Origin of the sequence: Celeribacter ethanolicus (assembly GCF_001550095.1) — a bacterium.
Lineage (GTDB): Bacteria > Pseudomonadota > Alphaproteobacteria > Rhodobacterales > Rhodobacteraceae > Celeribacter > Celeribacter ethanolicus.
Map to the genome: position 1 here is coordinate 1 of NZ_LRUC01000032.1, position 41,524 is coordinate 41,524.

42 protein-coding genes, 1 tRNA gene and 1 pseudogene are annotated in these 41,524 nt (G+C 60.2%); 23 read left to right on the forward strand and 21 right to left on the reverse strand.

The annotated features are described in order from the left end of the window. Window position 1 precedes the first annotated feature (1 nt). From NH195_RS12000 to NH195_RS12010, 3 genes are all read right to left on the reverse strand, one after another. Window positions 2-1,132, reverse strand: a complete 1,131-nt coding sequence (locus NH195_RS12000) for an S-(hydroxymethyl)glutathione dehydrogenase/class III alcohol dehydrogenase (RefSeq protein ID WP_066703712.1) — start codon at window positions 1,130-1,132, stop codon at window positions 2-4. A 143-nt stretch (window positions 1,133-1,275) separates the two neighbouring features. Continuing rightward, entirely contained in the window at window positions 1,276-2,868 is a 1,593-nt protein-coding gene (gene serA / locus NH195_RS12005; protein WP_066707274.1) for a phosphoglycerate dehydrogenase, read from the reverse strand. Window positions 2,869-2,997: 129 nt separating this feature from the next. Next, a complete protein-coding gene (locus tag NH195_RS12010; RefSeq protein ID WP_066707276.1) occupies window positions 2,998-4,140 on the reverse strand; it encodes a phosphoserine transaminase in 1,143 nt (380 codons plus the stop codon). A 256-nt stretch (window positions 4,141-4,396) separates the two neighbouring features. Between NH195_RS12010 and serB the strand changes: the two genes are divergently transcribed. The 4 genes from serB (at window position 4,397) to rlmN (ending at window position 8,070) form a co-directional block, all read left to right on the forward strand. Further along, a complete protein-coding gene (serB, locus tag NH195_RS12015) occupies window positions 4,397-5,275 on the forward strand; it encodes a phosphoserine phosphatase SerB (RefSeq protein WP_066707279.1) in 879 nt (292 codons plus the stop codon). Then, window positions 5,268-6,026, forward strand: coding sequence for a TSUP family transporter (locus NH195_RS12020; RefSeq protein ID WP_066707282.1), 759 nt, complete (start codon window positions 5,268-5,270; stop codon window positions 6,024-6,026). Before serB ends, NH195_RS12020 begins: the two co-directional genes overlap by 8 nt. Before the next feature lie 206 nt (window positions 6,027-6,232). Further along, window positions 6,233-6,772: an invasion associated locus B family protein gene (locus NH195_RS12025; RefSeq protein WP_066707285.1), complete on the forward strand. Its 540-nt coding sequence runs from the start codon at window positions 6,233-6,235 to the stop codon at window positions 6,770-6,772. A gap of 113 nt (window positions 6,773-6,885) precedes the next feature. Further along, window positions 6,886-8,070, forward strand: a complete 1,185-nt coding sequence (gene rlmN, locus NH195_RS12030) for a dual-specificity RNA methyltransferase RlmN (protein WP_066707288.1) — start codon at window positions 6,886-6,888, stop codon at window positions 8,068-8,070. 33 nt (window positions 8,071-8,103) lie between these two features. Here the strand turns inward: rlmN and NH195_RS12035 are convergent, their stop codons facing one another. Continuing rightward, complete coding sequence (locus NH195_RS12035; RefSeq protein ID WP_066707290.1) at window positions 8,104-8,895, reverse strand: substrate-binding domain-containing protein; 792 nt, start codon at window positions 8,893-8,895, stop codon at window positions 8,104-8,106. Between the two features lie 187 nt (window positions 8,896-9,082). Here NH195_RS12035 and NH195_RS12040 point away from each other — a divergent pair, with 187 nt between their 5' ends. Together NH195_RS12040 and NH195_RS12045 are read left to right on the forward strand one after the other, a co-directional pair. Continuing rightward, window positions 9,083-9,427, forward strand: coding sequence for a hypothetical protein (locus tag NH195_RS12040; protein ID WP_066707293.1), 345 nt, complete (start codon window positions 9,083-9,085; stop codon window positions 9,425-9,427). Then, window positions 9,415-9,606: a hypothetical protein gene (locus tag NH195_RS12045; protein ID WP_066707294.1), complete on the forward strand. Its 192-nt coding sequence runs from the start codon at window positions 9,415-9,417 to the stop codon at window positions 9,604-9,606. Before NH195_RS12040 ends, NH195_RS12045 begins: the two co-directional genes overlap by 13 nt. Here NH195_RS12045 and NH195_RS12050 read toward each other — a convergent pair whose 3' ends face one another. Continuing rightward, window positions 9,607-10,455 (reverse strand): LOG family protein, encoded by an 849-nt coding sequence (locus tag NH195_RS12050; RefSeq protein ID WP_066707295.1) that lies wholly within the window; start codon window positions 10,453-10,455, stop codon window positions 9,607-9,609. It abuts the gene before it with no gap. A 117-nt stretch (window positions 10,456-10,572) separates the two neighbouring features. Between NH195_RS12050 and dapD the strand changes: the two genes are divergently transcribed. Further along, window positions 10,573-11,400 carry a 2,3,4,5-tetrahydropyridine-2,6-dicarboxylate N-succinyltransferase gene (dapD, locus tag NH195_RS12055; RefSeq protein ID WP_066707296.1) on the forward strand — a complete coding sequence of 276 codons (828 nt, stop codon included), beginning with the start codon at window positions 10,573-10,575 and terminating at the stop codon, window positions 11,398-11,400. A gap of 86 nt (window positions 11,401-11,486) precedes the next feature. Continuing rightward, on the forward strand, window positions 11,487-11,729 hold the full coding sequence (locus NH195_RS12060; protein ID WP_066707299.1) for a GlsB/YeaQ/YmgE family stress response membrane protein: 243 nt from the start codon (window positions 11,487-11,489) through the stop codon (window positions 11,727-11,729). Window positions 11,730-11,747: 18 nt separating this feature from the next. On the opposite strand, the gene NH195_RS21680 is transcribed toward NH195_RS12060, so the two are convergent. Further along, on the reverse strand, window positions 11,748-12,035 hold the full coding sequence (locus NH195_RS21680) for a DUF6525 family protein (protein WP_338012198.1): 288 nt from the start codon (window positions 12,033-12,035) through the stop codon (window positions 11,748-11,750). Continuing rightward, on the reverse strand, window positions 12,014-13,219 hold the full coding sequence (locus NH195_RS12065) for a GTP-binding protein (RefSeq protein WP_066707301.1): 1,206 nt from the start codon (window positions 13,217-13,219) through the stop codon (window positions 12,014-12,016). The genes NH195_RS21680 and NH195_RS12065 overlap by 22 nt, the downstream gene beginning before the upstream one ends. Window positions 13,220-13,336: 117 nt before the next feature. Here NH195_RS12065 and NH195_RS12070 point away from each other — a divergent pair, with 117 nt between their 5' ends. Next, entirely contained in the window at window positions 13,337-13,687 is a 351-nt protein-coding gene (locus tag NH195_RS12070; protein WP_066707303.1) for a hypothetical protein, read from the forward strand. Between the two features lie 33 nt (window positions 13,688-13,720). On the opposite strand, the gene NH195_RS12075 is transcribed toward NH195_RS12070, so the two are convergent. Together NH195_RS12075 and NH195_RS12080 are read right to left on the reverse strand one after the other, a co-directional pair. Beyond that, a complete protein-coding gene (locus NH195_RS12075; protein WP_066707309.1) occupies window positions 13,721-14,773 on the reverse strand; it encodes a transporter substrate-binding domain-containing protein in 1,053 nt (350 codons plus the stop codon). 60 nt (window positions 14,774-14,833) lie between these two features. Then, window positions 14,834-15,913 (reverse strand): Hint domain-containing protein, encoded by a 1,080-nt coding sequence (locus tag NH195_RS12080; protein ID WP_066707311.1) that lies wholly within the window; start codon window positions 15,911-15,913, stop codon window positions 14,834-14,836. 322 nt (window positions 15,914-16,235) lie between these two features. Here NH195_RS12080 and dapE point away from each other — a divergent pair, with 322 nt between their 5' ends. The 5 genes from dapE (at window position 16,236) to NH195_RS12105 (ending at window position 22,076) form a co-directional block, all read left to right on the forward strand. Continuing rightward, the gene (gene dapE / locus NH195_RS12085) at window positions 16,236-17,381 is read left to right on the forward strand and encodes a succinyl-diaminopimelate desuccinylase (protein ID WP_066707313.1); all 1,146 of its coding nucleotides are present in this window, start codon (window positions 16,236-16,238) and stop codon (window positions 17,379-17,381) included. Then, window positions 17,378-17,803 (forward strand): GNAT family N-acetyltransferase, encoded by a 426-nt coding sequence (locus tag NH195_RS12090; RefSeq protein ID WP_066707316.1) that lies wholly within the window; start codon window positions 17,378-17,380, stop codon window positions 17,801-17,803. Before dapE ends, NH195_RS12090 begins: the two co-directional genes overlap by 4 nt. Next, on the forward strand, window positions 17,800-18,390 hold the full coding sequence (locus NH195_RS12095; protein WP_238379751.1) for a TIGR04282 family arsenosugar biosynthesis glycosyltransferase: 591 nt from the start codon (window positions 17,800-17,802) through the stop codon (window positions 18,388-18,390). Before NH195_RS12090 ends, NH195_RS12095 begins: the two co-directional genes overlap by 4 nt. 62 nt (window positions 18,391-18,452) lie before the next feature. After that, entirely contained in the window at window positions 18,453-20,708 is a 2,256-nt protein-coding gene (gene rnr, locus NH195_RS12100; protein WP_066707319.1) for a ribonuclease R, read from the forward strand. A gap of 192 nt (window positions 20,709-20,900) precedes the next feature. After that, window positions 20,901-22,076 (forward strand): lytic murein transglycosylase, encoded by a 1,176-nt coding sequence (locus tag NH195_RS12105; RefSeq protein WP_420795669.1) that lies wholly within the window; start codon window positions 20,901-20,903, stop codon window positions 22,074-22,076. 34 nt (window positions 22,077-22,110) lie between these two features. Here NH195_RS12105 and NH195_RS12110 read toward each other — a convergent pair whose 3' ends face one another. The 7 genes from NH195_RS12110 to NH195_RS12140 all read right to left on the reverse strand — a co-directional run bounded on the left by NH195_RS12110 (window position 22,111) and on the right by NH195_RS12140 (window position 29,144). Then, window positions 22,111-22,590: an RNA pyrophosphohydrolase gene (locus NH195_RS12110; RefSeq protein WP_066707322.1), complete on the reverse strand. Its 480-nt coding sequence runs from the start codon at window positions 22,588-22,590 to the stop codon at window positions 22,111-22,113. Window positions 22,591-22,639: 49 nt separating this feature from the next. Next, complete coding sequence (locus NH195_RS12115; RefSeq protein ID WP_066707325.1) at window positions 22,640-23,965, reverse strand: S41 family peptidase; 1,326 nt, start codon at window positions 23,963-23,965, stop codon at window positions 22,640-22,642. Between the two features lie 45 nt (window positions 23,966-24,010). Beyond that, window positions 24,011-25,156, reverse strand: a complete 1,146-nt coding sequence (locus NH195_RS12120) for a murein hydrolase activator EnvC family protein (protein WP_155846170.1) — start codon at window positions 25,154-25,156, stop codon at window positions 24,011-24,013. Then, complete coding sequence (gene gpmI / locus NH195_RS12125; protein WP_066707329.1) at window positions 25,153-26,679, reverse strand: 2,3-bisphosphoglycerate-independent phosphoglycerate mutase; 1,527 nt, start codon at window positions 26,677-26,679, stop codon at window positions 25,153-25,155. The genes NH195_RS12120 and gpmI overlap by 4 nt, the downstream gene beginning before the upstream one ends. A gap of 103 nt (window positions 26,680-26,782) precedes the next feature. Beyond that, on the reverse strand, window positions 26,783-27,253 hold the full coding sequence (gene rlmH / locus NH195_RS12130) for a 23S rRNA (pseudouridine(1915)-N(3))-methyltransferase RlmH (RefSeq protein ID WP_066707332.1): 471 nt from the start codon (window positions 27,251-27,253) through the stop codon (window positions 26,783-26,785). A gap of 19 nt (window positions 27,254-27,272) precedes the next feature. After that, window positions 27,273-27,662 (reverse strand): ribosome silencing factor, encoded by a 390-nt coding sequence (gene rsfS, locus NH195_RS12135; RefSeq protein WP_081423912.1) that lies wholly within the window; start codon window positions 27,660-27,662, stop codon window positions 27,273-27,275. A gap of 153 nt (window positions 27,663-27,815) precedes the next feature. After that, complete coding sequence (locus NH195_RS12140; protein WP_066707335.1) at window positions 27,816-29,144, reverse strand: mechanosensitive ion channel family protein; 1,329 nt, start codon at window positions 29,142-29,144, stop codon at window positions 27,816-27,818. Window positions 29,145-29,415: 271 nt separating this feature from the next. Between NH195_RS12140 and leuC the strand changes: the two genes are divergently transcribed. Further along, window positions 29,416-30,843: a 3-isopropylmalate dehydratase large subunit gene (leuC, locus tag NH195_RS12145; RefSeq protein WP_066707337.1), complete on the forward strand. Its 1,428-nt coding sequence runs from the start codon at window positions 29,416-29,418 to the stop codon at window positions 30,841-30,843. A gap of 12 nt (window positions 30,844-30,855) precedes the next feature. Then, window positions 30,856-31,461 (forward strand): 3-isopropylmalate dehydratase small subunit, encoded by a 606-nt coding sequence (gene leuD / locus NH195_RS12150; RefSeq protein ID WP_066707340.1) that lies wholly within the window; start codon window positions 30,856-30,858, stop codon window positions 31,459-31,461. A 57-nt stretch (window positions 31,462-31,518) separates the two neighbouring features. Here leuD and NH195_RS12155 read toward each other — a convergent pair whose 3' ends face one another. After that, the gene (locus NH195_RS12155) at window positions 31,519-32,049 is read right to left on the reverse strand and encodes a hypothetical protein (RefSeq protein ID WP_155846171.1); all 531 of its coding nucleotides are present in this window, start codon (window positions 32,047-32,049) and stop codon (window positions 31,519-31,521) included. A 146-nt stretch (window positions 32,050-32,195) separates the two neighbouring features. Here NH195_RS12155 and NH195_RS12160 point away from each other — a divergent pair, with 146 nt between their 5' ends. Beyond that, on the forward strand, window positions 32,196-32,714 hold the full coding sequence (locus NH195_RS12160; protein WP_066707349.1) for an HdeD family acid-resistance protein: 519 nt from the start codon (window positions 32,196-32,198) through the stop codon (window positions 32,712-32,714). 35 nt (window positions 32,715-32,749) lie between these two features. On the opposite strand, the gene NH195_RS12165 is transcribed toward NH195_RS12160, so the two are convergent. Next, on the reverse strand, window positions 32,750-32,989 hold the full coding sequence (locus NH195_RS12165) for an EF-hand domain-containing protein (protein WP_066707377.1): 240 nt from the start codon (window positions 32,987-32,989) through the stop codon (window positions 32,750-32,752). Between the two features lie 577 nt (window positions 32,990-33,566). Between NH195_RS12165 and NH195_RS12170 the strand changes: the two genes are divergently transcribed. The 3 genes from NH195_RS12170 to leuB are packed head-to-tail and all read left to right on the forward strand — an operon-like array spanning window position 33,567 to window position 36,610. Next, the gene (locus tag NH195_RS12170) at window positions 33,567-34,403 is read left to right on the forward strand and encodes a hypothetical protein (protein ID WP_066707351.1); all 837 of its coding nucleotides are present in this window, start codon (window positions 33,567-33,569) and stop codon (window positions 34,401-34,403) included. 44 nt (window positions 34,404-34,447) lie between these two features. Beyond that, the gene (locus NH195_RS12175) at window positions 34,448-35,446 is read left to right on the forward strand and encodes an endonuclease/exonuclease/phosphatase family protein (protein WP_066707380.1); all 999 of its coding nucleotides are present in this window, start codon (window positions 34,448-34,450) and stop codon (window positions 35,444-35,446) included. A 60-nt stretch (window positions 35,447-35,506) separates the two neighbouring features. Continuing rightward, entirely contained in the window at window positions 35,507-36,610 is a 1,104-nt protein-coding gene (gene leuB, locus NH195_RS12180) for a 3-isopropylmalate dehydrogenase (protein ID WP_066707353.1), read from the forward strand. Between the two features lie 61 nt (window positions 36,611-36,671). Here leuB and NH195_RS12185 read toward each other — a convergent pair whose 3' ends face one another. Further along, window positions 36,672-36,962 carry a hypothetical protein gene (locus tag NH195_RS12185; RefSeq protein ID WP_066707356.1) on the reverse strand — a complete coding sequence of 97 codons (291 nt, stop codon included), beginning with the start codon at window positions 36,960-36,962 and terminating at the stop codon, window positions 36,672-36,674. Between the two features lie 123 nt (window positions 36,963-37,085). On the opposite strand from NH195_RS12185, the gene NH195_RS12190 reads away from it, so the two are divergent. Next, complete coding sequence (locus NH195_RS12190; RefSeq protein ID WP_066707359.1) at window positions 37,086-38,030, forward strand: DMT family transporter; 945 nt, start codon at window positions 37,086-37,088, stop codon at window positions 38,028-38,030. Between the two features lie 136 nt (window positions 38,031-38,166). Then, window positions 38,167-38,243 (forward strand) — tRNA-Pro (locus NH195_RS12195). Window positions 38,244-38,602: 359 nt separating this feature from the next. On the opposite strand, the gene NH195_RS21530 is transcribed toward NH195_RS12195, so the two are convergent. Next, entirely contained in the window at window positions 38,603-39,661 is a 1,059-nt protein-coding gene (locus NH195_RS21530; protein WP_202906505.1) for a hypothetical protein, read from the reverse strand. A 105-nt stretch (window positions 39,662-39,766) separates the two neighbouring features. Here NH195_RS21530 and NH195_RS12205 point away from each other — a divergent pair. Continuing rightward, window positions 39,767-40,296: pseudogene (locus tag NH195_RS12205) on the forward strand (IS5 family transposase); the annotation flags it as partial. 35 nt (window positions 40,297-40,331) lie between these two features. Here NH195_RS12205 and NH195_RS12215 read toward each other — a convergent pair. Beyond that, a protein-coding gene (locus tag NH195_RS12215; RefSeq protein WP_155846026.1) for an IS3 family transposase occupies window positions 40,332-41,461 on the reverse strand; the annotation gives its coding sequence in 2 pieces (ribosomal slippage) (window positions 40,332-41,218 and window positions 41,218-41,461; 1,131 coding nt in all). Window positions 41,462-41,524 lie beyond the last annotated feature (63 nt).

Here is a 41,524-nt window from a genome sequence, read left to right on the forward strand (position 1 = left end):
TTTAAAACTCGACGACAGCGCGGATCGACTTGCCCTCATGCATGAGATCGAACCCGTGGTTGATCTCTTCAAGCTTCAGCTTGTGCGTGATCATCGGGTCGATCTCGATCTTGCCGTCCATGTACCAGTCGACGAATTTCGGCACATCGGTGCGGCCTTTCGCGCCGCCGAACGCCGTGCCTTTCCAGACGCGGCCCGTGACCAACTGGAACGGACGCGTGGAAATCTCCGCCCCCGACGGCGCCACGCCGATCACCACGGACACGCCCCAGCCCCGGTGCGAACATTCCAGCGCGTCGCGCATCACCTTGACGTTGCCGGTCGCATCGAAGGAATAGTCCACGCCGCCGATCTGATCCGCGCCACGTTTGGTCAGGTTGACGATTTCCTCGACCACGGTGCCTTCGATTTTCGTCGGATTGATGAAATGGGTCAGGCCGAATTTGCGGGCCATCTCCTCTTTGTCATCGTTCAGGTCGACACCGATGATCATGTCGGCCCCGGCCATGCGCAGGCCCTGGATCACGTTCAGACCGATGCCGCCGAGACCGAAGACGGCGGCGGTCGCGCCGATCTCGACGCCCGCGGTGTTGATCACAGCACCGATGCCGGTGGTCACGCCGCAGCCGATGTAGCAGATCTTGTCGAAGGGCGCGTCGTCACGCACCTTGGCCAATGCAATCTCCGGCATGACGGTGTGGTTCGCGAAGGTCGAGCAGCCCATGTAGTGGTAGACCGGCGTGCCGTCGAGCATCGAAAACCGCGTGGTGCCATCGGGCATCAGCCCCTGACCCTGAGTATTGCGGATCGCGGTGCAGAGGTTGGTCTTGCCGGAGAGGCAGGACGGGCATTCGCGGCACTCGGGCGTGTAAAGCGGAATGACGTGATCGCCCGGTTTCAGCGTGGTAACGCCTTCGCCAACCTCCAGCACGACGCCCGCGCCCTCGTGGCCGAGGATGCAGGGGAAGATGCCCTCCGGATCGGCGCCCGACCGGGTGAACTCGTCCGTGTGACACAGACCCGTGGCCTTGATCTCGATCAGAACCTCGCCCTTCTTCGGGCCTTCGAGGTTCACTTCCATTATCTCGAGCGGTTTCCCGGCCTCAAGCGCAACCGCGGCTTTCGTTCTCATAAACGCGTCCTCTTTCTCCGGCAGTGCCCCTGCCTGCAACTTCCAGAACGGCGCATCTGCGCCGGATTCGCCCTTAGAAATACGAAGGGCCGCTGGTTTGTCCAGCGGCCCGGTCCGATTATTTGCAAAGACCGCCTGTGCGGTCAGGCTTTGAAGTGCAGCGGGATCACCCGTTGGAACAGCCCGGAGTCTTTCAGCGCCTTGACCGTTTCCGGTTTGATCGGCGTGTCGAGGAAGGTCATGGCGATCGCATCGCCACCCGCCTTGGCACGGCCCAGCGTGAAGTTCGCGATGTTTTCCTCGTGCTGTGCCAGAAGGGTCCCGAGTTTCCCGATGATGCCCGGCACGTCCTTGTTGGTGGTGTAGAGCATGTGCTCGCCCACCTCGGAATCGATGGTGATGCCTTTGATCTGGATGAAGCGCGGCTTGCCGTCCGAGAACACCGTGCCCGCGATGGTGCGGTATTTCTCGACGGTCTGGATGTCGAGCTTGATGTAGCCTTCGAAGGCGCCGGAGGCATCTTGGGTGGTTTTCGAAATCTGAATGCCACGCTCTTTCGCGATCAGCGGCGCGGAGACCATGTTCACGTCCGGGTTCACCGCCTGCATGATGCCTGCGATCACGGCGGCTTCAAGCGCCTTGAGGTTCATCTCGGAGGCGACGCCATCATAGGTGATGTTGATCGTCTCGATGGCTTCCTCGGTGACCTGACCGATGAACGTGCCGAGGCTTTCGGCCAGTTTCACCCAGGGGCCCATGACCTTGGCTTCTTCGGCGGTCATCGACGGCATGTTCAGCGCGTTTTCGACGGCGCCGTCCATCAGGTAGTTGGACATCTGTTCGGCCACCTGAAGCGCCACGTTTTCCTGCGCTTCCGTGGTGGAGGCGCCGAGGTGCGGGGTGCAGACCACGTTCGGAAGACCGAAGAGCGGGTTGTCGGTCGCAGGCTCTTCGGAGAACACGTCGAAGGCGGCGCCAGCGACATGACCGGATTTGATCAGCTCGGCGAGGGCAACCTCATCCACAAGACCGCCGCGGGCACAGTTGATGATGCGCACGCCTTTCTTGGTTTTCTCGAGATTCTCTTTCGAGAGGATGTTGCGGGTGCTGTCGGTCAGCGGCACGTGCAGCGTGATGAAATCGGCGCGTTTCAGCAGCTCGTCGAGCTCGACCTTCTCGACACCCATTTCGGCGGCGCGCTCTTCGGAGAGGAACGGATCGTAAGCGACCACTTTCATCTTCAGGCCGAGCGCACGGTTGCAGACGATCCCCCCGATGTTGCCGGCGCCGATGACACCCAGCGTCTTGGCGGTCAGCTCGACACCCATGAATTTGGATTTCTCCCATTTGCCGGCCTGCGTGGAGGCGTCGGCAGCGGGGATCTGGCGGGCGACCGCGAACATCAACGCGATGGCGTGCTCGGCCGTGGTGATCATGTTGCCGAACGGCGTGTTCATCACGATCACACCTTTTTTCGACGCGGCTTCCTTGTCGACGTTGTCGGTGCCGATGCCTGCGCGGCCAACCACTTTGAGGTTGGTGGCATGCTCAAGCAGCGACGGGGTGACTTTGGTTGCGGAGCGGATCGCGAGACCGTCGTATTTGCCGATCACTTCGGCAAGCTTGTCTTTGTCTTTGCCAAGATCGGGCAGGAAATCGACGTCGATGCCGCGGTCACGGAAAATCTGGACGGCGGTTTCCGACAGCTTGTCGGAGACGAGAACTTTGGGGGCCATGTCGGGCACTCCTCGGGAATATGTTGGGATTGGGAGCCGGGCGGTGTCGCCCGGCGCTTTGGTCCTGAATGGGGTCCGACAAAAGTCCGACAAAAGTCCGACGCTTTGCCGACCCTCAAAAATCAGCGATTATTGCTCGGCAATGCACTCTTCAAAGGCCCATTTGAGCCAGAGCGTCAGGGCCTCAATATCGGAGGACTCGACCGTGGCGCCACACCACACGCGCAGACCGGCAGGGGCGTCACGATAGGCTCCCACGTCGTAAGCGGCGTTATACTCTTCGAGTTTCTTTGCCACGGCCTTTGCGAACACGGCACCGTCCTTGATGCGGTCATCGGTGAACTTCAGACACACAGAGGTGTTCGAACGGGTCGCGTCATCCTCGGCGAGGTTGGCGATCCAGTCGTGACGGTCGCAGAAGTCCCAGAGCACTTTCGCGTTGGTGGTGGAGCGTTCGATCAGCTTCGGCAGACCACCGATCTTTTGCGCCCACTCCAGCGCCACGAGGTAATCCTCGACCGCCAGCATGGAGGGCGTGTTGATCGTTTCGCCGACGAAGATGCCCTCGATCAGCTTGCCGCCTTTGGTCATGCGGAAAATCTTCGGCATCGGCCATGCGGGGGTGTAGCTTTCGAGACGCTCAACAGCGCGCGGGCTGAGGATCAACATCCCGTGCGCCGCTTCGCCGCCCATCACCTTCTGCCACGAGAAGGTGGTGACATCGAGCTTGTCCCAGGGCAGGTCCATCGCGAAGGCCGCGGAGGTCGCGTCACAGATGGTCAGACCTTCGCGGTCGGTGGGGATCTTGTCGCCATTCGGGACGCGCACACCGGAGGTGGTGCCGTTCCAGGTGAACACGACGTCGGTGTTGAAATCGACATCGGCGAAATCGACGATTTGACCGTAGTCGGCAGTTTTCACTTCGGCGTCGATCTTGAGCTGTTTCACAACATCGGTGACCCAGCCGGAGCCGAAGGATTCCCAAGCCAGCATGGTGGCTTGGCGGGCACCCAGCAGCGACCAGAGCGCCATTTCGACGGCGCCGGTGTCGGAGGCGGGCACGATCCCGATCTTGTAATCTGCGGGAACGTCCAGAATTTCGCGGGTCGTCTCGATGGCGGCTTTCAGCTTGTCCTTGCCAACCTTGGCACGGTGCGAACGGCCCAGAGGCGCGTCAGCCAGCATTTCGACGGAGAAATTGGGGATTTTGGCGCAGGGGCCAGAGGAGAAACGCGGGTTTGCAGGACGCGTTTGCGGGTGCTTGGTAGCCATATATGCTATCCTTCCAGATAAATGCCTCTCGTTGGGGAGAGGTGTCCCGTGGGACGAATTAGAGGCTTTCCCGGGGCACAGCAATATGAATTCGTAAAAATCTGTCGCATTTTTCTCCGGTATCCGTCGCAAATGCGCTGGATCGTTTCCGATTGGAAACTTCACCGCGCTTGGCGGAAAACCCTCGAAGCCCGATCTCATAATGCTGGCAACGCCGCATGTCATTGCGTAGACAGGCGACAAACGGAGGCCATGCATGTTCACCTGTATTCTGCTCACAAATCCTGCCGCACCGGCGCTCAATCTGACCACTGCCGATGCGTTGCGCTCGGCCTGGGGCGGGGGCGATCTCAAATGGCTCGCACTGGGAGAGGCGACCGAGTTCACCGTCGAGACCGTACCATCGAATCAATGGGATGTCTGGGAAGGGTTGCAAACGCAGGGCATCGACCTGATCGTCGTTCCGACCGAAGGCCGCCGCAAGAAAATGCTCCTGGCGGATATGGATTCGACCATGATCCAACAGGAATGTATCGACGAGCTGGCCGATGTCGCGGGCGTTGGCGATCGGGTCAAGGAGATCACTGCCAAGGCAATGAACGGTGAGCTGGATTTCGAAGGCGCGCTGACCGAACGGGTCGGGCTTTTGAAAGGCCTGCCGCAAAGCGTCATTCAGAAGGTCATCGACGAGCGCATCACCTTCATGCCCGGCGGCAAGGCCTTGCTCGCGACGATGAAACGGGACGGGGCCTATTGCGCGCTGGTGTCGGGGGGCTTCACCGCCTTCACCGGTTATGTGGCTGACACGCTCGGATTCGATGAGAACCGTGCCAACACGCTCCTGATCGAGAATGGCGAACTGGTCGGCAAACCCGGCCTGCCGATTCTCGGCCGTGCGGCCAAGGTTCAGGCGCTCGAAGACATTTCCGAGCGTCTCGGCATCCCGCATTCCGATGTGATCGCGGTGGGCGACGGGGCAAACGATCTCGGCATGCTGAAACTGGCGGGCGCTGGCGTGGCGCTTCATGCGAAGCCTTCTGTGGCGGCAGAATGCGAGATTCGCATCAATCATGGCGACCTTTCCGCACTCCTCTACGTGCAGGGCTACGCCAAATCCGAGTTCGCGGGTGTTTGAGGTCTCTCTCGACCTCCTGCTGATTCTCATCGCAGCGGCTTTTGCGGCTGGGTTCGTCGACAGTATTGCGGGGGGTGGTGGGCTGATCACCGTGCCGGTCCTGATGCTTGCGGGCATTCCGCCGGTGCAGGCGCTGGCGACCAACAAGGTGCAGGGCCTCTTTGGCGCTGGTATGGCTGCGATCAACTACGCCCGCGCGGGGCATGTCGACCTGCGCAAACAGATCGGCCCGGCGTTTTTGTCCTTCATGGGCGCCGTTTTCGGCGCGCTTCTGGCAAGCTCGCTGCCCACCGACGTGATCCGCCTCGGCCTGCCGGTGCTGCTGATTGCGATCGCGCTGTTCTTCGCCTTCAAACCCGGCCTCAACGACATGGACCGGACCCAGCGTATCACACCGGTGCTATTTGCCACCACGTTCGTGCCGTTCATCGGATTCTATGACGGGCTTTTGGGGCCGGGCGCTGGCGCGTTTTTCATGCTGGGCTTCGTCAGTCTTGCGGGATACGGCATCCTCAAGGCGACCGCACATACGAAGCTTCTGAATTTTGCCTCGAATGTCGGCGGCCTCGTGGGGTTTGTGATGGTGGCGAAGCCATTGTGGATGCTCGGCCTCGCCATGGGCGCGGCGCAGATCGCAGGCGCTTATGTGGGCTCGACGCTCGCCACGAAAGTCGGGGCGAAGCTGATCAAGCCGGTGCTGGTGATCGCTTCCACGGCACTGGCGCTCAAGCTGATTTCCGAGTGGTTTTGAGTATTTGAGCCATCGGAAAGCCGATGTAACCGCAGGGCTTTCACGTTTCAGCGAATTTCTGCCAAGGGCCTTTCCCAAATCGGCGGATTTACGTTACTGTGCCCCGAAGATGATGGAAATGGCCTGACCCCGGCGAAAAACCGCAGCTATAGACAGCGGAGGACGAGGTCAAAACTGGCCGGTGAATGAGAGGCAGCGAGAGATCAATGAATTTTTTCGTGAGACAGACCCTGTTTGCGACCGCGCTGGTCGGAATGGCCGCGCCCGTGGTCGCGCAGCAGAGTACCAATCAGGTGGGATCGAACACCGATTGGTACGTCTATGAGGAAAGCAACCCGACCAAGACCTGTTGGGCTGTGTCGATTCCGAAAGAGACCCTGAACACCGACAGTGCCGGGCGCCCGAAATCGGTGACGCGTTCCGACATTCTTTTGTTCGTGACCTATGCGCCGGGCAACGGGGTCAACGGTCAGGTGTCTTTCCTTGGCGGCTATCCGTTCGAGCCCGGCTCCGAAGTGACGCTCGACATCGGTGGTACAGGTTTCGCGCTGTTCACCAATTCCGATGACGAGACCGCCTGGGCGGTGACGCCCGAGGACGACGCGAAAATCATCGCGGCGATGAAGCGCGGGGCGACGGCGACGCTGACCGGGCATTCCTCGCGCGGAACGGTGACCAAGGACACGTTCTCGCTTCTGGGCTTCACGGCGTCTGTCGAAGAAGCGGCGAAACGCTGCGGCAAGTAAGTCTGAACATGCGATGCGATCGAGGCCCTGCAAGCGCGGGGCCTTTTCATATGGCGTTTCGACGGGAAATCCTGTAGAAGCGCCGCTTGATCACCGACTTGAAGAGACCCGCCATGGACCCCAGCGCACCGATCACGCAGGATGTAATGACCTTTCCGCGCAAGGAAATGCCGTCTGACAAGATCAACCTTGTCGGACTGACCCGCGATGCGCTGCGTCAGACCCTGATCGAAAACGGCACGCCGGAGAAGCAGGCCAAGATGCGCGCAGGCCAGATCTGGCAATGGATCTACCAATGGGGCGTGCGCGATTTCGCCGAGATGACCAACCTCGCCAAGGATTACCGCGCCATGTTGGCCGAGAAATTCGAAGTGCGTGTGCCGGAGGTTGTTTCCAAACAGGTCTCCGAGGATGGAACGCGCAAATATCTCGTGCGCATCGACGGTGGGCATGAGGTTGAGGTGGTGTATATCCCCGAAGAGGGCCGCGGCACGCTTTGTGTGTCGTCGCAGGTGGGCTGTACGCTGACCTGTTCCTTCTGTCACACGGGGACGCAGAAACTGGTGCGCAACCTGACGGCGGGCGAGATTGTCGGTCAGGTGATGATGGCGCGTGACGATCTGAACGAATGGCCCGAGCGCGGCGCGCCCAAAGATGAGACCCGGCTGTTGTCCAATATCGTGCTGATGGGGATGGGCGAGCCTCTCTACAATTTCGAGAACGTGCGCGACGCGATGAAGATCGTGATGGATGCCGAAGGGATTCAGCTCGGCCGTCGGCGCATCACGCTCTCGACCTCTGGCGTCGTGCCGGAAATTCACCGCACCGCGCAGGAAATCGGCTGTCTTCTGGCCGTGTCCTTCCACGCGACGACCGATGAGATCCGCGATGTCCTGGTGCCGATCAACAAGAAGTGGAACATCGAGAAACTGCTCGAAGCGCTGCGCGAATACCCGAAGGCGACGAATTCCGAGCGCATCACCTTTGAATATGTGATGCTCAAGGATGTAAACGACACGGATGAGGATGCGCATCGTCTGGTGAAACTTCTGGACGGCATTCCGGCCAAAGTGAACCTCATTCCCTTCAACGAATGGCCCGGTGCGCCCTATCAACGCTCGTCGAACAACCGCATTCGCGCCTTTGCGACGATCCTGATGCAGGCGGGTTATGCCTCGCCGATCCGCACGCCACGGGGCGAGGACATCATGGCCGCCTGCGGGCAGCTCAAATCCGCCACCGAGCGCGCGCGCAAATCGCGTAAGGAAATCCTGAAAGAAGCCGGTCAGGCGATCTGATGAAAAGGGCCGGCGCTGAACCGGCCCTTTCCTTTAGCGCTGCCAGCCTTCGGTCGCCATCAGCGCCTGCGCCTCGTCAGTGACGAGAAACGCCAGAAATTCCGCCGCTTGCGGGTCCGCCATCGGTGACAGCGCGACGTTCACGTCGCGCCAGACGGTGCGCTCCGGGCTCAGGTCGATCTGATCCAACTCGTCATGGGTTGCGGGCCAGTTCGGCCAGGTGATCCAGGCATCGGCATCTTCGGAGATGAACGCCCGAAAACTTGCGCCCGAGCCTTTGGCATAGCTCACGATATTCTTGCGAAAGGCGGTGACGTCTTCGAGTTTGCCGAGACGCCCAGCGACGTCTTCCCAGGTACCGGTACCGGAGGTGTTATAGACGCCTGCGCCTTCGGTTACGACGATCTTCATCCCCGGCGCAAGCAGGTCGTCAAACCCGGTGATGCCCTTCGGATTGCCGTGTTTCACTGCGATCACTGTCGGGCGAATATAGATCGGTTCGACCTGATCCGACGCGAACGTCTTGTAGGTCTCCAGAAAGGCGGTCATCGACTGTTCGGACGTGCCCCAGAGAATATCGGCATCGGCCTGCGCCATGGGCGACCATTTGCTTTCCGGCCCGGCGATGATCTCGATTTTCTGACCGGTCTTCTCCATCCAGACATCCGCGACCTTCTGGAACGCCGTGTGCGGCCCGCCCGCACCGTAGAGTTTCACCACGCCGTCCTGCGGCGAATGGGGGATCGCGGGGTCGTAAAGCGTCGTGACCTGGGCAAACGCGGGGGCTGCGGTGAACAGGGCGAGGGTGAGAAGGGGCATACGCATGAGGTCTCCAATATGCTGCATCGCGCGAGGGTGCGCAGAAGAGATACAGACGGGAGGAGCGCATTATTCCCGGGGGTATGTCACAGGCACGTCATCGTGGTGTGAACTTGGTAACGCCGTTTTAACCATGCCCGGGGCACAGTCCGGCATGGACCGGAGACAGATCAGATTAGACAACTGCCCCGACGTGGCCACGCGCCCGCTCGAAGGGGCGTTCGGCTACAAGGGGCCGCGCAAGCCGCATGCCCTGACGGCCTATCTGGCCCATGATTTCGCCAATGCGACGGCTTGGGACGATCTGCAAGCGGTGCTTAGGGCGAAAGGCTATGAGCTCGCCGCGCGTGGCGGTGGACTGATCCTTCAGACCACGGAGGGCGAGCGGCTTTGCACGGTTGTCGAGATCGGCCAGCCTTCTTCCCGCCTCATGAAACGCTTCGGCGTGCCCTTTCCCGGTCATGCTTGCCCGCGTGCGCCCGCGACCAGAGACAACGGATTCTGCCCCTCTGACAGGAAACCCCCATGGAAAAACTGACGCTGCTTCTGCCCGAAAGCACGGTGCGCATGCTCCACCTCCTCGCCCGCGAAACCGGTCAGCCGATTGGCGCGATGGTGCAGGAGATGGCGCTTGACCGTTACATGCACCGGCTGATGGAAGCCTCCAACCCGGTGCTGGTGGATCTAGCGAGAACCGTGCTGCAACAGAAGCTCTGATTACCGCCCTTCGAGACTCTGACGCGGTCCTGCGCTGGGCCAGTCGTCAATCGCCTTGACCGCCTCCTCTGCGGTCTCGACGAATTTGAACAGCTCAAGATCCTTGTGCGCGATGGTCCCCGCGTCGGCCAGCGCCTCCCAGTTGATGATCTTTTCCCAGAACGCCTTGCCGAACAACAGGAACGGCACCCGGTTCATCCGCCCGGTCTGAATAAGCGTCAGGCTTTCGAACATCTCGTCCAGCGTGCCGAACCCGCCCGGAAAGACCACGATGGCCTTGGCGCGCATCAGGAAATGCATCTTGCGAATGGCGAAATAGTGGAAGTTGAAACACAGTTCCGGCGTGACATATTCGTTCGGTGCCTGTTCGTGTGGCAGCACGATGTTGAGGCCGATCGACAGCCCGCCCGCGTCCTGCGCGCCGCGATTGCCTGCCTCCATGACCCCGGGCCCACCGCCGGTGACGATGACGTTTTCCCTGTGGCCATTGTTGCGCGCGGTCATGATCCGGGCGAACTCCCGTGCCTCGTCGTAATATTTCGACAGTTCCGCCAGCGTCTCCGTCTTGGCTGTATGTTTCTTGTCCGGCGAGGGGATGCGCGCGCCGCCGAACATCACGATGGTGCTCTCGACGCCGAATTCCTGCATCATCAGATCGGGTTTCAGAAGTTCGAGCTGTAAGCGCACCGGGCGCAGATCGTCGCGCAGCATGAAGTCGACATCGGTGAAGGCCAGCGGGTAGGAGGGGGAGCGCGTCTGCGGCGTGTCCGGAATATGGCGGGCGGTCTCCTGATCCACCCGGCTGTCACGAAGCGGGTGGCGGCGGTTCATCGGTTGCTGATCGGTCATGCGTGCCTCTTAGGTCGTTTTGTCTCGTCGCCTGTGCTGTCTCGCGCGTTGCGCGGACGTGCTCTAGCGACTATAGCCTGCAGGAACGAATATTCCACGACGACCTCGGAGACCAATATGTCGAATGCACAGCTCGAAGCCGCCATCGAAGCCGCGTGGGACGCGCGCGATACGATCACCCCTGCAACCGGCGGCGAAACCCGCGAAGCCATCGAGACGACGCTGAACGCGCTGGACAAGGGCGAGATTCGCGTGGCCGAGAAACAGGAAGACGGCAACTGGCATGTGAACCAGTGGGCCAAAAAGGCCGTGCTTCTGGGCTTCCGGATCAAGGACATGGAGCTGCACGACGGTGGTCCGCAAGGCTCCGGCTGGTGGGACAAGGTCGACAGCAAATTCAAAGGCTGGGGCACCGCCGAGTTCAAAGAGGCGGGCTTCCGTGCCGTGCCGAACGCAGTGGTCCGCAGATCCGCCTATATCGCGCCGGGCGTCGTGTTGATGCCGTCCTTCGTGAACCTCGGCGCGCACGTCGACAGCGGCACCATGGTCGACACCTGGGCCACCGTCGGCTCCTGTGCGCAGATCGGCAAGAACGTGCACCTCTCCGGCGGTGCTGGCATCGGTGGTGTGCTTGAGCCGCTGCAAGCCGGTCCGGTGATCATCGAAGACAACTGTTTCATCGGTGCGCGGGCCGAAGTGGCCGAGGGCGTGATTGTCCGCGAAGGTTCTGTGCTGGGCATGGGCGTCTATCTCGGCCAGTCGACCAAGATCGTCGATCGCGAAACCGGCGAAGTGTTCTACGGCGAAGTGCCGCCCTACTCCGTCGTCGTCGCTGGCAGCATGCCGTCGAAGAATGGCGTGAGCCTCTACTGCGCGGTGATCGTGAAACGCGTGGACGCCAAGACCCGTTCGAAAACCGGGATCAACGAGCTGCTGCGGGACTGATTTTCGCGATATGGTCTTGCGGGCGTTGGAGGGGGAACCTTTCGGCGCCCGTTTGCGTTGGATCGAAAGAGAAACAGGAGGCCAACATGGGACTTGGACTTATCGCATCAATCATCGTCGGCGGGCTTGCGGGCTGGATCGCCAGCAGTTTCATGAAGGCCGACACGGGCCTTTTGGCCAATATTCTCCTGGGGATCTTGGGGGCTTTCGTGCTCAACCTGATCCTGTCGCTCGTCGGCATTTACGCCGCAAATAGCTGGGTGCCGCAACTTATTGTCGGGATTTTCGGGGCGAGCCTGTTGATCTGGCTGGCCCGGCGCCTGCGGTAAGCCGCGCCGGGAATGGTTTTAGACCTGAGGAAACGTCGCGCCCCAGATTCGGGGCGCGTCATGTATCAGGCGCTTGGCTTCGATTTCCGATAAATGCGCCAAGGCACGGGCCTCGCAGCCTCCGCTTTGCTTCAACGCCTTCGACCAGAGTCTGCGCACAGAACGTGGTGACCAAGGTAAAGCCGCCTCGGCCAACCAGAGCCGTAAAGTTCGCGGCAGGTGGTCGAACTCCCGCATCGGATCGCTCGACCGTCGGCGTTTGCGAAGGGAGGTACTGAGATTGCTCATGCTGCGGCCCGACCCCATTTCGGGAAGGGATCTTTGAGCGTTTCGGCCAGCTTAGGGTCGATTTTATCCTCCGGACCGATCAGGGCGGAATCGAGTTTCGCGCGGATCAGGGCTTCATCCATACCCGAACCGATAAAGACGATCTCTTGGCGCCGATCGCCGAATCCATCGACCCAAACTTCCGCAATCTGCGCCCGGCCTTCCGGGTGATTGGGCCAATATTTCTCCGGCACGGCGGCCCACCAATTGCCAAGCGGCTTGATGGTGCTGAGCGCCCCGGCCATGGAGAACTCCGCTGCCCACTCGGGCCGTGTCGCCATCCAGAAATGACCTTTCGCACGGATCACACCCGGCAGATCACCGTTCAGAACGGTCTCGATCGCAGAGGGGTCGAACGGACGCCGTGCGCGGTAGACGAAGGAGGTCACATCGTATTCGTCGGTTTCTGGAACGTGATCGGCAAAGCCATAGAGTTCCTTGGCCCAGAGCGGGTGCTCATGGGCATGGTCGAAATCGAAGAGCCCGGTGCCAAGCACCTCTTCGGTGGCGACCTCGGAGAAATCCGTCTCGATCACCTTGGCGTCGGGGTTCAGCGCGGCAACGATCTTGCGCGCGGCGAGAACCTTGTCGGGACCCGCGTCGGAGACCTTGTTCAGGACGATGACATCGGCAAATTCGATCTGATCGACCAACAGGTCGACGATCCGGCGCGTGTCGCCCTCGCCCGCCACTTCGCCGCGATCTTCGAGGAAATCAAAGCTGGAGTAATCGTTCAACATGTTCACCGTGTCCACCACGGTGACCATGGTGTCGAGACGGGCAATGTCGTCGAGGCTCTCGCCATGCTCGTCGCGGAAGGCAAATGTGGCGGCGACGGGAAGCGGCTCGGCGATGCCGGTCGATTCGATCAGCAGGTAGTCGTATTTCCCCGCCTCCGCGAGACGGCGCACCTCGGTCAGCAAATCGTCCCGGAGCGTGCAGCAGATACAGCCGTTGCTCATCTCGACGAGCGTTTCCTCGGTGCGGGACAGATCGGCACCGCCTTGGCGCACGAGATCGGCGTCGATGTTCACCTCCGACATATCGTTGACGATCACCGCCACGCGCAGACCGGCGCGGTTGTTCAGGAGGCGATTGAGCAGGGTGGTTTTGCCGGAGCCGAGAAAACCGGAAAGGACAGTGACGGGCAAGCGTTCGGACATGTGCGAGATCCTTCGTGGAGAGATGGGATCGACTTTTAGATATGTGATAACATAACGTCAAGCTGCACTTGCGATGCCGCGCTTGACTTTCCCGCTCTCCCTCCGCAAAGGAAGGCTATGTCGAAAACAGCCAAACCCTCCCGTCAGAAAGTCTACACGCTCCTGGTCGAAATCGGCCGCAAGGAAGGCGATGGCTTGCCAAAAGACGCCACCGGTGGGGCGTTGATGATCTACGCTTCGGGTGTGGACGAGGCAGAGGCCGTGCGCGAGACCGTTGCGATCCTGAAACAGGCCGATCTCGCGCCGCTGGATGTCACAGGCTATGGCACGCTTGAGGAACGCCTGGCCGAAGGCCACGACATTTCCGATGAGGAAAAAGAGCTGATGCAACGTGCGCTCGACGAAAATTCTGTGATCGTGGCACAGATGACGCCCTTCTATGAGGGCGACGGCGGAACCCGTCACTGACACATCTTGCGGTGTTTTCCTGCGGATCAGTCTCTATTTTATCCCGAACCATTTGCGATAGATCGTGTCATAAGTGCCGTCTTCGCGCAGTTTCAACAGGCTGTGGTTGATCTGATCGGCATAGGGGGAGTTGGTTGGCAGAGCGATGCCGTAATTTTCCGGCAGGAAGATCGGGCCGACCAGTCGGGCCTTTCCCTTGCCAGCGTGTGTCACGTAATAGGCCAAAATGGGAGCATCGAACACGATGGCTTCGACCTCACGGGCCTCGAAAGCCTCAAGCATTTCGGTCGGGTTGGCATAGCCGGTAAAGCGCAGATCGCGCCGGGTTAGGAAATCCGAAGCGGTCGAGGATTCGACCGTGCCGATGGATTTTCCATACAGATCGCCAATCCCCGAGACATTCGACTGAATGGCGTCAATGGTCAGAACGGCGGTGATGCGCGCGACAAAGACCGAGACCAGAAACAGAGATGAAATCACTAGGAACACCCCGAACACACGCCCCATCGGAGAGCGGGGCTGGCGTTCCTCGAAACCGCCGTTGACGACAAGATTGAGTGCCCACCAGAAGGCCGGGAACATTGCCTTGCGCGCGGGCATGTTGAAATAGTCCTGATGATGTTTCTCGAAATACCACATCAACATACCGCCTCCGAACAGGAGCGCAAAAGCCCCGGCGATGGCGATCAACATGTCCCGTGACATCACGGCTGACCAGATCGACACATTGCTGCCGTCGGTATCGGTCATGATCTGAAGCCCGGCTTCGAAAATCGGCTGGGTGAAATCCATGACCAGCTCGCGGTTCGCGGTGATGGAGATATTGGCAATCGCGGCGTCGGCAGTACCGGCCTCAATCGGTCCGAGCATGTCGGCGAAACTGTCGACCCGTTCAATCTCGTAGTCCCAGCCGAGATCCTTGGCCAGAGCCTCCCAAAGCTCGAGAGAGAATCCGGTCTGCTGGCCGTTTTCCTCCATGGAAAAGGGCACGCGGGTCACGGTCATGATCTTGTGGCTCTCGGCCCAGAGCATGGCCGGACTGAGAAACAGAAATAGAGCCGCTAAAAAGCGAAAAAAAAGTTTCATGTTATCCCCTCATCTCCCTGTGGCATATGGCATAGGGCGGGCGATGCTTTCAATCGAAGATCAAAGATAACGTTCGGACAAAAGCGCGATGGCTTCGTGACGCAACAAACTTGCCGGGCCGGAGCCGGTGCGTGCGGGAATATCGTCGGTCTCCAGATGCGACAACCGTGTCGCAGCGCCATGTTCGGCATGGTGATTCCGTGCAAGTGGCATCACCGCGATTCCCGCAACCCGATAGGCGCTGTGCTCGGCCAGAACCAGATTGTGCCGTGTCGACAGAAGGTTCAGACAGGGGCAGGCACCGGGCAGAAAGGACGCAATATGCATGGCGCGGACGGAGACATGCTCTGCACCGAAGAGGTAGGAAGTGTCGATGCCTTGCGTGACGATTTCACATCGTGGTGTGGCCTCGAGGGTCTGCCGCAGGTTCTGGAATGGACGCCGCAGACGCAGCGGTGTCATCTGACCAACTGCGGGCAGGGTCGAGCGGACATTCGCGAGCAAGGGCGAAAGCCCCCCCGTCTGGGTAGCGATCAGTGTGCCGGGGCTCAGATCCTCGATAGCGCGTGGGCCATATTCGGTCTCGACCAGCGCGCCGGGGGCAAGACCCTCGGCATAGCCCAGAGGCTCGATGTGATCGGCAAAGGCGAAACAGCCTACGTCCGGCGCGAGAGAGGGCTCTCCGACGGCAAAAAGCACGCGGGCCAGATCTTCCTCATGGATCGCAGCAGGCTCTGCGCCAGTCACCGATTTCATCTCGCCTGTGTCGAGACATTCGGCGCCCAGCCAACAGCGCGCACGGCTCAGATCCCAGCCGTAGAGAATGCGAATGGGGGAATCTTTGCGCCAGTCTGACAGGTCGAGAGACAGGACCGAGAGTGCGAGATCGCTTTCGATCGCAAGCCAAAGTCGGCCATTCGGTCCGAGAACAATATGCAGGCTGCGGCGAAACCGCTCAAAGCGTTCAAAGGTCAGAAGATCGAGGGGTTGCCGGAACTGATCCGGAATGGCGGTCTCCAGAAGCAAACTGCCCTGAGATATGCGGCGCGCGGGCACCTTTGCACGCGAGAGGCCCTTGTCCAACCCGAGCGGATTGTAAACCGGTTTGCGATCTGTCGCCCCTGCGCCAAGCCAAGCCATATCCACCTCCGACAAGGTTGCGCGCCACAAGGGGGCAACCGTTCACCTCTGTGACGCGGGTTTGGGAGATACGCCGACAACGCGCAGGATTTCTGCGCAAGAACACTTGTTAAATGCTGTTCGGAACGCCCGGGTTGACCCGATGCTGTTCGAAACCGCCCGCCTCATCTTGTTTTGCAGAATGTAAACCATGTTTATGAAGATTTGTTAATCTTTTCCCTGGGTTTGGCATGGCAGCGCGCCAGGCTTGTGACCGCCGGGCCACAAGTGACATTGCCCATCTCACGGCAGGACGATAATTCTGGTGCAAAAGGAGACCCTGATGCCGCTCGATCCCGTTGACCTGTCTGCCGCCCTGATCCGTTGTCCGAGTGTGACCCCCACGGAAGGTGGCGCGCTCATCCTGCTGCAAACCACGCTCGAAAGCGCGGGTTTTGACTGTGTTAGGGTCGATCGTAACGGTACGCCAAACCTGTTTGCCCGCTGGGGCGACAAGGGGGCGACAAAGACCCTGGGGTTCAATGGCCACACGGATGTGGTGCCGGTCGGTGACGCCGATGCATGGACGCATGATCCTTTCGGCGGCGAGATCTCTGACGGTATCCTGTGGGGGCGGGGCGCGACGGATATGAAGACGGGCGTGGCCGCCTTTGTTGCTGCGGCTTGCGATTATGCGGCCCAAAACCGGCCCGAAGACACGGCAATCATCGTTACCATCACGGGAGATGAAGAAGGCGACGCCACGGATGGCACCACCGCGCTTCTCGACTACATGACCGAAGCGGGGGAGGCGATGAGCAATTGCATTGTGGGCGAACCGACCTGTCCCAACACCATGGGCGAGATGATGAAAATCGGCCGACGCGGCTCGATCACGGGCTATTTCACCGCGCGTGGTGTGCAGGGCCATGTCGCCTACCCGAACCAAACCCACAACCCGGTGCCCGTGCTGGCGCGGCTGATGGCGGAGCTTTCCGCCCATACGCTGGATCAGGGCACGAAACATTTCGATCCGAGCAATCTCGAAGTGACCACATTTGACGTTGGAAACCCGGCCACCAATGTTGTGCCTGCGCAGGCCAGTGCCACGGTGAACATCCGGTTCAACGATGCCCATAGCGGTGCGTCGCTCAGCGACTGGATGCGTGCGAAGGCGGCGCGCATGGCGGAGGAGACCGGGATCGAGATCGACGTGACCTTGCAGATTTCCGGGGAAAGCTTTCTGACACCGCCGGGCCGCTTCGTTGATCTGGTGGCAGGCGCTGTTGAGCAGGTCACCGGGCAGAAACCGATCCTCTCCACCACTGGCGGCACCTCGGATGCGCGGTTTATCAAAAACCACTGCCCGGTGGTCGAATTCGGCCTTGTCGGCAAGACCATGCACAAGGTCGACGAACATGTCGAAATCCAGCATATCGAAGACCTGAAACGGGTCTATTCCTGCCTGATCAGAGACTATTTTGCATGACTGTGACCATTGCCCCCACCGAGGATGTGAAGACCTGTATCGCACTGCGGATTGAGGTTTTCGTCGAGGAACAGAAAGTCCCTTTCGAGGAGGAAATCGACGATCTCGACGACATTGCCACGCATTTTCTCGCACGCGATGAGGCCGGGGTTGCGGTCGGCACCGCGCGGGTGTTCGAAGAGGGTGAAATCGGCAAGATCGGCCGGGTTTGTGTCGTGGAAACGCTGCGCGGCACCGGTCTCGGGGCGCGCTTGATCGAAGCCTGTCTCGCGGAAATCCGCAGCCGCCCACATCTGAAAAAGGCCAAGCTCGGCGCGCAAAACCACGCGATCGGATTTTACGAACGCTTTGGCTTTCGGACCATCGGCGAGGTCTACATGGACGGCGGCATTCCGCACACCGACATGGTGCTCGTGCTGTGACGCCAATCTTGATCGTCATGGTCAAGGAACCGCGTCTGGGGCGTGTAAAGACCCGCCTTGGGCAGGATTTGGGTCTGGTTCAAGCGACGTGGTGGTATCGTCATCAGGTGGCGCGAACGCTTCGAACCCTGCAAGATCCGCGCTGGCGTATCGTCCTGGCCGTCAGCCCGGACCGCGTCGGGCTTCTTAGCCCGATCTGGCCCGGGCACCTGCCCCGCATTGCTCAGGGAAATGGCAATCTCGGCGCGCGCATGTCACGTTGCCTTGCCTCTGTCGGAGGTGGGCCCTGTTGCCTGATCGGATCGGATATCCCGCAGATTGAAAAGCACGATATTGCAGCCTCTTTTGCGGGATTAGGCTCATATTCTGCAATGATCGGCCCGGCCACGGACGGTGGTTGCTGGCTGATCGGATTGCGTCACCCGAAGCGCCAGCCGTGGGGCTTTCTGCGCAATGTGCGCTGGTCCACGGAACACGCGCTGGAGGATACGTTGGCCTCTGCGCCGTCGCTCACATGGGGGCGGAGTGCGAGGCTTTCGGATGTGGACACGGGCGCGGATCTTGAGCGTCTCAAACATCGCAGATGAATTCCTCGCGACACTACGCTTTGCCAGTGGTGAGGCGATGCGGCGCGTGGTAGCGTCGAGCCATGAGCAGCATCCCGACGAAGGACGAAATCCTGCAATGGATTTCGGACCACCCGACCCAGACCGCGAAGCGCGACATCGCGAAAGCCTTTGGCATCAAGGGCGCGGCGCGCATTGATCTCAAACGTGTGCTCAAGGAGCTTGAGGACGAGGGCCATCTGCGCAAACAGCGCAAGACCTATCGCGATCCCGACAAGCTCCCGCCAGTCTCCGTTCTGGCGGTTCTGGCACCGGACATGGATGGCGATCTGTTCGCCAAGCCGCTCGAATGGGCGGGGGAGGGACCAGAGCCGCGCGTATTGCTCTCGCTGCGAGAGAGCGATCCGGCGGTGGGGGAAGGCGAACGCATCCTGGCCAAGTTGCAGGAAGTCAAAGCCGACGACCACCAATATGTCGCCCGTCTGATCCGCAAAATCGGCTCCAATCCCCGCAAGATCCTTGGCATCTATCGCAAGGGCGCCGAGGGCGGTCGAGTCGTTCCGATCGACAAGGGCAATGAGAAAGACTACCTCGTGCGCCCGGGAAACGACTATGGCGCACAGGACGGCGAGTTGGTCGAGGCGGAACAGGCCGGGCCGAAGAACCGCATGGGCCTGCCGAATGCCCGGATTGTGACTCGTCTGGGTGATCCGAGTGCTCCGAAAGCGGTGTCGCTCATTGCCATCCATCAACACGGCATTCCCGACGATTTCCCCGACGAGGTCATCACCGAGGCTGACAAGGCCAAGCCTGCGGGTCTCAAGGGCCGCGAAGACCTGCGCGACCTGCCGCTCGTGACCATCGACCCGGCGGATGCACGCGACCACGACGATGCGGTTTGGGCCGAGTTCGACCTTGATCCCAAAAATGAAGGCGGTTTTGTCCTTTGGGTCGCGATTGCCGATGTGGCCTATTACGTGACACCCGGTTCGGCGCTGGATCGCGAGGCGTGGAAACGTGGCAACTCGACCTATTTCCCGGACCGTGTGGTGCCGATGCTGCCGGATCGGCTCTCCGGTGATCTCTGTTCCCTGCACGAAGGCGTGCCGCGCGCCTGCCTTGCCGTGCGCATGGTGATCGACGCCGATGGCAAGAAGCTGTCGCATCGTTTCATGCGCGGGCTGATGCGCTCTGTTGCTTCGCTGAACTATGCCGAAGTGCAGGCCGCGCGTGACGGTCAGGTCAGTGACAAATGCGGCCCGCTGATGGAAAGCGTGATCGAGCCGCTCTATGGCGCCTACGAGGCGCTCACACGGGCGCGCAAGGCTCGTCAGCCGCTGGATTTGGATCTTCCCGAGCGTAAAATCGTCCTCGGCGATGACGGTCGGGTGAAATCCGTGGCCCTTGCCGAACGCTATGATGCACATAAGCTGATCGAAGAATTCATGGTGCTCGCCAACGTCGCCGCGGCAGAGGAGTTGTTCCATCGCAATCGGCCGCTCTTGTATCGGGTGCACGAGGAACCTTCCGACGAGAAACTGGATGCCCTGCGCGAGGTGGCGCAGGCGTCCGGCTTCACTCTGGCCAAGGGACAGGTGATTCACACCTCACATCTCAACAAGTTGCTGGCCCAAGCCGAAGGCACGGATCACGACGAACTGATCAATATCTCGACCCTGCGCTCGATGACGCAGGCCTATTACCATCCGGAGAATTACGGTCACTTTGGCCTCGCTCTGCGATCGTACGCGCATTTCACCTCGCCGATCCGGCGCTATGCCGATCTGATCGTCCATCGCGGGCTGATTTCGGCCCATGGCTGGGGCAAGGACGGGCTGTCAGAGGAGGACATGGAAAGGCTCGAAACCACCGCAAAACATATCTCGGAGACCGAGCGTCGTTCGATGACGGCGGAGCGGGACACCAATGATCGCTATCTCGCCGCCTACCTGAGCGAACGCGTGGGCAATGAGATGACCGGGCATATTTCGGGTATCCAGAAATTCGGCGCTTTCGTGAAGCTCGATGAAACGGGGGCAGATGGGTTGGTGCCGGTGCGCAGCATGGGGGCGGAGTTCTTCCATTACGACCCGAAGGAACAGACCCTGATGGGGGCCGATACAGGCATGGTGATTTCCATCGGCCAAAAGGTCGTGGTGCGCATCGCCGAGGCGGTGCCTGTAACCGGCGGGCTTGAATTGGAACTCCTGTCGATCGACGGCGCCAGCCTGCCACGCGGACCGCGCCGGGCGAAGGGCCGTGTCGTGTCACGCAAGTATAACAAAGGTAAGGCGAAAAAGGACAAGCTGCGCAAAAAGGTCGAGCGTCGCAGGCGCTAAGGACAGACGTTGAATGCGGACAGCGGAAATTTGCCGTCAGAGCATTTGTCCGGTTCAAGCCATACGGGGATTCGGTTTAGGCTGAGGCAAAAGCAAATGGAGCAGTTTGGTATGCGTAGCCTTGTGATTGGCGCCGTGAGTGTTGTTTTCGGCCTTGGCCTCAGCCCCTCTTTCGCGCAGAGCTCTGCGCGTATGGCACAGGATGTGCCGCAACTTCCGGGAGCAGGATTGGTGCAAAACGTGGCCTCTCAGGCGGGATTCGAGACCTGGATCGAGAATTTCAAAACGCGCGCGCGGCGCGAGGGGATCTCCGAAACAACCCTCAATGAGGCGTTTCGAGGCGTACGGTACAATTCGGATGTGATCGCCAAGGATCGCTACCAATCCGAATTCACCAAACAGATCTGGGACTATCTCGACAGCGCGGCTTCGCCTACCCGTGTGGCCAACGGCCAGAAGGCGATGCGTCAGCATGCGAAGACGCTCGATGCCATTGAACGCCGGTTCGGGGTCGATAAATACGTGGTCGCGGCGATCTGGGGCGTCGAGAGCGCCTATGGTGCGACCCGTGGCGACATCAATGTGATCGAGGCGATGGCGACGCTGGCCTATGACGGGCGGCGCGGTAAATTCTTTGAGCAACAGCTCATTGCTGCGCTGAAAATCCTCCAGAAGGGCGACACCCATGCCCGCAACATGAAAGGCAGTTGGGCCGGGGCCATGGGCCACACCCAGTTCATCCCGACCTCGTTCGAGGCCTTCGCGGTCGATGGCGACGGCGACGGCAAGCGGGACATCTGGTCGAACGACCCGACAGATGCACTGGCTTCGACCGCCGCCTATCTTGCGCGGCACGGTTGGAACAAAGGCCAGCCCTGGGGGGTCGAGGTGCGCCTTCCGCGCGGGTTCGACTATACGTCCGCGCGCCGCGACAACATGCGCGCGCCCGGCGACTGGGCCGCTTTGGGCGTGGTTGGGGTCGATGGCCGACCTGTGCCGAATTATGGTCGGGCCTCGATCCTCCTGCCCGCTGGGGCACAGGGCGCGGCCTTCATGATCTTCGACAACTTTGCCGTGCTGGAGCGCTACAACAAGGCGGATGCCTATGTGATCGGCGTCGGTCACCTGTCCGATCGGCTTAAGGGCGGGGCGGAGATTCAGGCCACCTGGCCGCGTGGCTATGCGCCTCTATCCTTCAAGGAAAAACAGCAGATGCAGCGCATTCTGAAGCGCAAAGGCTTTCTCGACGACAAGGTGGACGGGATCATTGGCCCGAACACGATCAACGCAATCCGGGCCTATCAGACCTCTGTCGGGGTGACACCGGATGGCTATCCGTCGCAGGAATTCCTGAAACTCTTGCGCTGAAACGCGTGATCAGGCCCAGTACTAGGTAATGCAATTAAGCAAGGTGGCCGTTGAACTCGGCCACAAGCGCCTCGTAAATGTCGCGCTTGAACGGCACAATATCAGACACCAATCCGGCGGAATCCGTCCATTTCCAGTGGCTGAATTCGGGATGATCCGTCTCAATCACGATGTCCTTGTCCGTGCCTTTGAAGCGCAGCAGGAACCAGAGCTGTTTCTGACCGCGATACTTGCCCTTCCAGACCTTGCCCAGAAGGTGATCCGGCAAATCATAGGTCAGCCACTCCGAGGTATGACCCAGCACCTCGACCAGATCGGCGGTCACACCGATCTCTTCCCAAAGCTCGCGAAGTGCGGCCTCTTGCGGTTCTTCATCGTCGTCAATCCCACCCTGCGGCATCTGCCAGGCGCCGGGCGTGTCGATGCGCTCACCGACGAAGATACGCCCTTCCGCATCGAGCAGCATGATGCCGACACAGGGGCGATAGGGCAGGGTGGAGAAGTCTTTGCTCATGGGAAGCCTTTGGAAAAGAGAGGCGCCAAAGCGCCCCTCATGGTTGGTGTCAGTCGCCGATTTTCGACAGGCCTTTGAGCAGGTCGATCGCATAAGCCAGTTGGAAGTCCTCGTCGCGCAGTTTCGCGGCCTCTTCGGCGGCGGCGCGTTCTTCCTCGATCTTGGCCCGTTCGTCCTCGGTCAGGCTGTCATTGTTCAGCGCGCCGCGCAGATCGGCCTCGGAGCGGAACTTCGGTGTATCTTCACCCTCCGTTGCTTCGGGCTGACGCGGCGGCTGGTCGACGACGATATCCGGAGAAATGCCGAGCGCCTGAATGGAGCGGCCCGACGGCGTGTAATACCGCGCGGTGGTCAGGCGCATCGCCCCGTCGGAACGCAGTGGCATGACGGTCTGCACCGAGCCTTTGCCGAAGGATTTCGTGCCCACGACCACGGCACGATGGTGATCCTGAAGCGCACCGGACACGATCTCGGAAGCCGAAGCCGACCCGCCGTTGATCAGCACGACCACCGGTTTGCCCTGTGCCAGATCGCCGGGGGTGGCGTTGACGCGGGTGCTGTCTTCGGGGTTGCGGCCACGGGTGGAGACGATTTCGCCTTCGTCGAGGAACGCATCCGACACCTTGATCGCCTGATCGAGCAAACCACCGGGGTTGTTGCGCAGGTCCACGACGATGCCGTCGACATTCTCGATGCCGCCCAGTTCCTCGATCCCGTCCTTGAGCCCCTGTTCGAGGTTCGGATAGGTCTGGTCGTTGAAGGTTGTTACCCGCAGCACGATGGATTTGCCTTCGACGCGCGACCGCACGGCGGTCAGTTTGATCGTGTCGCGGATGATCGAGACGTCGAACGGATCGTCGACGCCCGCGCGCACGAGGGTCACGATGATCTCGGAGCCGACCGGCCCGCGCATCAGCTCGACTGCATCGTCAAGCGTCATGCCCATGATACTCTTGCCGTCGACCGCGGTGATGTAATCCCCGGCTTCGACACCGGCGATATCGGCGGGTGTGCCGTCCATCGGTGCAACGACCTTGACGAAGCCCTCTTCCTGCGTGACTTCGATGCCCAAGCCCCCAAAGGAGCCCGACGTCTGCACCCGCATGTCGGCGGCGTCTTTTGGCGAGAGATAGGAGGAATGTGGGTCGAGCGAGGACAGCATGCCGTTGATCGCGGCCTCGATCAGGTCTTCGGCATCAACCTCCTCGACATATTGCGCGCGGATGCGTTCGAACACGTCCCCGAAGAGATCGAGCTGCTCATAGACATTCGTCGTCTTCTCTGCCTCTTGAGCGAGAAGCGGTCCGGCGAATTGCGTCGAGATCAGCGTGCCTGCAAGGATGCCGGCAACCCCGGCCATCATGTATTTCTTCATCTCATTCCTCTCTCCGGTCCGCAGCCCGCGTGACCCTTGATCGTCTCAAAGCGGACCGCCTGCGAACCACCGTTCCGGGTTCACGGGCTGCCCGCCCTCTCTGACCTCTATATAAAGCGTCTCCGACAGACCCGCGCCAGTGCCTTGTGTGGCATTCCGGACAAAGGCGTCGAGATCGGGAGACGCCCCGCCCATCAGGCCCACGGCCGTATCGGCGGGCAATACCGCGCCAACATCTCCATAGACCTCATCGAGCCCCGCCAAAATCAGCAATACGTCATTTGCGGGCTCAAGGATGATCACGTTTCCGTAGTCGAGAAACGGCCCCTTGTAGCGCACGGTGGCGGGCCAGGGTGTGGTCACCAATGACAAGGGCCGCGTGGCCCAGAGCCAGCCGGGACGTTTGACCCCCGCCGCGTCCGCCTCGTTATAGCCGCGCAACATCTTGCCCGGCACCGGCATCGGCCAGTTGCCGCGGGTGCTGTTCGGATCGGTGATTGGCGGCACCCCGTCGACCACATCCATGATCGCAAGACCCGAGGCAAAGGCCTCGAGCGTCTCTGAACTGTCCAAGAGGGTCTGCATCCGTTCGGGATCGGCGGTGAACCGGCGGGGCAGATCGGTGCGGTCGGACATCGCCTGCGACAGGTCGGTGCGCGCCTGTTGCACGTCCTGCAAGCCACGCGACAGGGTGTCGAGCGCCTCACTCTGCAATTCGCGCAGGATCTGCATTTCCTCAAGGCGCACGCGAATGTCCTCGACCTCCGCCTGCATCGACGGCGTGACGGCAGAGACCAGCATCCCCGCACGCGCCTGCCCCAAAGGTCCGCCGGGATGCACCAGCGCTTCCGGCGAAGCGTCGGGTTTCATCGCGATCAGCACACCGAGCAATTGCGCGAACTGGCCGCTTTCATCGGCAAATTCCCGCGACAATTCGGATTCGCGCAACGCCACCTGCCGAAGCCCGGCACGCATCGCCTCGAGCCCATCCTCATAGGCGCGCACCACGCCGGTGAGTGCCTTGACGCGGTCGGTCGAGGATTGCGCGGCCTGAAGCGCCCCATGAGCGTCGTTGAACTGGGCCAGGGCGGCTTCTGCCAGATCCGCCGGGCTCTCCTGCGCTAGCACAGGGCCGCTGGCAATAGCCCCGCCCAGGATCAGATAAAACGCCGCCGCGCGGAGACGCATCATTTGACGATGAGGCTCACGCCGGTCATTTCCTCGGGCTGCGGCAATTGCATCAGCTCAAGGATCGTCGGCGCCACATCGGCAAGCCGCCCGCCATCGCGCAGTTTGACCCCTTTCGGCCCGCCGAACAGGATCACCGGCACCGGGTTCGTCGTATGCGCCGTGTGCGGCCCGCCGGTCACCGGATCGACCATGGTCTCGCAATTGCCGTGATCCGCGATCACCAACATCGCGCCGCCGACCTTCTCCAGCTCCGCGATCACCTTGCCCAGACCATCATCCACCGCCTCGCAGGCGGCCATCGCGGCCTCCAGAATTCCGGTGTGACCTACCATGTCCGGGTTGGCGAAATTGGTGACGATCAGGTCATAGCCCTCGTCGATGGCCCAGACGAATTTCTCCGCCACCTCGGGCTCGCTCATTTCGGGTTGAAGATCATAGGTCGCGACTTTCGGTGATTTCGGCATGAAGCGATCTTCACCCTCTTCCGGCACTTCCTTGCCACCATTGAGGAAGAAGGTCACATGCGGGTATTTCTCGGTCTCGGCCAGACGGAATTGTTTCAGCCCATGTTTCGCGACCCATTCGCCCAGCGTGTTGCGAATGTCGCGCGGCGGATAGGCGGTTTTCATATAGGCGTTATGACCGGTGGAATACTCGACCATGCCCAAGAGCGCCGAAAACGTCGGGCGATCCCCGATGTCGAATTCGGTAAACCCCGGCTCGCCAATGGCGCGCAGGATCTCCCGCGCGCGGTCCGCGCGGAAGTTGTTGCAGAAAAAGCCGTCGCCGTCTTTCACGCCCTCATACCCGTCGATCACCGTCGCCTTGATGAACTCGTCCACATCGCCGCGCTCATAAGAGGCCGTGACAGCCGTCACAGCATCCGGCGCGGTTTCGATGCCCTGGCCATGAATCATCGCATCATAGGCCTGCGATACCCGTTCCCAGCGGTTGTCGCGGTCCATCGCGTAATAGCGCCCGATCACTGTACCGACCTTGGCGCCCTCCGGCAGGCGCGCCACGAAATCGGCGATGAATTTATCGGCGGATTGCGGCGCCACATCGCGCCCGTCGGTGATCGCATGAATGATCACCGGCACCCCCAGATCGGTGACCGCTTTGGCGGCGGCCAGCGTATGTTCGATATGGCCGTGCACACCACCGTCGGAAATCACCCCCATGAGATGCGCCGTGCCGCCTGCGGCTTTCACATCGCCCGCGAATTTCACGATGGCTTCGTTCTTGAAAAAAGACCCGTCCTCGATGGCCAGGTCGATCTGGCCCAGATCCATCGCCACCACGCGCCCCGCGCCGATGTTGGTGTGTCCCACTTCGGAGTTCCCCATCTGTCCGGTCGGCAAGCCCACATCCGGGCCAAAGGTGATCAGCGTGTTATGCGGACAGTCCGCCATCAGCCGGTCGAAATTCGGCGTGTTGGCCAGAGCCGGCGCGTTGGCTTCCGGCGTCGGGCCGATGCCCCAACCATCGAGAATGCAAAGAACAACAGGTTTCGGCGCGGCCATGACGGGCTCCTTTCAATCTCAGAGCGAACTCTTTGCCCCTATCTAGCGCGCCGCTGCGCGCGTTTGAACCGCTTTGCTCTTCTTCTTTGAAAAAATACTCACATCACACCCGGTGATAGGGCGATCCGGCCAATATCGAGGCGGCACGGTAAAGCTGTTCGGTCAACATGGCGCGGGCCAGCATATGGGGCCAGACCATTTTGCCCAGAGAAATGGAAAAATCCGCCTGTGCCCGCAGGCTTGGGTCGATTCCGTCCGCGCCGCCGATGACAAAAGCCACGTCGGAGCGCCCGGCATCGCGCCAGCCCGCGAGTTTCTCGGCAAATTCAGGCGACGTGATCACCTGACCGCGTTCGTCCATGGTGACGATGACGCTGCCTTTCGGCAAAGCGCGCTCCAATAGCGCCGCCTCCGCCACCATACCGCCGCCCTTCTTGTCCTCGACCTCCGCAATCGTCAGAGGGCCGAGGCCAAGCGCGCGCCCGGTGCGGTCGAACCGGGTGGTATAATCGTCGATCAGAGCGGCTTCGGGCCCTTTGCGCAAGCGCCCGACCGCACAGATATGCACCTTCATGAGCGTCTCAGCTTGCCGGTCAGCTTGCGGTGGTTTTCCCTGCCAGAGCGGCCTTCGCCTCTTCCGGCGACATCCACATCTTTTCGAGCTGATAGAAATCGCGCACTTCCGGGCGGAAGATGTGGACGATCACATCGCCTGCATCGATCAAAACCCAGTCGCCCTGATCCTTGCCCTCGACACGCGAGAAAATCCCGCACTGCTGTTTCAGCGCATCGGACAGCTTCTCGGCCATGGCGCTCACCTGACGAGTCGAACGACCCGAACAGATCACCATGTAATCCGCAACCTCCGACTTGCCGCGCAGGTCGATGGACACGAGGTCTTCGGCTTTATCCTGATCAAGGGAGTTGGTTACGAAATCGAGCAGTCGCTCGCCTCCGATTTGGTCCGGCATCGCACCCATCATGGGCGTCTCCGGCTGTGCGGCACCGTCTGCCGCGCTCTGTACGTGAGACAGGACATAGTCCTCCAAAGGTTAAACGCCGTTCCGCCCCGGCGCCGGGCATGGATCAAATGTAGCATCGGACTGTTTAAATCTCAATGTTTGGTGCGCCAAAGATCAATCGAATGCTTTTGCCGTCGGATTTGTGGTCAAAGTCGAGCCTTCGAGCACACGAACTTCGCGCTGCGGGAAGGGGATGGAAATGCCGTTTGTCTTGAACGCATCCCAAAGCGCCAGATAGACATTTCCCCGCACATTCGTCAGACCGCCCGTCGGGTCGGTGATCCAGAACCGCAGGATGTAATCGACCGACGAGTCGCCGAAGCCGACGATGTGACACACTGGCGGTTTATGGGTGAGCACTCGATCCACACGCTGCGCCGCCTCGACGGCAATCTTACGCACGGCATGCGGATCGTCGCCATAAGACGTGCCGAAATACAAATCGAGTCGCACGAAATCGTTGGTGTGAGACCAGTTCACCACTTGCCCGGTGATCAGGTCCTCATTGGGGATCAGGTATTCCTTGCCGTCCCGCGTGGTGATCGAGGCGTAACGCGCGCCCAGCGTGTTGATCCAGCCGAATGTTTCGCCCAGCGAAATCACGTCGCCGGGCTTGATCGACTTGTCCAGAAGGATGATTACACCCGAGACGAGGTTTGACACGACCTTCTGAAGGCCGAAACCCAAACCGACACCAATCGCGCCTGAAAGCACTGCCAAACCGGTTAGATCGAAGCCCACGGCCTTCAATCCGATAAAGAAAGCCGCGCCATAGAGGGAGAGTTGCACGCCCTTGATGATCAGTTCCCGCATCGAGGGCGAAATATCCTCGTTGCGCCGGATTTGGGTCGAAGTTTGAGACGAAATCAGCCTTGCGAAGGTAAAGAGAAGCCCGGTCACGACGAGCGCTTTGAGCACCGAAAGCGCCGAGAGGCGGAAAGAGCCAAAGGTGATCGCGATTGTGTCGAGGAAATCGGAGGTTTCTTCGACAGCGCCGAAGAAATAGAGCGTCACATAGGCCCAAAGCCCCCAGCGCATCAGCCGCCTGAGCGCGCGGTTCTTGACAAGTTGCACGACCAGTTCGACCGCCACCCAGGCGGTGACGATCCGGGCGAGGATGGCAATCAGGTAAGATCGCGAGGGCCATGTGACCTCGTGCATGACGAGAAATATGCCCCAAAGCAGCACCGCCCAGACGATCAGGATCAGCCGCTTTTCAATCGCCAAAAGCCAGCGCAACTGCCATTTCGGACGGCCCTCAAGCCCGCGCATCCAATCGCGCATCCGGACCCGCAGGTTGCGCCCGACGAACAGCGCGATGGCGAAGGCGACCAGCGAAATCCCGATTTGGTAGAGGTTCCAACGCCGGAGCAAACCTTCCAGAAACGAAAGTACATGCCCGCCGGTGTCGCCCAAAAGGCTTGTGATTTGGGTTGGGTCCAAACTGGTCTCCCTTTAGCCTCCCATTTTCACAAGCTTGGCACGGCGCACAGCAATCGGGCAAGCGCATCTCTCTTGCGGGACTCGCCGACAAGCTATATGTGAGGCCTCATGAAACGCATGTTTGAGATAGCTGACCGGGCATTTTTGCCTTGGCGATTCTTCGGGGCGATGAACTCCGTACTAGCCCGACTTTGAAGCCGGGCCTTTTGGCGTGCCCGGCACGCCCGCTGACATCTTTCATAATTCCAAAGTACATCCACGGGAGAGCGAAATGACCGCCCCGAAGACACTCTATGATAAAATCTGGGACGCCCATGTGGCCCATGAGCAAGAGGACGGCACCTGCCTGCTCTATATCGACCGCCACCTCGTCCACGAAGTGACCTCGCCTCAGGCCTTTGAAGGTCTGCGCATGGCGGGCCGCAAGGTGCGCGCGCCGGAAAAAACCATCGCCGTGCCGGATCACAACGTGCCGACCACGCTGGACCGCGTCTCTGGTGTGATCGCCAACGAAGAGAGCCGCATTCAGGTCGAGGCGCTCGACAAGAACGCGAAAGAGTTCGGCGTCAACTATTACCCGGTCTCTGACGTGCGTCAGGGCATCGTCCACATCGTCGGCCCGGAACAGGGCTGGACCCTGCCCGGCATGACCGTTGTGTGCGGGGATAGCCACACGGCCACCCATGGTGCGTTCGGCGCGCTGGCCCACGGCATCGGCACCTCCGAGGTGGAACACGTTCTGGCAACGCAAACGCTGATCCAGAAGAAGTCCAAGAACATGAAGGTCGAAATCACCGGCAAGCTGCGCCCCGGTGTGACCGCCAAGGACATCACCTTGGCCGTGATCGGCGAAACGGGCACCGCTGGCGGCACCGGCTATGTCATCGAATATTGCGGCGAAGCTATCCGCGATCTGTCGATGGAAGGCCGTATGACCGTCTGTAACATGGCGATCGAAGGCGGCGCCCGCGCCGGTCTCATCGCCCCGGACGAAACCACCTTTGAGTATGTCAAAGGCCGCCCGCACGCCCCGAAAGGCGCGCAGTTCGAGGCCGCTCTGAATTGGTGGAAAACCCTCTACACCGACGAGGGCGCGCATTTTGACAAGGTCGTGACGCTGAAAGGCGAAGAGATCGAGCCGGTTGTGACCTGGGGCACCTCTCCCGAGGACGTTCTGCCAATCTCCGCTGTTGTGCCTGCGCCCGAGAGCTTCAAAGGCGGCAAGGTGGACGCGGCGAAACGCGCCATCGAATACATGGGGCTCGAAGTGGGTCAAAAACTGACCGACATCCAGATCGACACCGTCTTTATCGGGTCGTGCACCAACGGCCGGATCGAGGATTTGCGCGCCGCCGCCGCAATCCTCAAAGGCAAGAAGATCAAGGACGGCATACGGGCCATGGTCGTGCCGGGGTCGGGTCTTGTGCGGGCTCAGGCCGAGGAAGAAGGCATCGCGCAGATCTTTATCGACGCGGGCTTTGAGTGGCGTTTGGCTGGGTGCTCCATGTGCCTCGCCATGAACCCCGATCAGCTGTCCGAGGGCGAGCGCTGTGCCTCCACCTCGAACCGCAACTTCGAGGGACGTCAGGGTTATAAGGGCCGCACGCACCTCGTGTCGCCTGCCATGGCCGCCGCTGCCGCCGTCACCGGTCACCTGACCGATGTGCGCGAACTGATGACCGAAACCGAGACCGCTTAAGGAGCCGCAAAGATGGAAAAGTTCGAAAAACTGACCGGTATCGCGGCGCCCATGCCGCTGGTGAACATCGACACGGATATGATCATCCCCAAGGTGTTCCTGAAAACCATCAAGCGCTCCGGCCTTGGTGTGAACCTGTTCGACGAGATGCGCTATGATCGTCAGGGCAATGAAATCCCCGATTTCGTCCTGAACAAACCGCAGTATCGCGACACGCAAATCCTCGTGGCGGGCGACAACTTTGGCTGTGGCTCGTCGCGTGAACACGCGCCCTGGGCGATTGCGGATTTCGGCATCAAATGCGTGATCTCCACGTCGTTCGCCGACATTTTCTACAACAACTGCTTCAAGAACGGCATCCTGCCGATCGTGATGCCGCAAGAGGTTGTGGATGTGTTGATGAAGGACGCCGAGAAGGGCTCGAACGCCCGTATGGTCGTCGATCTGGAGGCGCAGACCGTGACCACCTCGGACGGCGAAAGCTTCCCGTTTGAAGTGGACGCTTTCAAGAAACACTGTCTGCTCGAAGGGCTCGACGACATCGGCCTGACCATGGCCCATGTTAAGGATATCGACGCCTACGAGGCGAAGATGGCGCAGGAACGTCCCTGGGTCTGAGGTTCACGGATCAAGAACGGAAAACGGCGGCCATTGGGTCGCCGTTTTGCATTGGGTTCACTTCGCACGCATCAAGCGGCGAATTTCGGCAAGGCTGTCCAACTGCTTGGCATTCGGCTTTTGTCCGACGCCCGCATAGATGGAATGGAGGATGCCTTCGACCGGGCCGTAGCCGTCGGAGCCCGCGAGCTTGTAGAGCTTGCGCGCAAGCCGCGTGATTGCAGTGCTCGACCCGTTGCAGGATGCGATCAGCCAGTCGGCGAGCGTCTTGATCTCTTCCGCATCCGTCAGGCTGAAATCCAGATCCTTTTGCAGCCGGATCACATATTGCAGGATCAGTTCCGAAGTCGGATAGCCCGCTTCGTCGATCACCGCCTTGACCAGAGCGGCCACCGCGATCCGGGCATCTTCGATCTGCTCCACGGGATGCGTTCCCGACTTGCGGGTAAAGCCGAAACGGCGCACGGCGAGCCGGAGATCGTCCGCCATCCCGATCAGATCGGAGGCGGCATTGGCGGCATTGCGCGCCCGGTTCATGTAGAAGAACGCTGTAATGGCAACCCCGAGAACGGCCAGCAATATTGGCATGATAACACTCCGAAAACGTCTTTCTCCGGACTATTGGCAGATCACGTTTCATTCACAATGGGAAAAAATCCCTGTGCATGTCTTCTATGGTGACAATCACATGTTTACCTGTGAGACATAAGCGATCAGCCGAAAGGAGATCAGCTATGACGAATTGGAAAATCTGGGTCGGGATCGGTGTCCTGACGTTTCTTTTCGGCTTTCTCGCGCTGGGCAATACGGTGGTCGCCTCGCTTGCGATCACCATCATGCTCGGTACGCTCTTCGCCATCGCCGGTGCTGCCCAGCTTTGGGCGGGCTTCTCCGGCGCGGCCCATGACAACCGGGTCTTTTCCCTGCTCTGGGGGCTTTTGAGCCTGATGATCGGGGTGAGTTTCATCGCCAACCCGGTCGAGGGCACGGTGTCGCTCACCATGGTGGTGACCGGTTTCCTTGTGGCCTCCGGGCTGATCCGTTTGCTCATGGCCTGGCGGATGCGGGAAAGCCCCTTGTTCTGGACGCTGTTGCTGTCCGGGACGGTGACCGTGCTTCTGGCCGGTTACATCATCGGCAATTTTGCGGCGATTTCCCTGTCGCTTCTGGGCTTGCTGTTGGGCATTGAGCTATTGGTCGACGGTGCCGGTCTGATCGGTTTCGGCCTGTTCCTGCGCAACCACCGGTCCTGAAACGGCGGCCGGAGAGGCCGCCGTCGTCGCATGCGTCATTCCAGCGTCGGCAGCAGGCCGTTGGTTTGCGCCGCGGCCAGTTCCTCGATCGACACTTCGCCGCTGGCATCGGCATCAATCGCCGCAAAGGTCTCTTCGCTTAGATCGGGATAGACCGCACGCATTTCCGCCATGGAAAACGTGCCGTTCCCGTCGCTGTCCACCAGCGTGGATTGCGCAAAAGCCGGGGCGGCAAGGAGGGTCAGAGCGCCAAGGGTCCGTGCAACAGATTTCATGTTCATGTGTCCTTTCTTGTGATGGCACCCGCGTCTTGCGGGCAAATCGGAACGGTTCTGCACCGTCGATCCGAGAGATACGCCCGAGAGGCGAGCTCGCAAGGCGCTGGAAACATTGCAAAGATTTTGCGCGCCTGACTGCCGGAAGGGGGCGAAATGCCGCGTGTTTTTAGGCGGGTTTCGGCACTTCGGCGGATTTTGACGGTCAAAACCGGCAAGGATCTGCGCGAAGGGCGGGGCGGACGGTATGTCCCTCTTGATCGCTCTGAAGGATTCTCCAGGGGCTAGGGGGCAGCGCCCCCCCCCCCGGTTCCCGGCATGTCACCTTTTGCCATCCCACATTTTGTGCTGTTCGCGCGACCCCCCACAAGAGGCATCGACAATGATGCAAAAACGCACCGCTTTGTCCACGAATCCGCCCGATTTCAGCGGTTAACCTTAACCATTCCTTGCTGGCGGATATGAAAGAAGGCAAAAGTTGGGCAAGATTGAGGCAATCCGTCATATTTGGCGGGATCAAAATGGAACAAGAGGGCGGCATCGCATCGCTTTCAGCCAGTTTGAAGGGAAATGGGCAGTGATTCATCGCGTCCTGGGAGCGCTGTTGCGTGCTGCGTTGGTGGTCATTCTGATCACGGCGCCATCTGCGCTGTTGCCGAACGTCTCCGCCGATTCCGCGCAGGTCGTGGCACTCGTCGCCTTCTTCGGCGCTGCTCTGACCTTCTTCGAATATGTCTCCGCCTATCCCGGTCTCGTGGAATTCCGCAACGCGCCGCCGTTCAACCGTGTCCGCTTCGGATCGCTTTTCGTCACCGTGATCCTCCTGAGCCTCATCGTGCGTGGCGAAGCCGCCCCGACCGTGGTCACGGATTTCGTCACCGCCATCGGCGCGCTGATCGGCTATGTGCTCGATTTCCCCTATTCTCCGGTGCGCCTGATGCTGACCGCTCTGCCCGACACCAGCTCGCTGGGTGAGATCGAATTGATGCGCGAAGCGGCGGGGATGAGCTATCTCATCTCGCTCATGGCGCTGTCGATCTTTCTCATCGTGCTGCGGATCGGCCACTGGCCGTCGAAATCCGGCTCCTTCAATGTCTGGATCAACCTGCCGACCTTCGATCCGACCGCCGGGGGCGATGTGGTCGAACGGCTGAAACGCGATGCGCGGGTCAACACGATCATCGGTTTTTCCTTGCCCTTCGTGATCCCTGCGGTGCTAAGATCGGCAGGCGATCTCTTCGGGGGTCTGAGCGTCACCAATGACCAATCCATGATCTGGGCCGTCGCAGCATGGGCATTCCTGCCGTCTTCTCTCTTCATGCGGGGCATCGCCATGGGGCGCGTGGCTTCGATGATCGAAGAAAAGCGTCGCCAGACCTACGCCCGCGCCGATCTCGATCACGCCCACGCGTGATCCGGGGCGCGCTGCTTTCTCTCTTCCTGCTTGCGCCTTTTGCTATGTCGGCGGAGACGCTGCGTGTCGCCACATGGACTGTGGAACTCATGCGCAAGGGGCCGGGGCTTTTGCTGCGCGACATCCTCGATGGCGACGATCCGCAGGTTCTGGCCGCACAGGCGCATATCCGGGTGCTCTCCCCCGACATTCTCTTGCTGACCGGCTTCGACACCGATCTCGACGGCCACACGCTGACCGCTTTCGCGGAGGCGCTGGACTATCCTTATCTCTTCACCCGTCCCGGCAATTCCGGCCGCCCCACCGGGCGCGATCTCGACAAGGACGGGCGGCTGGGTGAGCCCGAGGATGCGCAATCCTACGGCGAGTTCACCGGTCAGGGCGGCATGGCGCTCCTGTCCCGCCTGCCGATTGTCGCGGGCGACATCCACGATTTCTCCGACCTTCTGTGGCGCGATCTGCCCGGGGCCAACCTGCCGCAGGGGTATTTCGATGCGGAGGATCTCGGTGTCCTGCGCCTGTCGTCCCATGCGCATTGGGACATTCCCGTGCTCTGGCACGACCAGCCGCTGCATCTCCTCGCCTATACCGCGACATCGCCGGTGTTCGACGGGCCGGAAGACCGCAACGGGCGGCGCAACAGCGACGAGACCCGGTTCTGGTCGCTTTATCTCGACGGGGCGCTGGAGGCCTCACCGCCCGACGGCCCGTTCGTTGTTTTGGGCGACAGCAACCTCGACCCGATGGATGGCGATGGCGACCGGGCAGAGATGCAGCACCTGCTCGCTGACCCCCGGCTACAGGACCCCCGTTCTCGCGCAACGTCCAACGCCCCGGTCGCCAATCCCGGCCAGCGCGGCGATCCCGCGATGGACACCGCCGACTGGACCGATCCCCTGCCTGGAAACCTGCGGGTGGATTATGTCCTGCCCTCAGCCGATCTGGCGATTGTCGCCTCGGGCATCGCATGGCCGGAGGTGAATTTGAAAAAAAACGACTTTCGGCACGGGCTTGTCTGGGTTGATATCGCTGCCATTCCTTGACGACAGGGCAAGCAGCCGTTACCCCGAGCCAACCTTAGGAAAACAAGGACTCGACGCGACATGAGCACGCCTTCTCTTCTCATTCTCCCCGGTGACGGTATTGGCCCCGAAGTGATGGCCGAAGTGGTTCGGATCATCGACTGGTACGGCGACAAGCGCGGCCTGAAATTCGATGTCACCACGGATCTCGTCGGCGGTGCCGCCTATGACGTGCACGGAGTGCCGCTCGCGGATGAAACCATGGCGAAAGCCCAGGAAGTGGACGCCGTCCTGCTCGGCGCCGTCGGCGGTCCGAAATACGACGTTCTCGATTTCTCTGTGAAGCCGGAACGCGGCCTGCTGCGTCTGCGCAAGGAAATGGACCTCTTCGCCAACCTGCGTCCGGCGCAGTGTTTTGACGCTCTGGCCGATTTCTCCTCGCTGAAAAAAGACGTGGTGGCCGGTCTCGACATCATGATCGTGCGCGAACTGACCTCCGGTATCTATTTCGGCGAGCCGCGCGGCATCATCACCGAAGGCAATGAGCGCGTGGGTATCAACACCCAGCGTTACACCGAATCCGAGATCCGTCGTGTTGCGATCGCCGCTTTCGAGCTGGCGATGAAACGCAACAAGAAGCTCACCTCGATGGAAAAGGCCAACGTGATGGAATCCGGCATCCTGTGGCGCGATGTCGTCAACGAGGTGGCCGCAGATTATCCCGAGGTCGAAGTGGGCCACATGTATGCCGACAACGGCGCGATGCAGCTCGTGCGCGCGCCGAAACAGTTCGACGTGATCGTGACCGACAACCTCTTCGGCGACATCCTGTCCGACTGTGCCGCCATGCTCACCGGGTCGCTCGGCATGCTGCCGTCTGCCTCCCTCGGCGCGCCGATGGAAAACGGTCGTCCGAAAGCCATGTACGAGCCGGTCCATGGTTCGGCCCCGGACATTGCGGGTCAAGGCAAAGCGAACCCGATCGCCTGTATTCTCTCCTTCGCCATGGCGCTGCGCTACTCCTTCAATGAAGGCGAAGAGGCTACGCGTCTGGAAAAAGCCATCGAGAAAGTTCTGGCCGACGGTGTCCGCACCGGCGATCTGCTGGCGGGCGAAGGTGTCACCCCGGTGTCCACCTCCGGCATGGGCGACGCGATCCTTGCAGCGCTCGACGCCTCGCTCTGATCTGCTTTGACATTGACGAAAGGGCGTCCCTTGGGGCGCCCTTTTGCATCGGTCGAATGTGTCAGTCGAAAAGATCGAAAAGATCCTCGGCGGCATCGAACAACCGATGCGCCACGCCCTTGCGCTTCTTCTTTTTCTGACGGGGCTTCTCCAAGGCTAGCGCGCGGGCCTTCTTCGCCGTCTTGCCTTTGGGCGAAACCGTCTCACCCACATGGTCCACCCGCAACGCCTTCATCCGCGACAAGGGGGCGCCGCAATTGGTACATTTCAGCTCATGCCGTGCCGCATCGAGCGTCAGCACGGTTTTCGAGCCACAATAACAGCAGGTTGCGGATTTCCGGGTGCGATACATGAATCATGAGATGGGGTCGGGTCTCCTCGGGAACAAGGGCAAACCGACCGATCCCGTTGAAAGCATTCTCCGGAGTGCTACCGTGATAGCGCAAGCAAACAGGCCAGCAACAGGACAGACCGCATGAACATCACCGGAGCCTTCTACGCGCTCGCCGCCTTCGCGATTTTCTCAACCCATGACGTGGTGATCAAATTCTTGGGCGGGCATTACACCCCGTTCCAGATCATCTTCTTCTCCACGCTGTTTTCCTTCCCGCTGGTCATGTTCATGCTGATCCGCGACCGCAACCCCGGCCATCTGCGCCCGGTTCACCCGTGGTGGACCCTGTTCCGCACGCTCGCCGCGATGATCAACACGGTCGCGGCCTTCTACGCCTTTTCCGTCCTGCCGCTGGCGCAGGTCTACGCCCTGATCTTCGCCACCCCTCTGGTGATCACCATCCTGTCGATCCCGATGCTGGGCGAAAAGGTCGGCTTTCACCGCTGGGCGGCGGTTGTGTTGGGCCTCATCGGAGTGATGGTCGTTCTGCGCCCCGGAGGCACCGAACTGACCCTTGGCCATGCCGCAGCACTCTCCTGCGCGCTCTTCGGGGCTTTCGCCTCCGTCGTCGTCCGTAAGGTCGGGCGGGAGGAGCGCACCGAAGTGCTGATGCTCTACCCGCTGATCGCCAATTTCATCGTTATGGGGACGGCCATGTCGTTTTTCTACCATCCCCTGCCGCTGCTGGATCTGGGCGGGGTGGCAACCGTGTCGCTCTTGGGCTTCACAGGTGGCGTGGTCCTCATCCTGGCCTATCGTGCCTCCGAGGCGGCCATCGTCGCGCCGATGCAATATTCCCAGATCATCTGGGCGACGATTTATGGTTATTTCATCTTTGGCGAGAGCGTCGACCGCGCCACCGTGCTTGGCGCCGGGATCATCATCCTGTCGGGCCTCTACATTGTGTTCCGCGAATCGCGTGGCGGTCATTCTGAGAATACTCCGGTGCTCAGGACCCGCTCGCGGGCCTCGACAGCGATGTCCTTTCGAATTTCGCCTTTTGTCCGGCGCGAGAAGCTCCGCTGAGCCGTGCCGGGTGTGTGGGAAAACCTGTTTTTCATGGAAACGGAGATGGGTCAGGGCATGTTATCGGTCTTTCGTGGCAAAGACGAAATTCGCTCTTGCAAATCGCCGCGCCCCCCTATATTCCGCCCGTCACGGTCGGAGCGTAGCTCAGCCTGGTAGAGCACTGTCTTCGGGAGGCAGGGGCCGGAGGTTCGAATCCTCTCGCTCCGACCAATTCAAACTTATCGATAGTCAGGACATTTGTCCTTTCGCGTCACGATGTGACCTTTGAGCGCCGTTTTGCCCTGGCTCGGTTTGCCCGCCGCTAGAGGGCAAACACATTATCTGCACCCGCCGCGCGGGTGCGCCGCTTCATGAAAACGTGGAATCTGTCTGGAACCCAAAGATTGTCGACGAGGCTAAGAGCTGACAAAGCGAGCCTACGCTTTGCTGCATTGTCGCGGAAATTTCGGCCCATTCCGGACGTTGCCGGTACCCCAGTATGCTGCGCAGCAGCTTTCCGAAAACAGACGTCCGCTAGAGCTGGGCAGTTTTGCATCTCTAACTACCCAGCCCGTGCAACATCAAGACGATTACCTTTTGATCACACCGTGTTCCTCATAGGCCTTCAGCAGTGTTGCGGTGAACTCTTCGGTCTTTGAAGTCACGCTGCCCAAGTCCGGCCAAGCAAATGGTTCTGTGAACAAGGAAAGCTCTTGCTCAACTTCCAGTCCAAGCTTTGCCGCGACTGCCAGCGCTGACGTCGGTTCTTTGTCTTCCGGCCACAGCAACTCATCAAATGTGATCCAGACTTCTTCTCCATCTATGAGACTGATTTCCGCGCGCATTGCGCCTAAGCGTTCGTTGACTGACGTTGCATCCTCAAGGAGCGCACACCGTATGAGCACTGAGACAGTCTCCTCATTCAAGTGAAGTGTGAGCCTAGGCTCCACAATGCGCACTTCTGGGGTTTCTCTTTGCGCATCATTTGGCGTCTCCGCCGGCTTCCCAGGAGACTTACTGTCAAATGGCTCCATGTGAATATTGAGAGGATGTGTGCCACAGTTTGGACAGTGCCAATAGTTCTTCGCCAATTGTGTTCCTGTAATCTGCACATCGCAGCTATGGCAGTACCAGACAGACGCTTCCCCGCCTCCAATTGGGTGGCGTGCTACGCCATCAAGATCGGCTTTTGTTGATCGTCGAGGCCAATCCACTGCCATTTGCGCCCGGATTCGTTTGCTGCGCTCTTTGGCGATATCGAGTAGTTTGCTCAGAAATTCGGGTTCCCTGACCGGGCTAGTTTCTGCATAGCGTTCATCAATTTCGACGATAGGTGCTTTAAACGGGGCTTCCGGAATGCGTAATTCCCAACCCACCCCTGAGACGATAACGTCCCCAAGATAGTCCCCAATCTGGAATTGATGGCCGCAAAGCTCACCTTCTTCTGATGTTGGCTCGTCGTTGTGCTGGAAGTCCCTGGTGGATGCGGTTGCCTCGGTTTTGGCTCCTACTTGGCGCACAAATTCGCCCGCCTTTGCCAAATCCTCGTCACCCGGAAGCCAGCCCTCCTTAGTTGCATCGGTCAGTTCCTTCCAGTGTGCGAACCCCATCTCGGCGGCCAAAACGTTCAATGCTTCAGTGTGTGCCATGGCCGTCGCACGCGCATACCGTTTGCCAAGCGTCAGGACCCATTAATCGTCTTGCGCTGATCTTGGTCCCGTGATTCACGCTGTCCCGACAGAAGGGGAAGCACGATGAGCAATCTTTTTTGGCTGACGGACGAACAGATGACGCGACTTAGGCCATTCTTTCCGAAGAGCCATGGCAAGCCGCGTGTCGATGACCGGCGCGTGCTGAGTGGCATAATCTTCATCAATCGCAATGGCTTGCGTTGGTGTGATGCACCCAAGGCATACGGACCGTCCAAGACGCTCTATAACCGTTGGAAGCGGTGGAGCGAGATGGGTGTATTTGTCAGGATCTTCGAGGGGCTGGCGTCCGAAGTGGAGGAGCCAACCACGATCATGATCGACGCGACTTACCTAAAAGCCCATCGCACGGCCTCAAGCCTGCGGTCAAAAAAGGGGGGCGCGGCAGGCTAATCGGTCGCACCAAAGGGGGCATGAATACCAAACTCCATGCCGTGACCGACACCAGCGGACGCCCGATCAGGTTTTTCATGTCAGCTGGTCAGGTCAGTGATTACACGGGCGCGGCGGCCCTCCTGGACGGCCTGCCGACGGCGGATTGGTTGCTCGCCGATCGTGGCTACGACGCTGATTGGACCTGTCCCGTTTTCGTGCCGCCCCATGTGCTCGTTTAAGCCACTTTCCGTTCGAATGCGACGGGGCTTTTCCAGCCTAGTGCTGAGTGGCGTCGTCGCGGATTGTAAAACCCGTTGATGTATTCAAAGATCGCCACTTCAGCTTGCCGCCGCGTTTCCCATGACTTGCGCCAGATCAGTTCGGCTTTGATGGTTTTGAAGAACGTTTCGACAGCAGCATTGTCGTAGCAATTGCCCTTGCCGCTCATCGACACCTTGAAGCCATGCTGGCGCAGAAGCTTCTGATAGTCATGTGAACAATATTGCGACCCGCGATCCGTATGATGAATGCAGCCTTTGGGCGGCGCCCGGAAAGCTATGGCCATGTTCAATGCTCGGATCGCTAAGTCGCGTTTCATGCGATTGCTGACTGCCCAGCCGATCACCCGCCGAGAATGCAGGTCAAGAATAACAGCCAGGTAGAGCCATCCTTCTCGCGTCCAGACATAGCTGATGTCGCCCGCCCACTTCTGGTTCGGTTGATCGGCGTGGAAGTCCCGGTTCAGCAGGTTTGGCCCGATGTTGAACGCATGGTTGCTGTCCGTCGTGACCTTGTATTTCTTCGATCTTTCGACCCGGATGCCGTTCTCGCGCATCAAGCGGCCCACACGGCGATGACCGACGTCCAGACCGATCTCCTTCAACTCTTCGGTCATTCGCGGCCTGCCGTAGCTACCAAGGCTCAGGCGGGACTGTTCTTTGATGTGTGCAAGCGTGACCATATCAGATCGTTGTCTGCGACTGGCAGGGCGACTACGGAAGGCCCGCAAGCCACGTGTGCTGACGCCAACGACACTGCATAAACGGTTGGCTGGAAAATGGTTCCTGTGTTCCTCGACAAACCTAAATCTCATTGCTTTAGGCCCGCGAAGAACTGGGTGGCCTTTTTTAGGATTTCCCTCTCCTCCTTGAGAAGCCGGATCTCTCGTCGAAGCCGCTCATTCTCTTTGGCGAGGTCTAAATCCTCTTGTGAAACCACCTTCGTGTCTCGGTGTGCTGTGATCCATTTGTTCAGCGTCGACATGCCAACGCCCAGATCATCAGCCACCTGCTTGCGCGTCAACCCGCTGGTCAGCGCAATACGCACTGCATCTTGGCGAAATTCGTCCGTCCGTTTCAGTCCCATAGTCAGTCTCCTTTGTTCCAGTAAAGGCTATCAAAGGAGCGGCATCAAACCGTGACACGTCCA

What these genes read in the sequence shown, in the direction of transcription:
- NH195_RS12000 (WP_066703712.1), bottom strand. Translation starts at nt 1,132, where the DNA reads ATGAGAACGAAAGCCGCGGTTGCGCTTGAGGCCGGGAAACCGCTCGAG.
- serA (WP_066707274.1), bottom strand. Translation starts at nt 2,868, where the DNA reads ATGGCCCCCAAAGTTCTCGTCTCCGACAAGCTGTCGGAAACCGCCGTC.
- NH195_RS12010 (WP_066707276.1), bottom strand. Translation starts at nt 4,140, where the DNA reads ATGGCTACCAAGCACCCGCAAACGCGTCCTGCAAACCCGCGTTTCTCC.
- serB (WP_066707279.1), top strand. Translation starts at nt 4,397, where the DNA reads ATGTTCACCTGTATTCTGCTCACAAATCCTGCCGCACCGGCGCTCAAT.
- NH195_RS12025 (WP_066707285.1), top strand. Translation starts at nt 6,233, where the DNA reads ATGAATTTTTTCGTGAGACAGACCCTGTTTGCGACCGCGCTGGTCGGA.
- rlmN (WP_066707288.1), top strand. Translation starts at nt 6,886, where the DNA reads ATGGACCCCAGCGCACCGATCACGCAGGATGTAATGACCTTTCCGCGC.
- NH195_RS12035 (WP_066707290.1), bottom strand. Translation starts at nt 8,895, where the DNA reads ATGCGTATGCCCCTTCTCACCCTCGCCCTGTTCACCGCAGCCCCCGCG.
- NH195_RS12045 (WP_066707294.1), top strand. Translation starts at nt 9,415, where the DNA reads ATGGAAAAACTGACGCTGCTTCTGCCCGAAAGCACGGTGCGCATGCTC.
- NH195_RS12050 (WP_066707295.1), bottom strand. Translation starts at nt 10,455, where the DNA reads ATGACCGATCAGCAACCGATGAACCGCCGCCACCCGCTTCGTGACAGC.
- dapD (WP_066707296.1), top strand. Translation starts at nt 10,573, where the DNA reads ATGTCGAATGCACAGCTCGAAGCCGCCATCGAAGCCGCGTGGGACGCG.
- NH195_RS12060 (WP_066707299.1), top strand. Translation starts at nt 11,487, where the DNA reads ATGGGACTTGGACTTATCGCATCAATCATCGTCGGCGGGCTTGCGGGC.
- NH195_RS21680 (WP_338012198.1), bottom strand. Translation starts at nt 12,035, where the DNA reads ATGGGGTCGGGCCGCAGCATGAGCAATCTCAGTACCTCCCTTCGCAAA.
- NH195_RS12065 (WP_066707301.1), bottom strand. Translation starts at nt 13,219, where the DNA reads ATGTCCGAACGCTTGCCCGTCACTGTCCTTTCCGGTTTTCTCGGCTCC.
- NH195_RS12070 (WP_066707303.1), top strand. Translation starts at nt 13,337, where the DNA reads ATGTCGAAAACAGCCAAACCCTCCCGTCAGAAAGTCTACACGCTCCTG.
- NH195_RS12075 (WP_066707309.1), bottom strand. Translation starts at nt 14,773, where the DNA reads ATGAAACTTTTTTTTCGCTTTTTAGCGGCTCTATTTCTGTTTCTCAGT.
- NH195_RS12080 (WP_066707311.1), bottom strand. Translation starts at nt 15,913, where the DNA reads ATGGCTTGGCTTGGCGCAGGGGCGACAGATCGCAAACCGGTTTACAAT.
- dapE (WP_066707313.1), top strand. Translation starts at nt 16,236, where the DNA reads ATGCCGCTCGATCCCGTTGACCTGTCTGCCGCCCTGATCCGTTGTCCG.
- NH195_RS12090 (WP_066707316.1), top strand. Translation starts at nt 17,378, where the DNA reads ATGACTGTGACCATTGCCCCCACCGAGGATGTGAAGACCTGTATCGCA.
- rnr (WP_066707319.1), top strand. Translation starts at nt 18,453, where the DNA reads ATGAGCAGCATCCCGACGAAGGACGAAATCCTGCAATGGATTTCGGAC.
- NH195_RS12105 (WP_420795669.1), top strand. Translation starts at nt 20,901, where the DNA reads ATGGCACAGGATGTGCCGCAACTTCCGGGAGCAGGATTGGTGCAAAAC.
- NH195_RS12110 (WP_066707322.1), bottom strand. Translation starts at nt 22,590, where the DNA reads ATGAGCAAAGACTTCTCCACCCTGCCCTATCGCCCCTGTGTCGGCATC.
- NH195_RS12115 (WP_066707325.1), bottom strand. Translation starts at nt 23,965, where the DNA reads ATGAAGAAATACATGATGGCCGGGGTTGCCGGCATCCTTGCAGGCACG.
- NH195_RS12120 (WP_155846170.1), bottom strand. Translation starts at nt 25,156, where the DNA reads ATGATGCGTCTCCGCGCGGCGGCGTTTTATCTGATCCTGGGCGGGGCT.
- gpmI (WP_066707329.1), bottom strand. Translation starts at nt 26,679, where the DNA reads ATGGCCGCGCCGAAACCTGTTGTTCTTTGCATTCTCGATGGTTGGGGC.
- rlmH (WP_066707332.1), bottom strand. Translation starts at nt 27,253, where the DNA reads ATGAAGGTGCATATCTGTGCGGTCGGGCGCTTGCGCAAAGGGCCCGAA.
- rsfS (WP_081423912.1), bottom strand. Translation starts at nt 27,662, where the DNA reads ATGATGGGTGCGATGCCGGACCAAATCGGAGGCGAGCGACTGCTCGAT.
- leuC (WP_066707337.1), top strand. Translation starts at nt 29,416, where the DNA reads ATGACCGCCCCGAAGACACTCTATGATAAAATCTGGGACGCCCATGTG.
- leuD (WP_066707340.1), top strand. Translation starts at nt 30,856, where the DNA reads ATGGAAAAGTTCGAAAAACTGACCGGTATCGCGGCGCCCATGCCGCTG.
- NH195_RS12155 (WP_155846171.1), bottom strand. Translation starts at nt 32,049, where the DNA reads ATGCCAATATTGCTGGCCGTTCTCGGGGTTGCCATTACAGCGTTCTTC.
- NH195_RS12160 (WP_066707349.1), top strand. Translation starts at nt 32,196, where the DNA reads ATGACGAATTGGAAAATCTGGGTCGGGATCGGTGTCCTGACGTTTCTT.
- NH195_RS12165 (WP_066707377.1), bottom strand. Translation starts at nt 32,989, where the DNA reads ATGAAATCTGTTGCACGGACCCTTGGCGCTCTGACCCTCCTTGCCGCC.
- NH195_RS12175 (WP_066707380.1), top strand. Translation starts at nt 34,448, where the DNA reads ATGTCGGCGGAGACGCTGCGTGTCGCCACATGGACTGTGGAACTCATG.
- leuB (WP_066707353.1), top strand. Translation starts at nt 35,507, where the DNA reads ATGAGCACGCCTTCTCTTCTCATTCTCCCCGGTGACGGTATTGGCCCC.
- NH195_RS12185 (WP_066707356.1), bottom strand. Translation starts at nt 36,962, where the DNA reads ATGTATCGCACCCGGAAATCCGCAACCTGCTGTTATTGTGGCTCGAAA.
- NH195_RS12190 (WP_066707359.1), top strand. Translation starts at nt 37,086, where the DNA reads ATGAACATCACCGGAGCCTTCTACGCGCTCGCCGCCTTCGCGATTTTC.
- NH195_RS21530 (WP_202906505.1), bottom strand. Translation starts at nt 39,661, where the DNA reads ATGGCACACACTGAAGCATTGAACGTTTTGGCCGCCGAGATGGGGTTC.